This is a genomic window from Mangrovimonas yunxiaonensis, assembly GCF_000733475.1.
In the GTDB taxonomy this organism is placed as follows: Bacteria; Bacteroidota; Bacteroidia; order Flavobacteriales; family Flavobacteriaceae; genus Mangrovimonas; species Mangrovimonas yunxiaonensis.
This window is the reverse complement of the sequence record NZ_JPFK01000009.1, coordinates 57,672-115,342: the sequence shown is the minus strand read 5'-3', so window position 1 is coordinate 115,342 and position 57,671 is coordinate 57,672. Positions and strand designations below refer to the sequence as shown.

Sequence of the window (57,671 nt, the reverse complement as noted above, 5' to 3'; positions counted from 1 at the left end):
CCAATACATAGATTTTAACTTTAAAATTTATAACAAGATTGTAGAGGTTTTTGTGCCAGACATTCAGTTGGGAAAAAACACCTATGTAAGAGGGCGTGTAGAAAGCAATCAGGATGAGTTTAACTTAACGTTTAAATCGCCGGAAATTAGGTTGTTCGATTATTTTGCCGAGAAAATAGAACTTCAATTAGACAACAAAAACCCTTTGTTTAACGCCTATGTAGAGGTCGATAGCATTAATACGGGAGTCTATAATTTATCGAAGTTTAAACTGATAAACAAAACCTTAAAGGACACGCTGTTTGTAAGATCGGAGTTTAAAGGTGGCGACCATAGTAAAGATGCCTATAACCTAAACTTTTACCACACCATAAACCAAGACAAGAAATCGGTTGTTGGGATTAAGCGCTCCGATGTAACGTTTAAAGGCAACACGTGGATTATTAACAGCCGCCGTAACAATTTGCATAAAATAGAGTTCGATAAAAGGCTTAAAAACTTTAGTATAGACGAAATTTCCATGAGCCACAAACAAGAACTCATAAAACTTACAGCCCAACTAAAAGACTCCACCTATAAGGACATTAAGCTTAATTTTAACCAGGTACAGTTAGATCATATTATACCAGACATCGAAGGCCTGTCGTTAGGCGGTATGGTAAATGGGCGTCTCGATATTTTACAGGAAAACGGCGATTACCTTCCAAATGCGCAAGTGACCATAGATGATTTTGAGTTGAACACCCTTAATTTAGGAGCTTTCGATGCGAACATTATTGGTAATAAAACCCTAACCTATTACAATGTAGACATAGGGATAAAGGACGACGACACAGAATCGTTTAGAGCCGTAGGAAATATCGATGCCCAGGGGGAACAGGCCCTTTTGGATGTCGACCTCAGGTTTAACCAATTCAACCTTCAGCCATTAAATCCTTTTCTAGAGGACGTGCTTAGTAACATTAGGGGCGAGGTTACCGGTACAGCTACTGTAACAGGCGCCTTAAAAGACCCAAGTTTAGACGGTACGCTGCTTTTGGACCGTGGAGGGTTAACCATAAACGAACTCAACACCGATTTTAAATTCGATTCAGGCAGCACGGTCATACTAAACCAGCAAAGCTTTATCTTTAACACATTAAACATAGAAGACACAGCACACCATACTAAGGGCGTGTTAAACGGGTCTATTTCCCACGATAACTTTTCTAAATGGAGTCTAGACCTCGAGGTGGCTTCCGATAATTTACTGGTGCTAAACACCAAGGAAGAAGAAGAGTCGCTGTATTACGGTACCGCTTTTATTAATGGGCGTGCCAGAATTTTTGGGCCAACAGAACAGTTGGTTATCGATGTGTTGGCAGAAACCAATCCCGGAACCGTATTTGTTATTCCGCTAAGCGATACCGAATCTTTTGGTGACAATTCGTACATTCATTTTTTAACTCCAGAAGAAAAAGCCGCCAAGCTAAAAGGTGAGGAAATCTCATCGACTAATGTGTCGGGCCTAGAACTTGATTTTGACTTAGAGATTACCCAAGATGCCGAAATAGAGATTGTTATCGATAAAAACTCTGGAAGCACCATTCGCGGTCGGGGAGAAGGCGGTTTGTTAATCGATATCAATACCAACGGAAAGTTTAATATGTATGGCGACTTTGTGGTGTTTGAAGGGGTGTATAATTTTTTATATGGTGGCTTTGTACAAAAAAAATTCAACGTACTGGAAGGAAACCTAGCTTGGGATGGCGACCCGTTAAAAGCACGGATAGACATTAAAGCCGAATACAAAACCAGGGCTAACCCTTCGCCATTACTGGATAACCCCATAAACAGGAGCATTCCTGTAAATTTAGAGACCACATTAACCGGGCAGCTGGAAAAACCAGAAATCAATTTCGATTTTGTATTTCCTAATGTGAGTTCTACCGTAAAGTCGGAGTTAAATTATAGGTTAGATTCTAAAGAAGACCGCGACAACCAAGCGCTATACCTTTTGGCTACAGGAGCTTTCTCTAACAGGTTTAACATAAACTTTACAGGAACCATTACAGAGCGGCTTAACGGCATTGTAAATGGGCTGCTAACCAGTAGCGACAACAAAGTAAATGTAGGCCTAAACTACGAAGCTGGAGAAAACACACCAGAATATCAAACCACAGACCGACTAGGCGTTACCCTGCAAACCAACATAAGCGATAGGATTATGCTTAACAGTAAGCTAGGGGTGCCCGTTGGAGGCGTTGGCGAAACGGTGGTGGCCGGCGATGTTCAAATAGACTTTTTGTTGAATGAAGAGGGAACGCTAACCGCAAAAGTGTTCAATAGGGAAAACAGTATCCGGAATTTAGGCGAAGAAATTGGCTATACACAAGGACTTGGTATTGCATATTCGGTCGATTTTGATACTTTTAAAGAATTGATTCAGAAAATATTCAAAGGCTCTGTTAAAGCTACAGAAGCGCGAGAAGAAGACGATGATGCTCCAAAAGAAGAGGCCGTAGAGCAACCAGGGTATATTGGGTTTAAAAAATCGAACACCGATTAAAAGCCCTTAAAATATTTTTGCCAGCACCTATTTTATTCATTTTCTTTATATAGATTTACGTTGAAAATTGAAATTAATGACAATACCTATAAATAAAATTGCCGTGTTTACATCTGGCGGCGATGCCCCAGGAATGAATGCTGCAATCAGGTCGGTAGTTAGGGCCTGTGCGTATCATAATATTGAATGTCTCGGCATTTACCGGGGGTTTCAAGGCATGATAGAAGGTGATTTTAAGCCCATGGACGCCCGTAGCGTTAAAGGCATTATTAACAAAGGCGGCACGGTTTTAAAATCTGCACGCTCACGTGATTTTTTAAGTCCAGAAGGCCGGGAAAAAGCTTATCAGGAATTAAAAAAAGCCCAAGTAGATGCCTTAATAGCCATTGGGGGCGATGGGACTTTTACCGGAGCCATGGTATTCAACAACACCTATAAAATACCCATTATGGGCATTCCGGGTACTATAGACAACGATATTTTTGGCACTTCGCATACCTTGGGCTACGATACGGCACTAAATACGGTTGTAGAGGCCATTGATAAAATTCGAGATACGGCAAGTTCGCACAACCGCTTATTTTTTGTTGAGGTTATGGGGCGCGATGCCGGGCATATTGCCCTAAACGCGGGTGTAGGAGCAGGAGCAGAGGAGATTTTAATCCCTGAAGAAGACCTAGGTTTGGAGCGGCTTTTAGAGTCGTTAAGGCGAAGCAAGCAATCGGGAAAATCCTCAAGCATTGTTGTGGTTGCCGAAGGCGATAAAATAGGGAAGAATGTCTTTGAATTAAAGGACTATGTTGAAGAAAACATGCTGGAATACGATGTGCGAGTGTCTGTTTTAGGGCACATGCAGCGCGGTGGTTCGCCTTCGTGTTTCGATAGGGTTTTGGCCAGCCGTATGGGGGTTAAAGCAGTTGAAAGCCTTTTAGAAGGGAAAACCAATTTTATGGTAGGCCTACAAAACGATAAAATGGCGCTTACCCCTCTGGAGAATGCCGTAAAAGGGCAATCGAAAATAAATATGGAATTACTACGTGTGTCTGATATTATGACCACTTAAAAAATATTAAAAATATGGCGATATTAAAATTAGGAATTAACGGCTTTGGAAGAATAGGCCGATTGGTCTTTAGAGCGACCATTAACAGGCCAGATGTGGAGGTTGTTGCTATTAACGATTTGCTGGATGTTGACCATTTAGCGTATTTGTTGGAGTACGACTCTGTACATGGTAAGTTTAATGGCAGCATTGTGGTGAAAGATGGTAACTTGGTGGTTAATGGCAAAACTGTAAGAGTTACTGCCGAGAGAGAGCCTAAAGCCTTAAAATGGGATGCTGTGGAGGTAGATGTGGTTGCCGATTGTACTGGGATTTTTAAAACCGTAGACACCGCGAAGCAACACATTGCTGCCGGTGCAAAAAAAGTAGTTATTTCGGCGCCTAGCAAAGATGCTCCTATGTTTGTTATGGGGGTAAACCACCAGGAGGTTAAAGCTTCAGATACAATTGTTTCTAACGCCTCGTGTACTACCAATTGCCTGGCACCAATAGCTAAGGTTTTAGACGATAATTTTGGCATAGATGAAGCCTTAATGACAACCATTCACGCTACGACATCCTCGCAGTTTACGGTCGATTCTCCTTCTAGAAAAAACTACCGCTTAGGGCGTTCGGCCATGGTAAATATTATTCCAACCACCACAGGAGCGGCTAAAGCCGTAGGGAAGGTAATTCCTAAATTAGATGGAAAACTTACCGGAATGGCCTTTCGCGTACCAACAGCCGATGTATCGGTGGTAGACCTTACCGTACGTTTGCTAAAAGATACATCTTACCAAGCCATTAAAGCAGCTTTTAAAACCGCTTCAGAAGGAGCGTTAAAAGGCATTCTAGGATATACCGATCAAGCTGTGGTGTCTCAGGACTTTGTAAGCGACCCCCGAATAAGCATTTTTGATGCTGAAGCAGGAATTGAGCTTAGTCCGAAATTTTATAAAATAGTCGCCTGGTACGACAATGAGTTTGGATATTCTAATAAATTGGTTGATTTGGCGGTGCACATTCACCAGCTGTAAATAACGACAATACCAGCTGCTAGTACAACGAAACGACAGCTACATTACTTTTTTCATGATATTAATTGCCGATAGCGGATCTACCAAGTGCGACTGGATACCAGTTGATAAAACGGGTGCCCAAGTTTTAGAGAAAATCACAACCAAAGGCCTTAATCCAGCCATTCTAGACCGCGATACGTTAAAACAACGAATTTTTGAGAGTCCGGCACTTGCCGATTGTAAAGATGCCGTAACCCTCCTTTATTTTTATGGTGCTGGTTGTGGCACCGCCACACCTAAGCAAATGCTTAAGGAGGTGTTGCTAGACGTGTTTAAGGCAGCGCATATTGAGGTGGAAGAAGATACCATGGCAGCTGTAAGAGCCACTATAAATACTCCGTTTGAGGCCGCAGTGGTCTGTATTTTAGGAACAGGATCCAATTGCAGTTATTACAACGGAAAAACGCTTTTCCAGAATGTAGAATCGTTAGGCTATTCTGTTATGGACGATGCTAGTGGAAACTACTTTGGCCGCGCGCTTATAAGGGGGTATTATTTTAACCACATGCCAGAAAATATCAAAGCAGCCTTCGAAAGCCAATATAATTTAGATGCCGATTACCTTAAGTACCAGTTATATAAACAACCCAACCCTAATGCTTTTTTAGCGGGTTTTGCAGAGTTTTTAGTTTTAAATAAAACTTCGGAGTATATGCAAGGTTTGATTAATGATGGGCTACGGTTATTTTTTGAAAACTTGGTTATGCAATATAAAAAGGAGCTTGAGGACGTGCCGCTGCATTTCGTTGGCTCGATAGCGTTTTATATCCAAGATGATATTAAAGCTATGGCCAAGGAATTTGGGTTTAAAACAGGTAATTTTGAACGCCGCCCAATAGACGGGTTGGTAAAATTCCACACATCACAACTGTAAGCGGTCCTATTTTAGCTAAAACACCCCCTCTTTGCACTACCCATTGGTAGCCATAACACTTATTTCTACATTAACAAATTTAGGCAGGTTGGCCACTTCTACCGTTTCTCTGGCAGGGGCAATGCTTTCGTTAAAATAGGTGGCATAAACCTCGTTAACTTGACTAAAGTTGTGCATATCGCTAACAAAAATAGTTGCTTTAAACACATCGTCAAACGTCATGCCTGCTGCTGTTAAAACCGCTTTTAAGTTTTCCATAACCTGTTGGGTTTCGGTTTTGATGTCTTCGGTAATTAGCACTCCGGTACTGGGGTTTATGGCAATTTGTCCAGAGGTATACAATATGCCGTTAACAAGTACAGCTTGGTTGTAAGGGCCTATTGGTGCTGGGGCATTTGGTGTTGTAATAATACGTTTCATGACTATAGCGGATTACAATTGTTGGTCTGGTTGACGACGCTTATCGTATTTAATGTCTTTTAATAAGTTGGATTTAATACCTATAAAAAAGTACCATGAGCTTCTAGCGCTAAAGGGCACCCAGTTAAAGCTCATGCGCCAGCTTAACAAGTCGCGTTCAAAGCGCAGTTGGGTATAGGTAAAGCCTTGGTTTTTAAAGTCGTAACCAGAGGATGCGCCTACGGTCCATCTTGGCGAAAGTTCGACATCGCCAGAAAACATAAGCGAGTGCGAAGAGACTTCATTTTGCCTAGCCGTATTGTTGTAGTTTAGGGCATAAGCCAACCGGAGGCTCCACGGGATTGGGGAGCTGTAAAGCTCGCTTGGTTTTTCGTCTTCCTCATCATCTTCTTCATCTTCGTAATAGGTTTGGTCGGCAAAATCTTGGGCGCGGCCAAATAAATCGTCTGCCCGACCACCACTACGCAAGTTTTCCTGCACCGACCTATCGCTTTGCCCACCATCGAAAGTGGTGTTGGATAGGGTGTAGTTCATGGTAAGATTAGCACTGCTTAACCTAAACAAGCTTCCGCCGTTGTCAACATTCCATTTGTCTATTTTGCGGTTGTTGTTATCAAGAGCATAAGGATCTAAGGTGGCGCCAAAGTTTATGCTCATTTTGTTGTTTAAGATTTGGGTGCTTCCAGAAACCCTTAGAGGTTGCCATTTTACCGAATCGGCGGCAAAATTATAACTGGTTGAGAAATTAAGGTTGTCTAAAATCTTAATTTTCTTTGGTTCGGTGGCTGTAGAGTCCTTGTCGCGCACTTTTGCTTCTATGTTATTGCCTAAAGCAAAGGCCATCGAGCTAGAAAAGCGGTTGTTGGGGCTTCCAAAGATGCTGTTTTCAAACCTTGTATATTCTTCAGAAGTTGTTGTGCCATCGGCATCTATCACCTCATAAGTGTCGTAATACTGGTCGAAAGCGGGGTTAATGTTATAGCTTATAGACGGCCTCATAACATGCCGTATGGCCTTTATTTTTCTATCCTCGCCTTCTTTTTCGAAGTTAAACATACCGTAAAGGGTCGTTCCTAAACTGGCACTAAAATTATAGGTTCTAAAGCTATCGAACCCATTGTTTTCGGTCTCGACAACCATTTGGTTTTGGGTGTCGTACGATTGCCTAACGGTTTTAAATACCCAGTTTTCTTCAAAGTTGGTGCTCGCGCTAACACTAAAGTATTTAAACACCTTAAAATTGGTGCTAAGCGGAATGCTGTGCTTAATGCCGTTTTTAGCATCGTCCCACATTTCTTTTTTAAAGAAAAGCGAATCGGAGGTTTGAATGCGGTTCTCTGCTCTTAAGTTGTATTGAAAGTTAATGTTTTGAATGATGCCTTTTTTAGTCCCCGATTTTGATGCAAAAGGAAACACCCTGCTCATGCTTGCCTGTACTGTAGGTAGGGTCATGCTAATGGACTCGGTGTTGGTGTTTTGCGAGTGGGTGGCTGTAACACTCGCGTTTATTTGTGGTTCGCCTTGAAAGGTTTTGGAGTACGATACAGACGAGGCCATGGTGTTGTTTAAAAAGCTAGGGGTGTTTACCTGGTTTAAGGACGATTTGTAATACTTACTACTACCCAAGTTTACCGAGGCCGAAAACCTAGAATTAGGACTTGCCTTGGAGTCTTGCATATGCGACCACCTAATGTTGTAAATGTTTGATTTGCCATAATTAGGGAAGCCACGTTCGCTCGTAATTAAACTTTCGTACCTAAACCCTAAATTGCCAGAATAGCGGTAACGCTTGGCATAGTTGCTTTCTAGCCTAAGACCATAACTGCCGTTGGTATAATAATCGCCCAAAACGGCCAGATCTAAATAATCGCTAATCGCAAAATAATACCCCCCATTTTGTAAAAAATAACCCCGTTCGCTTTGCTCGCCAAAACTAGGGATTAAAACGCCGGAGGTATGTTTGTCCGTCAACGGGAAAAAACCAAATGGTAACCCAATTGGGGTTGGTACATCGGCAATGACCATATTGGTCGGGCCCACAACAATTTTCTTTTTTGGGACAAGTTTAATTTTATTGGCTTGAAAGTAATACTCGGGGTTGTCAATATCCTTAGAAGTGGTAAACCGTCCTTTATATAAAAAGATAACCGAATCGTTTTCCTTTTTGGTAATGGGGGCGTGTATGTTCATGCCTTGCTGTTCGGTTTTGGAGTTGAACACCAAAGCCTTTTCGGTTTTAATATTGAACCGTATGGAGTCTGGTTCTACAATATTTTCGCCTTGTTTAAAAACGGGGCGCTGTGAGTACTCGCCCAAGGAGTCTTTAATTCGTCCGGCATACACCTCGTCTTTCCCGTAGTCTATAACAATCACCCCTGCTTTTAGCTCCATGTCCTCGTAGTATACTTCGGCATTGTTATACAGGTACACTTTTTGCTCTTTAACATTAAAGTAGTTAGAGTCTTGGGCTTTGTAGGTTACCTCTCCGGTAAGGTATTCTGTCTTGGTTTTTACCGAATCTTGGGTTGTTGTATCTTGTGCAATCTCTTGGGCTTTCACTTCAGAGAAACGGTCGACCTTTAAATTTATGCTGTCGTTTTTTTCTTGGGCATTTGCCTTAATCTGCCCGCCTTGTTTAGGGAGGTCTTGCGCCAAACAAAAAGTGTTAATAAACACGGTAAAACTTAAGGCAAAAAGTATGTTGAAGTAGTTTGTACGCAATGCTTTTAAATGTATTTTTGTAAAAGTATGGCTCGGTTTTTGAATTGCCAAAATTACATATATTTTTTGTGATTAAATTAATATTCACATTTTTTTGAATATAAAATAAACCGTGACTAAAGTTGTTATAATTTACATGAAAACGCACCGTAGAATATTTTTCGTATTATTTTTTTTAACCTTAACGTTTTTTTATGCCCCTCAAGCGATTTCGCAAACAGCAGCCAATAAGTTTGTTGTTGTATTAGATGCCGGGCACGGGGGTAAAGACCCTGGTAAACACTCTAAGTATGGATATAAAGAAAAACACATTGCTCTGGATATTGTTTTGCAAGTGGGGAAGATGTTAGAGAAAAACCCAGATATTAAAGTGGTTTACACGCGAAAAACCGATGTTTTTGTCGATCTTTTTAAAAGAGGGAAAATCGCCAACGAGGCCAAAGCCGATTTGTTTGTCTCGGTGCATTGCAATGCACACAATTCGCAAGCGTATGGCTCTGAGACATTTGTGTTGGGAATTCATAGAAACGAAACAAACTTTAATGTGGCCAAGGCTGAAAATGAGGTGATTTATCTAGAAGAGGATTACGAACAAAACTACAAAGGGTTCGATCCTAATTCTCCAGACTCTTTTATTGGGTTAACGTTAATGCAAGAGGAGTATTTGGACCAAAGTATTTTGCTAGCCAGCTTCATACAAGAGAATTTCACCAACAAGTTAAAACGAAAAAATAGAGGTGTAAAACAAGCCGGGTTTATTGTGTTGCACCAAACCATTATGCCTAGCGTGCTTATCGAAACCGGGTTTATTACCAATAAGAACGAAGGCGCATATTTGCACTCTAATAAAGGAAAAACCGAGGTGTCGTCTGCCATAAAAGAAGCCATTTTAAATTATAAAGAGGCCATTTTTCAAAAGGATGGCGATTTTACAGTTGGTACTCCTGCAAACGAATCAAAAGCAGACACGGCCGAAGTATACCCTAATATAGTGTTTAAGGTGCAAATCGCAGCCAGCTCGAAAGCATTGGAGCTCAAGCCTTATAATTTTAAGGGGTTAAGCGATGTTTCTAGAGATAAGATAAACGGCCTGTACAAATATTATTACGGGCACACCTCTAACTATACCAAGGTGCAGGAATTGCAAGAGCAGGCAAAATCAAAGGGTTACAACTCCAGTTTTATAGTTGCGTTTAAAGCAGGCCAACAGATAACTTTAGAAGAAGCCTTAAAATCCCATGTAAATTAGAAAGTTCTTAAAATTTATTTCTAATTTTGTTTTGAAACCAAACCACTTTACTTTGAAAGTATCCAGAGAAATTAAAACTGCCATATTAGTCATTCTAGGAATTGTCCTCTTTATTTTTGGGTTTAATTATTTAAAAGGAAAAGATTTATTCGAAACATCCAATACGTTTTATACCGAATTCGAGTACAACGCATTGTCATCCTCATCGCCTATAACCATTAAAGGCAATAATGTTGGTAAAATAAAAGACATTGTTTACGATTTTAAAACGGGGAAAACCCGCGTGTCGTTTACGGTTGACGATAAGCTTAAGTTTTCTAAAAATAGCAGAATACGGTTGTACGAACTGGGACTGCTAGGCGAAAATGGCATGGCTATTATTCCGGCAGACGATGGGGCGCCCTTTGCAAAAGATGGCGACATTCTTCAGTCTGAAGTAGAAGAAGGCCTTATTAAAAGCCTGTCCAGTAACTTTTCTGGCTTAAGCTCTGGTTTAGACAATACCTTGCGGTCTGCAGATTCTCTTTTAATTAATATTAATACGCTGGTAGAAGACGATACCGAAACCGGACTTAAGTACGCCATAAAAGAATTAAACGCCACCTTGACATCGTTTAAATCTTTGTCGTATTCGGTTAATACATTAGTGAAAAAGAATGACGACAGTTTAACGGCCTTAATTAGTAATTTCAATACAATAAGTAAGGATTTGGCTGTGCTTTCCAATGATCTAAAAACGGTTGAAATTTCTAAAACCGTTAAAAACCTAGACGATACCTTAAATAGTTTAAACACAGTACTTGCTGCTATAGAAGACGGGCAAGGCACTATGGGTAAATTAATGAAAGACGATAAACTTTACCACAATCTGGAAGTTGCTTCCATGCAATTAAAAGATCTATTACAGGATGTTAAGCTAAATCCAAAACGTTACATCAACGTATCGGTGTTTGGTGGCAAGAACAAAGAAGGGTATACAAAACCACAAGACGAAAGGCAATAATTTTACACTATGAATATAATACCGAACATACTTTTTGCAGCAGCCTTAATTTTGGGTATTGGCTACTTTGCCAGAAACGTAAAAAAACTTGTACGCAACATAAAGTTAGGAAAAGATGTTGATGTAAGCGACCATAAAGAGCAACGTTGGAAAAATATGGTTAGAATCGCCTTAGGACAAGGCAAAATGACCCGACGTCCAGTTGCAGGAATACTTCATGTAATTGTTTATATTGGGTTTATAATCATAAACATAGAGGTTTTAGAGATTATCATCGACGGCCTTTTTGGTACCCACCGTATTTTTAAATCCCTAGGCAGTGTTTACGGCGTTTTAATTGGTGCTTTTGAAGTCTTAGCCTTATTGGTTTTTGTGTCGGTGGTTATTTTCTGGATACGAAGAAACATCATAAAACTAAGCCGTTTTTGGAAAGCTGAAATGACCAGCTGGCCTAAAAACGACGGAAATTTTATCCTGTATTTCGAAATGGTTTTAATGGCGTTATTCTTAATAATGAATGCCACAGATGTTGTATTTCAGGATATGAATTCCGGAAACGTCATCAGTCAATATATAGCGCCTTGGTTTAGTGGGGTTTCAGAAGGGACGTTGCACCTTATAGAGCGAAGTGCCTGGTGGTTACATATTTTAGGTATACTGGTGTTTTTAAATTATTTGTACTACTCAAAGCATTTACATATTCTACTAGCATTTCCAAATACTTATTTTGGTAAGGTTAACCCCAAAGGACAATTAAACAACCTGCAAGCGGTTACCGATGAAGTTAAAATGATGATGGACCCTAATGTCGATCCTTTTGCAGCACCAGAAGAAACAGGAGCAGAGAGCGACGTTCCAGATAAATTTGGCGCTAGCGATGTTCAGGATTTAAATTGGGTGCAACTGCTTAATGCATACACCTGTACCGAATGTGGTCGTTGTACAAGTGAATGTCCCGCTAATCAAACAGGAAAAAAATTATCGCCACGTAAAATCATGATGGATACTAGGGATCGCCTAGAGGAAGTTGGTAAAAACATCGACGCCAATAACGGGGTGTTTAAAGATGATGGTAAACAATTGTTGGGCGACTACATTACCAACGAAGAGCTTTGGGCTTGTACAACGTGTAACGCTTGTGTAGAAGCCTGTCCGGTGAGTATCGATCCGCTTTCAATCATCATCGATATGCGTCGTTATTTGGTTATGGAGCAAAGTGCTGCGCCAATGGAGTTAAACAACATGATGAGTAATATAGAAAACAATGGGGCGCCATGGCCGTACAATCAAATGGACCGTCTTAATTGGAAAGATGAAAATTAAACGCTAGAATTCAGCAAAAACTATGAAAAGGGAAGACGCCGATAAAATGTTGCACGACAAGGTAGAAGCAGGAGAGAAAGTGAGCCCTGTTTTACCAGAAGGCATAAAAAACTATTTAATCGATATAGATGGCACCATAACAGAGGATGTTCCAAATGAGGAGCCCGAGCGTATGGTAACATGTAAGCCTTTTCCCGATGCGTTGGAAACCTGCAACAAATGGTACGACGAAGGACATATGATATGTTTCTTCACATCCAGAACGGAAGACCATCGCGAGGTTACTGAAACATGGCTGAACACTCACGGGTTTAAATACCACAGCTTGCTTATGGGGAAACCGCGTGGCGGCAATTACCATTGGATAGATAATCATTTGGTAAAAGCGACAAGATATAAAGGTAAGTTTACCGATTTAGTTGAAAAGAATGTCACCATCCAAGTATTTGATGATGGCGACCAGAATTAATAAATAAAATAATGCCCTGTTTTTTCAGGACAACATTATAAGATAAAAACGTATGTATTATGAGCCAGTCACTTAAGGTGCCCACTATGGCAGAATGTATGGCAGAAGGCAGACAGCCGGAAATTCTTTTTTGGGTAGGATCTGCAGGTAGCTACGACGATAGAGCGAAGAAAATTACCCGTGCTTTCGTAAAAATATTAAACAAAGCCAATGTAGACTTTGCGGTTTTAGGAACCGAGGAGAGCTGCACGGGCGATGTGGCAAAACGCGCAGGAAACGAATTTTTGTTTCAAATGCAAGCCATGACAAACATCGAAATACTTAATGCTTACGAAGTAAAACGTATAGTAACCGCCTGCCCGCACTCCTACAACACCTTAAAAAACGAATACCCACAGCTAGGTGGTAACTACCAAGTGCAGCACCATACCCAATTTATAGAAGAATTGATAAATGATGGGAAACTAGAGGTAGGCAATACAGCTTTTAAAGGCAAGCGTGTTACATTTCACGACCCTTGCTATTTAGGGCGTGCCAACGAGGTTTACGAAGCTCCAAGAACACTGCTTAGACGTTTAGGTGTTGATCTTGTTGAGATGAAACGCCATAAACGAACGGCTTTATGTTGCGGCGCGGGAGGGGCGCAAATGTTTAAAGAGCCCGAAAAAGGTGATAAGGATGTTAATGTGCTGCGAACCGAAGATGCTTTAAAAACCAAGCCAGATGTAATCGCAACAGGATGCCCTTACTGCAACACCATGATGACCGACGGCGTGAAAGCTAAAGAACAAGAAAATAACATCCAGGTTTTTGATGTTGTTGAATTAATTGCGAATGCTGAAAATTTATAGAAGATGCTAGTAGATTTTGATGCCCTACCAGAAGAGTCTAGGGTTTGGGTGTACCAATCCAACAGATCCTTTACCGAGGATGAATTAGTTGAATTAAAAGACAAATTAAATACGTTTCTTGAAAATTGGACCGCTCATGGCAGTGATTTGCAAGCTGGATACGATGTTGTTTATAAGCGATTTATCGTTATAGGCTTAAACCAAAACATGAATAATGCAACGGGGTGCTCTATTGATGCTTCGGTTCATTTTATTCAGCAATTGGAAAAGGAGTACAATGTCGATTTAATGGATAAAATGAATGTTTCTTATAGGCAAGGGGAATTTATTGCGTACAAGCCATTAATAGACTTTAGGAAAATGGCCAAAGATCGTGCGGTTTCTAAAAATACCATTGTTTTTAACAACTTGGTGACTAACATAGCTGAATTTAAAGAAAACTGGGAAGTTCCAGCCTCTGAAAGCTGGCACAGTAGATTTTTAAATTAATTCACGACAGGCTTTCGTCGCTTAAATAGCTTTTAAAGCTACCGTCGTTATAAAATATTACAATGCGCTCAATGGTTTTGCCTTTGGGCGCATTTTTTATTTGTGAAAACAAATTTGGTGCATCTTCTTTGGTTGCCGTATTTGTTGCTGCTGGCGTTGGGGGTAATGTTTCTTCGTGGGTAGGCGACTGCGGGAACGTTCCTTTACCATTTAACAACCAGTAGAGCCCAACTTCTGGGTAGGCGTCTAGTATTTTCATAATGAAATCTAAACTGGGTTTGTTTCTTCCAGAGATAATGTGGGAGATGCTTGAACGCTGCACGCCAATTTTTTCAGCAAAAGACGAAGCGCTTTCACTGTAATAATCTATGATTTGCTGTAGTCGATTAACAAATGCTTTGTTGTTTATCATTGTAAACAAAGTGTAAAAAAGTTATATGTTACAAATGTAACAAAAGAGGGTGAGATCACCAAATAACGGGTGTTAAATGACTAGAACACCTAAATAATTACTTTAACCATAAACACATAACTTATTGAAATAGATGTTTTTATATAATTAATATAAATTTATTCAATACCTTAATTTTAAAGGTGTTATCAATACTTAAGTTTGTTTATAAATGTAATCACATTATCAAATTCAAATCGTTTACAATTGTGAAATAATATATCTTTACATTTGTAAAAAACTGTTTATAAAAAAAGACATGTGTGCATTTAACCAGACTGATTACATTAAGGTAAGAGAGAAGTCCTTATATGGACGTTACATTACTAACAACCATATTGAAGCAGTTGTTAATGGCTTAGGGGAAAAGTTTACAGTAACAGAGCTTGGAAGATCGGTTTTAAACAACCCCATACAGGCTATTACCGTTGGACGTGGTGACAAGCGAATTTTAATGTGGTCGCAAATGCATGGTAACGAGAGCACGACAACTAAAGCTGTTTTCGACTTTTTAAACCTTCTTTCTAATGCAGGCCATGCGTTGGCCAATACAATACTAGATAACTGCACAATAAGCATTATACCCATTTTAAATCCAGATGGCGCTGAGCGTTACACGCGATTTAATGCCAATAATGTAGATTTAAACCGCGATGCCAGTGCGTTGACCCAACCGGAAAGCAAGCTGCTTAGCGATTATTTTAAAGCGTTTAAGCCGCATTTTTGTTTTAATCTTCACGGTCAACGAACCATATTTGGCGCTGGTAAAGAAAATAAGTCTGCAACAGTATCGTTTTTATCACCTTCGCAAGACAAAAATAGAAGTCTTACTCTGACAAGAAAAAAGGCGATGGAGATTATTGTGGCCATGTACACGGCGCTGCAAACCGATATTCCGGAGCAAATAGGTATTTATGATGATGGTTTTAATATTAATTGTGTCGGGGATTTGTTTCAATCTTTAGGTGTGCCAACGGTTTTGTTCGAAGCTGGACATTATAGTAACGACTACCAGAGGGAGCAGGTGCGGTTTTTTATATGCAAAGCTATAGTGGCCGCTGTTTGTTATATATCTAAACATGCCGTAGATGGCGAGGCTTATGAGCGTTATTTGGAAATTCCGCAAAACGAAAAGACTTTTTTCGATATTATTGTTAGGCGTGCGAAATTAAGTGCTAGCGACGATATCGTGTGCGATGTGGCCATACAATATGAAGAAGAATTAAAGGCTAATGAAGTGGTTTTTATACCAATAGTCAAACAAATAGGGGGGGTAGATGGGTATTTTGGTCATTTGGAGCTCGATGCTCAAGAAAAATTAGTGCATAATGGTGAAAAAAAGGGATTAAAAGTTGGATTTGAATGTAATTTTATTATGATTGGGAATGAGAAATATTCATTAAAATAAACATAAACTTAAAAAATAATGCATAATGTTCAACAACAATGTATTATTTTTGCCTTTTATTTAATAAAAACTATATGGCAAAATTTAAGTTAGACGAAATCGATCATCAGATTTTAGACATGTTAATTGATAATACCAGAGTGCCTTTTACCGATATTGCAAAGAAATTGGTAATATCTGCTGGAACCGTACATGTTAGGGTTAAGAAAATGGAGGAAGCGGGCATTATTAAAGGCTCTTCCTTAACATTGGATTATAAAAAACTGGGGTATTCCTTTATTGCTTATGTTGGGGTTTTCCTTCAAAAAACTTCTCAAACCAAATTTGTTTTGGAACGCATAAACGAAATTCCTTTTGTTACGGTAGCCCATGTTACCACAGGGAAGTTTAATATTTTCTGTAAAATTAGAGCAAAAAATACCGAACACGCTAAAGATGTTATTTTCAAGTTAGACGATATAGAAGGCGTGTACCGCACCGAAACAATGATTTCCTTAGAGGAAAGCATTAACGATAAAAAGCGTTTAATGCACTCTATTTTTAACGAGTTGTAGTTGTTAAAAACACAAGCAATAAAAAAACAGCCTGATTTAATTCTCAGGCTTTTTTTTATGTTGTTATTCGTATAAATGGCCGTCTGTAAAATCTTTATAGGCCTTATCAGATTCGTCGTCGTTTAATGCGCTAATTTCATTCAGTCTATCGTTTTCCTTTCGGAGTTTGTACGATTTTTTAATACCTAAAATCAATAGGATTAAAAAGAAAAAAGTAGAAATTAATAGAATTGTAATGATTTGCACTTCGGAAATTAAAGTCACCGAAAGATGGTAGGGTATAAGGGCGGTTTTGGTTAACATTGTAGATTGGAATTGAATTAATAGCTAACCCAAATATACTACTTTTTATTTAGTAACAAACTTAAAATGAAATGTTTGTTTTTTTATTAAGCGGTTGTAGGCTTCATTTTGACCCATATAAAAAACCAGTATTTCCTCGTTTTTTGGGGTAAATATAGAGCGAGAATTATTTAAGAAAAGCGAAACGTCTTCCTTTAAAAAAAAGCAATTTGTGGTGGAAATTAATCTGCAGCTTTTTCGTGTGCTTTTATAAAATCTGTAATGAAGCTGGTAATGAGTTTTCCTATTTGCGATTCGTTTTTAGAAGTAGGGGCGGCTTCGCATATATGAAGATACGCAACCTTGGGGTTGGTTGCAAAGGCGTGAATAAACCTTCGGGCTTCTGCTACACTAAACCCAGTAGGGCTCATGGCGCTGCTGGTAATGTTTTTTATGGCATCGCAATCCAGTTCAATTCCAAAAAAGTCGTCACAAACATGTGTTTTGGCGCGTTTTATTTCGGTACTAAATTCCAATTCCTCTCTAACGGCAATGGCCTCGTAGGTGTTGTAGGCGATGTTGTCGTTATTGTTCATGGTGTCAAAAATTTGATCGGAAGTGTAATTTTCATGAAGCCCAAAAACAAAGTATTTGTTTAAAAATCCTTCAGAGGTGGCGTAACTAAAGCCATTGCCGCTATGTCTGCCTTCTTCCTTTCTGTAATCGGTATGCGCATCAAAATTAACGGCATTAATGCTTCGGTTTAAGGCTAGTGAAGTCCCTTTAATGTTGCCATAAGCATTATTGTGACCGCCACCAATAATAATCGGAATTTTCCCCGCTTTGACTATGGTGTAAACAAGCTGCGAAACGCGCTTGTCTATTTCGGCGACCAAGGTTCTTGCTTTGGCAATGTCTTTCTTCTTACTGCGATCTAATTTTGCTAGTTTTTTAAGCTCGCTTTCAAAGTCTAAATAACCCAAAATAAGGACTTTGCTGGCCTGTGTAAACACGTTGCTCTGTATGTTTAACAAGCTTTTAAGAGTGGCATTAAAAGCTTTGTGAGTTCCTGTGTTTCCTAGATTTGCAAACACGCCAACATCTTCTGGTAAACCAATTATTACATACTTGACATCTAAATGGTTAATGCTCTCGTATATATTGGAAATGTCGTTCAACATCATAACGTGTTCCCCAAATTTTACCTCGGCAGCACGTTTGTTTAAAAATTGTTTTTTTGTAGCATTGTTGAATAAAACTAATCGATTCATGTAGTAAATTGCTTTGCGAGCTTAAAATTACATTTAATTAATTAAAAATATTTAATATCGCTTAAAATAACGTTGAAAAAATTAATTTAAAAACAAGTAAATTATGGAGAATACAAACAAAAACAACCTAGGATTAAAAGTAGCCTTAGGCATTGCTTTGGTGCTTTTTTTAGGTGCAGCATTCGCTTCCTTTAATCTTTTAAATGAAAAAAGAGAGACTGAGGCTCAGTTAAAAGAAGAAAAGCAATTGGTTATGAACGATTTAAACAACATGGCCAAACAATACGATATCGCCATACAGGATAACGAAATAGCGAACGATAAGCTGGTTGAGGCCAAAGCGCGTATTCAGGGATTGATGGATTCGTTGCAGGTTTCTGAAACCAATGTAAAGAGTTTGTGGCGTTATAAGCAAAAGTACCTAAGCCTTCAAAAGGAGATGGATGTGCTTTTGGAAGAGAACGACAGACTTAAAATTGAAAACGAACTGTTGGCTACCTCTTTAGATAGTACCAAGCTACAACTGGAAGAGCGTACCATGTTTACCGATTCTTTATTGGTGCAAAATACCGAATTGGCTGAAGTTGTAGAAAATGCAGCGGTATTGCAAACGGTAGATTTAAAAGGGTTTGGAGTGATAGAAAGAACCTCGGGGAAATTAATTCCTACCGAGCGTGCCGGACGTTCCGATAAGATTCGTATTTGCTTTACCGTAGCCAAGAATACCTTGGTGCAGGCAGGCGACCAAGAACTTTATATTCAGGTAATCGACCCTAATAACAATACTTTGGGTGTAAACGAACAGGTTCAGTTTGAAGAGGAAATTTTAAACTACAGCTTGGTAAGTCGCTTTAATTACGAAAATACCAACCTAAATGTATGCGAGTTTGTAGAGCCTAAAGAAGACGGTTTTGAAAAAGGCCGTTATGTGGTAAATGTTTTTAACCAGAAAAACTTGGTTTCTAGCACAGAGTTTACCTTAAAATAAGGTGTCATTTAAATTAGAAAAAATATCCATATTATCCTTAAAAATTAAATGACAAAAAAGCCAGAAGTTTTACTTCTGGCTTTCTTTTTTTTAAATAATGCTACCGTTTATAATCACCTGATCAATTAAATTGTCGCCAAAGGCGTAGGGGAGATAGTTGTAGCTCGAAATGGGCTTGGTTATCATTAGGTTGGCTTTTTTACCTCTGCAAATACTGCCATACATGTTGCTAATGCCCATGGCATACGCTCCGTTTATGGTTGCGGCATTAATGGCTTCTTCTGGAGTCATTTTCATTTTAATACAACCGGCACTAACAACAACGTTCATATTGCCTGTTGGGGAGGTTCCGGGGTTGTAATCGGTTGCTAGGGCAAATGGCAAACCGGCATCTATAATCTGTCTTGCGGGCGTGTACGGAATGCTAATAAAATAAGAACAGGCCGGTAGCCCTACAGGCATGGTGTTTGAGTTCTTTAATACCTCAACATCTTCATCGGTCATGATCTCTAAATGATCTACAGAAAGGGCTTGGTGCTTTACTCCTAAGGCAACGCCGCCAAAAGCATTAAATTGATTAACATGAATTTTAGGGGTTAACCCATGCGCTTTTCCAGCCTCCAGAATGCGTGCTGTTTGCTCTAGGCTAAAGTAGCCTTTTTCACAAAACACGTCAATAAAATCAGCCAGTCGTTCACGGCTTACTAGCGGAATCATCTCGTTAACAATTAAATCGATATAGCTGTCGGGCTGCTCTTTGTATTGTTTTGGGAAAGCATGTGCTCCAAGAAATGTGGCGCGAACCTTTATGGGGAATTCCTGTTTTAGGCGTTTAATAACGCGTAGCATTTTTAGTTCGGCCTCGACAGTTAGGCCGTATCCAGATTTTATCTCGATAGCCCCAGTGCCTTGTTTCATAACATTTATAAGCCTTTCTGCTGAAATGTTATACAGCTCATCCTCGTCCATGTTTTGAAGTTTTGCAGCCGAATTTAAGATGCCACCGCCACGGTTGGCAATCTCTTCGTAGCTTAAACCATTTATGCGGTCTACAAATTCTTGTTCGCGATTGCCGGCATAGACCAAATGTGTGTGTGAATCGCACCAGGTGGGGAGCACGATTTTCCCTGTGGCATCGATAATGGTTTCGGCTTCAATCTCTCCAAGGTCGGCCATAGAGCCATATTCAACAATGGTATCATGCTCAATAAGCACATAGGCGTTTTTTAGGGTTGGAAGCGTTTTCATGTCTGCTCCCTTAACAAGCGTAACATTGTTTTCCCTTACCTGAAGCAGCTCTTTGATGTTTTTTATTAGTATTGACAATTTTGATTGTTTTTTGGGTTGGATGTTTTAAACATACAAAACGCCAATGGGGGTTGGCGTTTTGTGTGAATCAGGATTTTATTTTAAGCTACCTACCATGGCTTCTGGTTTTACCCATTCGTCATATTCTTCGGCGGTAACATAGCCAAGGTTAATGGCTTCTTCGCGTAAAGTCGTACCGTTTTTGTGGGCTGTATTAGCAATTTCGGCAGCCTTATAGTAACCTATTTTGGTGTTTAAAGCGGTAACCAGCATTAGCGAATTGTTTAGTAATTGTTTAATGGTATTGTGGTTTGGTTCTATGCCGCTAGCGCAATGCGCTTCAAAACTTTTACAAGCATCACCAATTAATCTCGCCGATTGCAAAACATTGGCGGCCATCATGGGTTTAAAAACATTAAGTTCGTAATGCCCTTGGGTGCCTCCAACAGTAACAGCAACATCATTACCCATAACCTGTGCGCAAACCATGGTTAGGGCTTCGCATTGGGTAGGGTTTACTTTTCCTGGCATAATAGAGCTTCCAGGCTCATTGGCAGGGATAATTAATTCGCCTATTCCAGACCTTGGTCCAGAGGCCATTAAGCGAATGTCGTTGGCAATTTTGTTAAGGGAAACCGCCAGTTGTTTTAAAGCGCCGTGGGTTTCAACCAATGCATCGTGGGCGGCAAGCGCCTCAAATTTATTTTCTGCTGAAGTGAAAGGCAGGTTGGTAAACTCTGCAATGTATTTGGCTACCAGTACGGCATAGCCTTCAGGAGTGTTTAATCCGGTGCCAACGGCTGTACCTCCAAGGGCTAATTCGCCCAAATGGGGCAGGGTGTTTTCCAGAGCCTTTAAGCCGTGGTCTAACTGCGATACGTATCCAGAAAACTCTTGACCTAAGGTTAGGGGTGTGGCGTCCATAAGGTGTGTACGGCCAATTTTTACAACATCTTTAAACTCGATGGCCTTTTGGTGTAGTGTGTTGCGCAATTGGATGACACCAGGAATGGTAACTTCCTTTATTTTCTTGTAAGCGGCAATGTGCATTCCGGTAGGAAAGGTGTCGTTGGAGGATTGCGATTTGTTAACATCGTCGTTAGGTTGAATGGTTTTTTCACCTTCTCCAATAGCATTTCCTGCAATTTGATGGGCGCGGTTGGCAATAACCTCATTAACATTCATGTTACTTTGTGTGCCCGAACCTGTTTGCCAGATAACCAATGGGAATTGATCGTCGTGTTTGCCCGCTAAAATCTCATCGCACACTGTCGCGATTAAATCTCTTTTTTTAACATCAAGGGCGCCTAATTCGTGGTTGGTATAGGCGGCAGCCTTTTTAAGGTAGGCAAAACCATAAACAACTTCTAAGGGCATAGAAGCCGGAGCACCAATTTTAAAGTTATTTCTTGAGCGTTCTGTTTGTGCGCCCCAAAGTTTATCCGATGGAACTTGAACCTCGCCCATGGTGTCTTTCTCAATTCTGTATGACATTTTTATTGTTGTGTTAATTTGTATTTAGGGTAACAAAGTTAATGATTTTAAGTCGCTTTACTACGTTTTCAAGCGGTGAAAATTCATTCGCTAAAAACCTTGATTAGGCTGCTGTTTACTTCGTGTTTGCCTTCAAAAGGATGGAGGCTTAATCGGTCGCCAAAAAGCGCCTTAGCCTTTAGTTCTTCTTGTTCAATTCTGTTGTGGTCAAGATATTCGTCTTGGGTGCCGTAAACCAAATTAACCTTGGTTTTTAGGTTTAAATACTCGAAATCTTTTGGAGTAAGTTCTTTAGGAATTCCTCCAGAATGGATAATTAACCGTTGGCATGACAATTGGCGTTTGGCCATATAACGCATAACAACACTTACTCCTTGCGAATACCCTAATAACATTAAGTTCTTGTCGGGTGTTATCTTTTCAGTATTAAAAATCGCATCAAAATAGCGCATCACGTTCTCGGTTTCCTTCAAGGTATTCTCCTTGGTAAGCCAACTGGCGCCTACATGTTTCATTTTTGGAGCAATGTAGTACTTGCTTTGTGCTTGAGGGGCAATAACGTAGTTTTCCTCTGGCGAAAGGCTACTAAAATACCGCAAGAAATACCGGCTTAAATACCCCATGCCATGGCAAACAAACCAAATGTTTTTAGTTTGATTAGAAAGGGTGTTTAAGGTGCTGTACGAATTTGTTGCCGTGTAGGAGATTTCTTTTTCTGTAGAATTCATTATTGTGTTTGGTTTTGTATTTTTGACAAAACCTCAAAATTAAGGTTTTTGCACTACCATTTCGAACGAAAGTAAAAGATTTGGCTGAAGCGATGTTATAAAAGAAAGTGGTAGCGCATTTAAAAACACAAAATGAAGAAAAACACACCTATGGCACTTACAAAAGAAGCTGTTCTAGCCCAGGCTAATGCAGCAAGCAAAAATACCTTGATGGAGACCCTAGAGATTGAGATAATAGATTTTGGCGACAATTTTCTTACGGCTAGAATGCCTGTAAATTCCCGTGTTTATCAGCCAGACGGAGTATTGCACGGTGGAGCAACGGCCGCTTTGGCCGAAAGTGTTGGAAGCTTCGCCTCGCATATTTTTACCAATATAGAAGAGAAATTTGTTAGAGGAATAGAGATTACGGCCAACCATTTAAAAAGCGTAACCGAGGGCTATGTGTATGCCAAAGCCACGTTTTTACACAAAGGAAGGACCACTCAGCTTTTGGACATTCGCATTACAGACGAGCAAGACAATTTGGTTTCAATATGCCGCTTATCAACCATTAGTTTGCCAAGAAAAAAATAATGGAAATGCCGTCTTTTTTAGAGTTGCTTGAGCAACAATACAAAAGCCAGTTGCCTTTTGTAGCATACAGAAAGCCTAACCAAAAGCAGGTGAAAGCCTTGCTGCAGCAAGACGATAGTTTGCATTTGGCGGTAGATTTTACCGAAAGTGGCTTTGTTTTTGCGCCGTTTGATAATGCAGATCAGACCGTTTTAATTCCTAATGAGACTTCAAAAAATATTGAAAGTGATTTTGAGGATGTAGTTTTTAAGCATGCTGAAGACAAGGTGTTTGAGGTAGATGAAACAGAGAAGGACAGACACATTAGGTTGGTGGAAAAAGGTATTGAAGCCATACGCACCAATAAATTTGAAAAAGTGGTTTTATCCCGTAAAGAGTCTGTTGCTATAAAGTCCGATTCGGTTTTTAAGTTGTTTGCAGACTTGTTGGCAAGCTATCCCACGGCCTTTGTGTACTGCTGGTATCACCCAAAAGTGGGGCTGTGGTTGGGCGCTACGCCAGAAACTTTGTTGAGTGTTGAAAACAAGCGTTTGTCTACAATGGCCTTGGCAGGCACCCAACAATACACAGGCAGCTTAGAAGTTGCTTGGGGGGTAAAAGAGAAAGAAGAGCAAGCATTTGTAACAACCTTTATTTCGGATAGCTTAGAGCCGTATGTAACCCATTTAAAACAAGGTAATGTAAAAACGGTAAAGGCAGGGAAGTTGTTGCATCTTCAAACCTCTATTACGGCGCTTTTAAAAAGCAGCTTAAAACCTGTTATAGATGCTTTGCATCCAACGCCGGCAGTATGTGGGTTGCCAAAATTGGCGGCTAAAAACTTCATCATAAATAATGAAAACTATCAGCGTACTTTTTACACAGGGTTTTTGGGAGAGCTCAATTTAAAAGTGGATAAATCTAGAAACCGCAATCCCAGAAACATAGAAAACAATGTGTATAGGGCGTTAACAAACGCGACCAATTTGTATGTAAATTTGCGTTGTATGGAGGTGGTAGGCAGTATGGCAAATGTTTTTGTTGGCGGTGGGATAACGAAGGACTCTCATGCGGAGTCCGAATGGAACGAAACCGTGGCAAAAGCCATGACCATGAAAAAGGTTTTGCAATAGTTTTGTATCGTGTGGGTATTTCGTAATTTTACCCAATAACCAAGACCAAACATCCTAAGGGCTGTTTGTAGGTCTATTTTTAAGTCAATGGCATACCCTAAAATTCCGTTAGCGCAAACTGTTGTTCAGCTTTGTAAAGCAAAAAACATAAAGCATATTGTTATTTCTCCAGGCAGTCGTAATGCCCCATTAACCATAGGTTTTACCGAGGATGATTATTTTAATTGCTACAGCATTGTAGACGAACGATGCGCGGCCTTTTTTGCACTGGGCATGGCGCAAAACTTAAAGCATCCGGTTGCTTTGGTGTGCTCTTCGGGGAGTGCGTTGTTAAATTATTATCCGGCTATTGCCGAAGCGTTTTACAGCCACATTCCTTTGGTGGTGCTATCGGCAGATCGCCCAGAGCACCTTATAGGCATAGGCGATGGCCAAACCATAAACCAGCCAGAAGTTTATAAGAACCATATCTTACATTCTGCCAATTTAAAACTGGACCTAGATCCCCCAAAAAAACGCCGTGATGATGATGAGCCAGTTATCATTAAAAACCTAGAAAACAGGCTAGAGCGTTTTTTGGGCATTAAACAGGAAATTCAAAAGGCTAATGAAGAAGCGATTAACGCAGCCATAAACAAAGCCATAGCTAAAAAGGGCCCTGTACATATTAACGTGCCGTTTAATGAGCCGCTGTATGATATGGTAGACAAGCCAACCGTAACGCCAGAGGTTATCGCTCCCAAAATGCGAACGGAAACACTGCCTTTGGCAGAACTTAAAGCGTGTTTGGATATTTGGAGTAGTGCTTCAAGAAAAATGATTTTAGTAGGTGTAAACCAGCCAGATAGCATTGATGCGTCTTGGCTGAAAGACTTGGCCGATGACGATAGTATTGTGGTGTTTACCGAAACGACTTCCAACCTTCATAACAAAGCCTTTTTTCCGAGTATAGATAAGCTTATTTGGCCTTTAACCGAAAGTGAACTGGAGCAGTTACAGCCTGATGTTTTATTAACTTTTGGCGGATTGATTGTATCAAAAAAAATCAAGGCGTTTTTAAGAACGTACCAACCCAAGCAGCACTGGCATATCGATCCGGTAAACGCGAACGACACCTTTTTTTGCTTGGACAAGCACATTAAAATGCGTCCGAATGATTTTTTCAAAACGTTTTTGCCTCAATTAACCCATCAGCGAAAAAGTGATTATAAGGGCTATTGGAAGGCTGTTAAAAAACACCGTAAAGAAAAACACGAAGCGTATTTAAATACCATACCCTATAGCGATTTTTTGGTGTATAATACCATTTTTAAAACATTGCCAGACAACAGTGCTTTACAGTTAAGTAACAGCTCGACCATTAGGTATGCGCAGTTATTCGACTTAAATAAAACCCTAGAGGTGTATTGTAATAGAGGGACCAGTGGTATAGATGGCAGCACGAGTACCGCCATAGGATTTGCCTTGGCGTCTACCAAACAAACCACCTTTATTACTGGCGATTTGAGCTTCTTTTACGATAGCAACGCGTTGTGGAATGCCTACATTCCTAAAAACTTTAGAATCATTTTGGTAAATAACAATGGCGGTGGCATTTTTAGAATACTGCCAGGCCATAAAAACACCGATAATTTTGATCGCTTTTTCGAGACCAAGCATACGCTAACCGCAAAACAATTGTGCGCGATGTACGGGATAGAGTATAGTACCACAACAAGTCTTACCGAGTTGGAAGGTGCGCTAAAGGGCTTTTTTAATGATTCAGAAACACCAAAATTGTTAGAGGTGTTTACACCAAGAACTGTAAATGACGAGGTGTTGCTTAACTACTTCAAATTCATTAAATAATCGTTAAATGTGACGTTTGCTTTTTTTTGGTGTCCTATAAAATACCTATATTTAAGGACATTAATATTTTAACCTAAAAAAGATAAAAATGAGCAAAAGAGACGAATTGATTGCAAAGTATGCTGATGATTTAAAAAGTAAAGTAGGTGTTACTCCAGACATGGCGCTGTTAACGAACGTAACCATTGGCTTAGGCCCATCAATTTACAATGCAGATGCTGAAACGGTTTCTGGATCTGATGCATCTGAGTTGACTACCGTAAAAAACAACTTTTTAATCAAAAAACTAGGCTTGAGCGATGGTCCAGCTCTAGACGAAGGTATCGAAAAAGTTATGGAGCAATACGGCAAGTCTAACCGTAACAAATACAGAGCAGTAGTTTACTATTTGCTAACCAAACACTTTAACAAAGAGTCTGTTTATTAATAGGAGCAATGCTAAAGAAATATAAAAAACGCCACATAATTTGTGGCGTTTTTTTATTTTTAAACCCAATCCCTTGTTTTTATGAAGACAACACCCATACCAATAGAACTGCTAAATTTTTTCAAACAGCTTGAGAAGAACAATAACCGCGATTGGTTTAACGCACATAAGAGCGATTTTAAGCGCATAGAGGCCAACGTTAAGCAAGCTTACGAAAAGGTGATGGCTCGGCTTAACGAGCACGACACCATCGATGCTCTTAAAATGTTTCGTATTTATAGAGATGTTAGGTTTTCAAAAAACAAACAACCCTACAAAACCCATATAGGAGGCACATTTCACCGAAAAAAACCAGAGCTTAGGGGTGGTTATTACTTGCAGCTTGCGCCAAACAACCAATCGTTTATTGCAACGGGATTTTGGGCGCCCAATAAAGACGATTTAATGCGGGTTAGAAAAGAGTTTGAAGCCGATAGTGAAGACCTGCGCAGCATAATAAATAACCCGTCGTTTAAGGCGGTCTGGGGCGATTTGGTTGGCGATGAAGTAAAAACAGCGCCCCGTGGTTTTGATAAAAACCATCCAGCCATAGATCTTATTAAAAAGAAACAGTACATTTTTACAAAAACCTATACCGATAGCCAAGTCACTTCCGAAGGATTTATCGACGAGGTTAGTACCAGCTTTAAGGCTGTTCGCCCTTTTTTCGATTATATGAGTAGCGTGCTTACCACCAATCTTAACGGCGAGTCTATTATATAGCCTGCAGCACCGGGTGCTTTTGTAAAACCATTAAATGGTCTATGAGCTGCTCTTTTACCAAATTCATCATACGCTTGTTTAAGGCCGATGAGTTGGTGATGTAAAAAGTGTATTCATCAAGTGTAAACTGCCCAATAACCATACCTTTAAGCGAGTTTCTAAACTTCATGTCCTTGTGTATGGCGTTTTCAATGTAATTTATCTGTTTTTGTCCCGATAAATCATAAAAGACATTTTTATGCTTATTGGCATAATTTTTAAATACCTCGATAAACAAATCGTTTTGCAACTTAATAATGGGTCTTAACGTTTTGTTCTGAAAATATTCATCGTTACTCATGTCCTTTGAAAAAACTATTGAACTGATTTGAGGACGGCACTGCAAGAGGTCTTGGTTTCGATTGCTCATTTCTAGAAGTTTTTAATAAATTTAAAAAGATGAGGGCTTCATCTAAACCGTTGTGTAAATTGATGTTAACAAGGTTATTAACAATAGCGGTTTAATATGGCGGCATAAACCTTTATTATGCGCGTTGTTGGCACAGCTAAAGAATATCGAGTATCTTTACATAAAACAACAGCTACAATGAAATTTGGACGTGTAGAACAGCCCGAAACAATCGATTTTACGTTACCACAAGACCATATGGCAACCAAAAAAGTGTTGCTTAAAACAAAGGACGATACGCCTCCAAAAATTTATGTAGGTTGTGCCAAATGGAACCGCGCCGATTTAAAAGGTTTTTACCCAAGAGGTACAAAAGACGAGTTGGAATACTATTCCAGACAATTTAACAGCATTGAGCTAAATGCGACGTTTTATAGAGTTTTTCCAGCAGAACAGTTTGAAAAGTGGTACAATAAAACCCCTGAAGGGTTTAAATTTTTCCCTAAGCTAAATCAAGAAATAAGCCACTGGAAACGGCTTAACGATGTAAAGGAGGTTGTAGAAAACTACCTGTACAATGCTATTAACCTAAAGGAAAAACTAGGAACCATTTTCTTGCAGTTGCATAACAACTTTGCTCCTAAGGATTTTGATCGGGTGGTGGCCTTTGCAGAAAGTTGGCCTAAAGAAATTCCTTTGGCTATAGAATTTAGACATACCGATTGGTACAACGACCCCGTTATTGCCAAGCAGCTTTACACCGTATTGGAAGATAACAACATTGCTAATATTATTGTTGATACTGCTGGAAGGCGCGATTTAATGCACATGCGTTTAACCAACGCTACAGCCTTTGTGCGTTATGTAGGGGCCAATCACGAATCGGATTATACCCGGCTGGATGAGTGGGTAACCCGTATTGTACAGTGGCAGGAGCAGGGCGTGAAAGAAGTGGCTTTTTTTATTCATCAAAACATCGAAAAAGAATCGCCCTTGCTAGCGGCCTATTTTATTAAAAAATTAAACAAGGCGTTGGGCTGTAGCCTAACCATCCCCAATAACGATAACCAAGGAAAATTATTATAACTATGAGATTTCACACACGCAAATGGGTAAAACCCGAAGACCTAAACCCAAACGGCACCTTGTTTGGTGGTCGGCTTTTAGCATGGATAGACGAAGAGGCCGCTTTGTACACCCTTATTCAGTTGGAGAATAAGCGCATTGTCACCAAATTCATGTCGGAAATAAACTTTATGAGTTCGGCAAAGCAAGGCGATATTGTCGAGTTGGGTATGGAGGTTGTTAACTTTGGAAAAACGTCGCTAACCATTAGGTGTGAGGCGAGAAATAAAATGACCCGAGAAACAATCTTGACCATCGATAAGATTATTATGGTAAACTTGGGTAAAGATGGCTTGCCAACACCTCATGGAAAGACTCAGGTAGAGTTTGTTAAGGACCGGTTAGCTTAAGTCTTAACATATAAATAACATCTAAAATTGTAATGGAATTCGTATATTAAAATGTTAATAACTTAAAACCACACACCATGAAAAAATCTTTTTTCTTATTACTCTTATCGGTTGTGTTGGTTTCTTGTGGCTCGACCAAAAGCCTTTCAAAACGCGTTATGAAAGGGTATTGGAGCCTAAATGAAATCACATATAGCGAAGGAGGCGAGTTTAACGTAACCTTGTTTAACGACGCATCTAAAGCCTGTTTCGAGGCTAGTACTTGGCGATTTATTCCTAACAACAACACTGGGATATACACCTTAAGCGGTATGGATTGCGACAGTAGTGAGCGACATTTCGTATTTACAATTGATGAAGTTGATAAAACGTCTGGGTTGTACGATTTTCTATTGAAACCCACCAACGAGAAGCACAAATCTGAAACCAACAAAGGCTTCCGTGTTAAGTTAGCTCATTTAAGCGAGACCAACATGCAATGGCAACAAACGGTTATGTTAGACGGTAGTCCTTTTACAATTTATATGAATTTTACTAAAATCAACGAATAGACATGAAAACAATAGTAACTAAATACGCTGCAATAGCGGTGGCTTTAATCCTTTTTATAGGGGTTACAAGCTGCGAAGCGACAAAAAACGCAAACAATAAACAAAAAGGTGCTGTTATAGGAACAGCCGGTGGTGCCATTATTGGTGCCATTATTGGTAACAATGTAGGTAAAGGCGGCAATGGCGAGCTAGGCGCTGTAATAGGCGGTGTTGTAGGCGGTGGCGCTGGGGTGCTTATTGGTCATAAAATGGACAAACAGGCCCAACGTATAGAAGAAGAAGTGCCAGGTGCCCAAGTAGAGCGTGTAGATCATGGTATTGTAGTCACTTTTGATGAGAATAGCGGGGTATACTTCGATACCGAAAAGTATAACATTAATGCCGCTTCGCAACAAACCTTAAATAAGCTGATTAATGTGTTTAAAGAGTACCCAGATACCAATGTGTTGGTTGTAGGGCATACCGATAGCACAGGCGATGCAGGCTACAACATGAACCTGTCTAAAAACCGCGCCAACGCTGTTATGGGGTATTTTATTCAAAACGGGTTAAGCGCATCGAGGTTTACAGCCAATTGGTTTGGCGAAACACAGCCTAAATACGACAACAGTACCGTTGAAGGACGTGCTAAGAACCGTAGAGTAAACATTGCGATTGTACCAAACGAAACCATGATTGAAGAGGCGAAATCTGGTAGCAATTAAATGGTATTGCAAATACAAAAAAACACCCCCAAAAAGTGAGGCACTTTTTGGGGGTATTTTTATGCGGTTTCATGATCGGGGCCTATACTAAGCTCGAAAACCTTAAGGTCGAAATACGGGACTGCAGCCAACGAATGGTCAAATATATCGGCGATAATGTACTCGTAATTTTCCCATCGTTTATCGCTACTAAAGGCGTATATTTCTAAAGGAATACCTTGGCTTGATGGCGCCAACTGTCGTATCATAATGGTCATGTCCTTATTAATGGCCGGGTGGTTTTCGATATACGATTGGACGTATTTTCTAAAAACGCCCAAATTGGTTAGGTTTCTGCCGTTAATCAACAACGATTTATCAATGTTATGCTTTTGGTTAAATTCCTTAATGCTAGACTGCCTGTCGGTTAAATAATCGCTTATAAGCTGAATGCCTTTTAAGGTTTCAATACGTTCATCGCTTAAATAGCAAACGCTACTCGCTTTAATAACGATAGAGCGCTTAATGCGGCGCCCACCAGATTGGCTCATGCCGCGCCAGTTTTTAAAGGCATCGGAAATTAAGGCGTAGGTAGGAATGTTGGTGATGGTCTTATCGAAATTTTGCACCTGGACGGTCGATAGGTTAATTTCAATCACATCGCCATCGGCGCCATATTTTTCCATGGTAATCCAATCGCCAATTCTAATGGTGTCGTTAACGGCAACCTGTATGCTGGCAACAAACCCTAAAATGGTGTCTTTAAAAATTAATAGTAAAACAGCAGAAGCCGCCCCAAGGGTGGTAAAGAATTTCCAGATGGAAATGTTGGTAATTACAACAAAAGCAAACCCTACACCAACCACCCACATAAAGAGCATGACTACTTGTATGTAGCTGTCTATGGGCTTGTCCTTTAGTCGAGGGATGGTTTTAATATAGGTTTCAAAGGTTTTTAAAACACTTCTTAAAATCCAAATGAACAGTAAAATCCCGTAAATTTTTATCAGTTTCTCTACAGGTGCTTCAAAATTGGGGAAGTCGCTAAAAACTATAGGGAACAATTCAAGCGTGATTAACAAAGGGACCAAATGGGCTATGTAATTTGGGGCTTTGTGCTCCACTAGAAGATCGTCGAAGTGTGTTTTAGACCGCCCTGCAAACGAATGAAATGCCCTTACCAAAATTTTTCGCGCGATTAAATCGGCGATAAACAGTACGATTAATAAAAGCGCTGCCAACACCAACATGTTCAAGTAGCTGGAAACGGTTTCGGAAAGGCCTGATTCTACAAAAAGGTTATAAAAAAAGTCTTTAAGATGCTGCATTTACAGGAATGGTTTTTTTAAGGATTTTTTGGTCTACATAAAAGGTAGCAAAAGGCAGGATTGAAGCCAAAAATACCACCGTAAATGTTTTGGTAGACCATTTTAATTCTTTTCCTATTAAAACGGCTAATACAATGTATCCTACAAAAAGCAAACCGTGTGGCATGCCTAGAAGCTTTACGTATTGCGGATCCTGACCAAAATATTTTATGGGGACTGCTATAAATAACAATAAGATGTACGATAGGCCTTCTAGTAAGGCTACAATGCGGAAGGTGTTTAAAAGTAGTTTCATTTAAATTTGGTTTTCAACCTACAAAAATACAACCTAAAAAACTTAAGAACACTGCTAAAAGCAATTTTAACTTTACATTAAAGTTATGCTTAATCATTTATACGTACTTTTAGCTAGATTAACAAATTAACATCAATGAAATACATTAAATTATCGCTCGTATTACTTGTTGTATCTTTAGTTTCATGTAAAGAAAAAATACAAAAAGACGTGACGGGAGTAAAACCAACAGAATTCAAAATTAATTATGAAAAGTTCACTCTAGACAATGGCCTAGAAGTTATCTTACACCAAGACCATAGCGACCCTATTGTAGCCGTGGCTACTATGATGCATGTGGGGTCTAATAGAGAAAAACCTGGGCGAACAGGATTTGCGCACTTTTTTGAGCACATGAGTTTTAACGATTCTGAAAATGTGCCTCGTGGTGCCAATAGAAAAATGATTCCAGAATGGGGAGGAAGCCGAAATGGAGGCACCTGGAACGATGGGACTGTATATTACGAAGTGGTACCAAAAGATGCTTTCGATAAAATTATGTGGATCGATTCCGATCGTTTTGGTTATATGATAAACACCGTTACTAAAGCAGCTCTAGAAAGAGAAAAACAAGTGGTTAAAAATGAAAAACGCCAACGTGTAGATAATGCACCTTATGGTTATACCGATGAAATTATTCGTAAAAATCTATATCCAGAAGGGCATCCTTATAACTGGACGGTTATTGGGCAGTTGCCAGATTTGCAGGCAGCTACAATAGATGATGTTAAGGAATTCTACAACCAATATTATGGTGCTGCAAATGCGACATTAGTAATAGCAGGAGATATAGATGTAGCCGAAACAAAACAAAAAGTAGCGCAGTGGTTTGGTGAAATTAGAAGAGGACCAGATGTCGAGCCATTACAACCCATGCCCGTAACTTTAAATAAAACAAAATCATTATACTTTGAAGATGACTTTGCAAAACTGCCAGAATTGCGTATGGTAATCCCTACTGTAGAAGAGTATCATAAAGACACTTATGCCTTGCAAATTCTTGGTAATTTATTAAGCGGCAGCAAAAAAGCACCGTTATATCAAGTGCTTGTTGAAGAGCAAAAACTAACGCCTGATGTTAGCACTTATCAAAGCAGTAGCGAATTGGCAGGAGAGTTTGTGTTTAGAGTACGCGCTAATGCTGGGACCGATTTAGATAGTGTAAAACTAGCTATAAATGAAGGATTAACACGTTTTGAAGAACAAGGCGTTAGCGAAAAAGACTTAAAACGTATTAAAGCCGAATTAGAAACAAATCTATATCGCGGTGTAAGTACTGTATTAAATAAGGCTTTTCAATTAGCTCAAGACAACGAGTTTAATGGCGATCCTAGTTATATTACGCAAACCGCAAAACTTACCCAAGCAGTTACATCAGAAGATATTATGCGCGTGTATAATACGTATATAAAAAATGCAAATTATGTTATGACAAGTGTTGTTCCTAAAGGACAATTAGAATTGGCGGTAACAGATGCTGATAAAGCCGAAGTATGGATTGAAGAAGTAAAACAAGATGTCGCGAGTGAAGAAGTTAGCCAAGGCGAAGAAGCCGAATACGAAAAAACACCATCTAAATACGATAGAAGCGAACCCCCTTTTGGAGAGTTACCATTGTTTGAAGCGCCAGAAGTTTATCGAGGAAATTTACAAAATGGCTTAACCGTTTATGGTATTGAAAATAATGAGGTGCCTTTAATACAGTTCGATATTACCATTCCTGGAGGACATTTAATGGATCCAGAAGGGAAATCTGGTGTCGCTAACTTATTTACCGACCTTATGATGGAGGGAACAGCCAATAAAACACCTGCCGAATTAGAAGAAGCTATTGGGCTTTTAGGCGCCAATATTAGCATGTATACAGCTTCAGAAGACATGCACATCTCAGGGTCTTGTTTGGCTAAAAATTTTAATGAAACCATGCGTTTGGTTAAAGAAATTATTTTAGAACCTCGTTGGGATACTAAAGAGTTTAAGCGTTTAAAGCAGGCCATAGAAACTAGTTTAAAAGATAGCGAATCTAACCCAAGGCGAATTGCTTATAACGTTTATGCAAAATTACTTTATGGCAACAATCACGGCTTTGGTGTACCAACCTCAGGAACCTTAGAAACCGTTAAAAGCATCACAATAGATGATCTTAAAGCGTTTTACAGTAATCTATCTCCAAAAGGCGCAAACTTGCACGTAGCAGGCGATTTAAGCCAGTCTCAAGTCATGGATATAGCGAGTATATTAAACGATTGGAATACACCACAACCAGAACAACCACAATATAGTTTGCCAGAAACACCTAAAACAAACACCGTATATTTTGTTAATGTTCCAGGGGCTAAACAATCGGTATTATATGTTGGTAAATTGGCCTTGTCGGAAACCAATCCAGAGGCCAATAATTTAGCATTTGCTAACGAAATTTTAGGTGGTGGTTCAAGCGGACGTCTATTTCAAACATTGCGTATAGAAAAAGGGTATACTTATGGCGCTTACTCTGGTGTACGAAAAAGTAAAGAAGTAGGGCCGTTTTACATTAACTCCAGCGTTAGAACAAATGCTACCTTGGCATCTTTAGAAATTATACAAGATATGGTAACTAATTATGCTAGTAATTTTGGAGCAGATGAAGTAAAAATAACCCAAGACAAGCTCCTTAAAGGAAATACGAGAGCTTTCGAAAGTCTTGGCGCAAAACTTGGCATGCTACAAGATATTAGTAAGTACAATAAACCTATAGATTTTGTAAAGCAAGATCAAAATGAATTGGTAGCCATGTCGTTAAACGACTATCATAACATGATTAATAAATACTTACAAGAAAAGGACATGCTTTATGTGGTAGTAGGGGATAAAGAATCGCAATGGCAGGAAGTTAAAAAGTTAGGTAAGCCTATGGTAGAATTAGATATTCACGGCAATGAAGTAGAATAGCACTAATAAAATAAAATCTGTAAAAAACGACGTATTTCTATGCGTCGTTTTTTTAATATGTATATTTACCTTATACGATAATACTTCTGTATTTAAAAACAATCATGTATCAAAGCATTGAAAAGCATATAGCTAATTATGTAAAAACCTCGACAGAGGAACTACAAGCCTTCACCTCTAGGTTAGCACCTATTAACATTCAAAAAAAGGCGTTTTTATTAAAGCCAGAGACCTTTATTCATAACGAATACTTTGTTGTAAAGGGGTGTTTAATTGCATATTATTTAGATACCAAAGGCAATAAACACATTGTACAGTTTGCTATTGAAGACTGGTGGATAGGCGATTTCGATGCTTATTTTAATAATACTCCGTCCAAGTTATATATTCAAGCTATAGAAGATGCGACTTTATTTGCGCTAAGTAAAAAACACTTTAATCAACTTTTAATTGAAGCACCTATTTTTGAACGTTACTTCCGTGTTCTGGTTACCAATGCCTTTGTTGCCCAGCGAAAGCGTATTTTGTCTACCTTACATAACTCAGCAAAAGCGCGTTATCAGGAGTTTTGCGAACTTTACCCTACCATTCAAGATAGGGTGCCTAATTATTACATAGCCAACTATTTGGGAATGTCTGCCGAAAGCCTGAGTAGGGTGCGCAGGCAACTTAAAGGTTAAAATTTTGTGAATTGATTTAGGTCAATTATATTCTAATTTATGTCCCTTATTTTTGTATACCATTGTCTTGGTACAATGAAAAGACAGCTAAAAGATGTTTTAGTAATGGCTAAATGTAGTATCTTAAAGACAATTAAAATCCCTAAGCATAAAATTAAACTAATGTCACAATCACTATTAAAACCTTATCACAAACTAGCCCTAAAAAACCGAATTGTTATGGCGCCTATGACGAGAAGTCGTGCCGATAACGAGCAAAGAAAACCAGTAGAAATGCATGCGTTGTATTATGAGCAAAGAGCATCAGCAGGACTAATTATTACAGAAGGTTCGCAAGTTTCTAAACAGGCTGTTGGTTACATTTTTACACCTGGAATACACAGTAAAGCTCAAGTTGAAGGCTGGAAAAACGTTACCCAACGCGTGCATGACAAAGGTGGTAAAATCTATATTCAATTATGGCATGTTGGCCGCATATCGCATCCCGATTTTCATAATGGCGAACTTCCATTAGCTCCATCAGCAATCAATCCTAAGGCACAATCATTTACCCCTAACGGATTTAAAGACACTGTAACGCCTCGTGAAATGACAAAGGAGGATATTAAGCAAACCGTAGCCGATTTTAAAAATGCAGCAGCTAATGCCATGGAAGCTGGGTTTGATGGTGTAGAAATTCACTCATCAAATGGGTATTTATTTCATCAATTTTTTAGTAATTGTTCTAATACAAGAACAGATGAATATGGTGGAAATACCGAAAATAAAAGTCGATTCTTTTTTGAGGTTTTAGAGGCTGTCAAGCAAGTTGTGCCAGAAGATAAAATTGGCGTAAGATTTAATCCTTCTTTACATGGGTTATTTGGAATAACCGTTGATGAAGAAACGATACCAACCTTCGAATACATCATTAAAAGATTAAATAATTACAATCTAGCGTATGTGCATTTATCTGAACCGTTTACCGATGTTTCTAATGTGCCTCATGCTGTAACCAATATAGCAGAGCATTTTAGACCACTATATAATGGTACATTAATGATTAATGCTGGATTTACTCAAGAATCTGGAAATAAAATTATAGCTGATGGTTTAGCCGATTTGGTAGCTTTTGGTAAACCATTTATATCTAATCCAGACTTAGTTGAAAAGTTTCAGCATGGTATTCCACTAACCAAATGGGATAACGATACCTTTTACACGCAAGGCGAAAAAGGCTATACCGATTATAAAAAAGCAGAATTAAATAAAACCAATTAAACACACACAACTATGAAATTTTCAAGGCACGCAAAAGCAGTATGGAAAGGAGCCGGAAAAGAAGGAAGCGGTACCTTAACAACCGATAGTAAAGTTTTAAACAATACAAGCTATTCGTTTCATACACGATTTGAGGATGGTGATGGCACCAACCCTGAAGAGCTTGTAGGGGCAGCTCATGCAGGATGCTTTGCCATGCAATTAAGCTTTTTATTAGGAGAAGAAGGTGTAACACCAAACACATTAGATGTTGCTTCCTCAGTAAATTTTCAAGATGGTAGTATTGTACAAATAGAACTGAATTTACAAGCCGATGTACCTGGTATAAGCGAAGAAAAGTTTAAAGAGGTGGCTACAAATGCTAAAAACGTTTGCCCAATCTCAAAACTTTTAGATACTGATATTAAGTTACATATTAATCTTAATCAATAAACAAGATACAATGACAACAATAAAAGCATACGGATCTATGGCACCAGAAAATGCTTTAGAACCGTTAGATATAAAACGTAGAGATGTTGGAGAAACCGATGTTAAAATAGATATCCTTTACTGTGGTGTTTGCCATAGTGATATTCACACTGCTAGAAACGAATGGGGAGGCGCAAAATACCCTGTTGTTCCTGGACACGAAATTATAGGACGCGTAGTAAGTGTTGGAGGAGATGTTAGCAACTTTAAAGAAGGGGATTTAGTAGGTGTAGGATGTATGGTTGATTCCTGTCAATCCTGTAACTCCTGTAAAAACGATTTGGAGCAGTTTTGCGAAAATGGCGCTACTTTTACTTACAACAGTAGCGATGCACACATACCAGGACAAAAAACGTATGGAGGTTACTCCACCATGGTGGTTGTCGATCAGGAGTTTGTGCTTCGCGTGCCAGAAAATATCGATCCCGCTGCCGCCGCACCACTATTATGTGCCGGTATTACAACATGGTCGCCATTGCGCCATTGGAATGTAAAAAAAGGCGATAAGGTAGGGGTTGTAGGTCTTGGCGGACTAGGGCATATGGGCGTAAAATTTGCCAATGCATTAGGCGCCGAGGTGGTTATGATTACCACGTCGCCAGAAAAAGGCAGCGATGCCAAAGCTTTGGGTGCGCATGAAGTGTTAATCTCTACAAACCAAGACGATATGGTAAAACATGCAGGGAGTTTCGATTTTATATTGAATACCATTCCTGTAGGCCATAATATGGACCCTTACATCCAGTTGCTTAAAATTGATGCGACTATGGTTATTGTTGGTGCGGTCGAGCCGTTAGAGCCCTTCCACGGAGGCGGCATTATTATGGGGCGCAAGCGCATAGCAGGCTCGCTAATAGGTGGTATTAAAGAAACCCAAGAGATGCTAGACTTCTGTGGCGAGCACAATATTGTATCGGATATAGAAATGATTAATATGCAGGACATTAATACGGCTTACGATAGAGTAGTCAAATCTGATGTTAAATATCGATTTGTAATCGATATGAAATCCCTTAAATAAGAATATGAGTTTAATTAATGATTTACAGTGGCGTTATGCCGTTAAAGCCATGAACGGAAAGACCGTTCCGCAAGAAAAAATAGATTACATTTTAGAAGCTGCACGTTTGGCACCGTCATCGTCAGGGCTTCAACCATATGAAGTTTTTGTAATTACAAATAAAGAACTTCAGGAAAAAATAAAACCCATTGCCTTCGATCAAAACCAAATTGTCGATGCCTCGCACGTCTTGGTATTTGCGGCATGGGACAATTATACCTTAGAGCGTATAGAAACCGTATTTCAAGCGACGTTACAAGCGCGTAATTTACCAAGTGATACTATGGATGCTTACAAGGCCCGTTTATGGGGGTTATACGAACCCCTAGGCGACGCGTGGCACGCAAACCATGCGGCAAAACAGGCTTATATTGCCTTTGGAATGGCCATTGCTGCCGCAGCCGAACAAAAGGTCGATGCCACCCCAATGGAAGGGTTTGATGCCGAAGCATTGGACCAACTTTTACAGCTAGACCAAAAAGGACTTAAGTCTGCCTTGGTATTAACCTTAGGGTATAGAGACGAAAGTAACGATTGGTTGGTAAACATGAAGAAGGTACGCACCCCTAAGGACCAGTTTGTTACAGAGCTGGCATAATGATAAAAAGTATTTTTAATAGTACACTACGTGTGTAGTGTTTTTGGTTGGTTAGTTTTAGTTGATAGCTAAAAGCAGTCTGTTATCGGGCTGCTTTTGCTTTTTTATGGGCAGTATGGTTGTTCCTGAAAACCGCCGTCATACATCGGTAAAATAAGTCGTTGAAAGCCTGCGTGTTACGTTTATCGTTTTTTTAATGCGTTCATAAGATTTTTTTAACAATACCAGATTAATGGGTTAATTTTGAGCGTGTTAAATGATGATTTTTGTTATGAGTAGGCTATTGATATTAGGTTGTTTTTTGAGCGTTCTTCAAATTGTTAAAGCTCAAGATGCAGCAAACGTTTTAGAGGATATCCCTTTTGATTATGCTACGCGCCATGCGATTTACGATTTTGATGCTAACCGTTTAACCAATACAGATAGCATTCCGGAGTTTCAATCCAAAACAACACCTCTAAAACTTACGGGCATTGTGTACCAGCCAGATGGCATAACACCTGCTAAAGATGTTATTGTATTTATTCGTCATGCTGGTGAGCAAGGAAAGTTTGATGTGAGAACCCAAAACGATAAGCGCTATGTGTACCACCGTGGTTGGGTAAAAACCAATGCCGATGGTGTGTATACGTTTTACACGTTTATTCCGGGGTCATATCTGCACAGTAAGGAGTTAAGGCGTATTCATGCGAGCGTTAAAGCAGCTGGAGAAGCGGCCTACAACTTACCGGATTTTATTTTTAACGACGATCCGTTTTTAAGCAAGCATTGCCGCAAGCGCATGCGTAAAAAAGGTGTAGACTGCATACTTACAACGGTAAAAAAAGAGACGTTTTACCTAGCTGAAAAAAATATTGTTCTTCGCGCGGCAGAAGTAGAGTAGGGCGTGGTTCGTTTTTGCCCACAGCGTTGCCTCTTTATGTTTTTGGATGCTTAGCCCCTAAGTTCTAGATATATTATGTAGAATTTTGGTGGTGGCAGCATGTTAACCAAATAAAGTCCATACCGATTTATACGATCAAACGGATGTTATTCCGTTTGCTAAATTGCAGATGTTCTTTAGTGAAAACCTAAAATAAACTTAGATTTTAATCAAACAAAAAACGGTTTAAGTGCATACTTGAACCGTTTTTTTATTATGCTGTGTCCAAAAATAAGGCGGCTTAAAATGTGCTAGGTTTTAGTATCTTATTTTACTAAATTAGGTGTTTAAACCACACACAGACCATCGGTCATTAATTTCAAGAGAGCTATAACAAAGCATTATGATTAGAGCATATTCAAATACCGATAAGCCAAGAATAATCGAATTGTTAAAACAAAACACCCCCGACTATTTTGACGTTTCTGAAACCTCCGATTTAATAACATATCTAGACCATGCCGTGGAGGATTATTTTGTTTATGAAAGCGATTCTGAAATTATTGGGGCTGGAGGGCTTAACTATTTCCCGAGCGAAAAGAGCGCTCGAATGTCCTGGGATATAATCGCCCCCAAATATCACGGTCAGGGCATAGGCAAACAGCTTGTACAATACCGGCTAAAACACTTGAGTACGAAAACTAATATCGAGCATATTATGGTTAGAACAACCCAAATGGCCTATAGGTTTTATGAAAAAATGGGCTTCGAGCTTGAGCGCATAGAAAAGGACTTTTGGGCAGCAGGTTTCGACCTGTATCAAATGAAAATGAATAACAAAACCTAACGATTTGCTGTTAAAACCACCCAAGCAGGATGAGCTTACCCAACTTTAAAAAACACCTGATTGAAAAAGGCGGCCTATCGGAAGACGATTACGCTTTAATACAGCCGTTTATTCAAACCAAAACAATTCCCAAAACCGAGTTTTTACTAAAACAGGGCGCCATTTGTTCGCATTTCTTTTTTGTTGAACAGGGCCTGTTGCGCATGTATGCGTTAAACGAAGAAGGCAAAGAAAATATCTTGCAATTTGCTACCGAAGGGTGGATTGTAAGCGATAGGGGAAGTGTGTTTTTTCAAGAACCATCTACCTACTATATCGATGCTGTCGAGGACACCCTAGTAGTCATGCTAGACGAACATTTTATAAACGAGGTATCGCAGGTGAATGCTGGTTTTAGAGAAAAAAACGAGCAGTTGTTGCAAAACCATATTCGGCATTTGTATAAGCGCATCAGTCAGCTGTTAGGCGTATCGGCAAAAACACGCTATTTAGATTTTGTAAGCATGCACCCCGATATTTTGCTGCGTGTTCCGCAATGGATGGTCGCTTCGTATTTGGGCATCACGCCAGAGAGTTTAAGCCGCGTTCGTAAGGCCCTAGCCGATGCGAATTTCAAACCTAACCATTAGTTTTATTGCACCTAATCCATTCTTACCATAGGTCAATGCACACCTTTTTTTGTTGCCGTAATTTTACATTAAAATAAAACGTAGGGGCGACCCGCGGGATGTTTTAAATAGGAAATCGATGGAAACATCGGGTAATTAATCCCATTTAATGGGAAGAAAAGAAAGGATTTATTATGAGACATTTAAAAACATTGGTTGTAACAAAGCATGCAACACGGCCTAGCATTTTAAACTGGCAGGTTTTAACAGTTGACAATGTCGAGACAGCCATCGAAAAATTTCAGCAAGACACCTATCATGTGTTGGCCATTTCAGAAAACATCAACGAAACGGATAGCAATAAGCTGAAGAAAATAATTACAATGCTATCTCCAGAGGCCATTATTTTGGACTATAAAGATGAAGGGATACTTTCGGATGAAGTAAAAACCGCCTATTGGTCTAAAAACAAACCCGGCATGCAGCGTCGTTATTTAGATAATGCGTTCGACATAAAGTTAGCATGCAGTTTACATTAATAAAAGAAAGGATATAACGATGAAAACAAGACACATAGAAAAAATAGTACAACCAGGAACCCCTCATTTTGTGGGGGATGGTTTTAGAGTGCACAATTTCATTCCTGGCACTTCAACCATGCAACGTATGGATCCGTTTATTATGTTGGATTACAATTCTAAGTACCATTTTCCGCCAACCCATGTACCCAAGGGCGTAGGTGTGCACCCGCATAGAGGATTTGAAACCGTAACCATTGCCTACAAAGGACGTGTAGAACACACCGATAGCGCTGGTGGTGGAGGGGTTATTGGCGAAGGTGATGTGCAATGGATGACTGCCGCTTCGGGGGTGCTGCATAAAGAGTTTCACGAAACCGAGTGGAGTAAAACAGGAGGCGAATTTCAAATGGTACAATTGTGGGTAAACCTTCCTGCAAAAGATAAAATGAGCCCGCCAAAATATCAGGCCATTGCAAATGCCGAAATGGCAAAAGTTCCGTTGCCCGATGGGGCAGGAGAGGTAGAGGTGATTGCTGGTGCGTATGAAGGAAATAAAGGGCCAGCATCAACATTTTCTCCAGTAAACATGTTTAATGTTAGGCTGAAAAAAGGTGCAAAAATGCCCTTGACGTTTCCAGCGCATTATACCACGGCCATATTACCTGTTGAGGGTAGCGTGAAGGTAAACGAAACAACCGTTGTTTTACAAGACCACTTTGCACTGTTTGCAAATAATGATGGCGATACCTTTACCTTAGACGCTCTGGAAGATACCGTTGTTCTGGTATTGAGTGGTGCGCCTTTAAACGAGCCCATTGCAGCACATGGCCCTTTTGTTATGAACACCCAAGATGAGCTTATACAGGCTTTTCAGGATTTTAACACCGGAAAGTTTGGGTATTTGGAAGACTAAACTAAACCTTAAAAGCAGTTTGTGTTTACAAGCTGCTTTTTTTATATCTTTAAAAAATGAGATCAGAATTTGAACACATACCATTGGTGAAAAACCAAGATAAAAAGCGGTTTCAAATAACTATAGATGGGCATGATGCCTTTATAGAGTATAAAGAAACGGCACAGCAAACGGCCTTGGTACATACAGAAGTTCCCGAAGCCATAGGCGGTAGGGGCGTTGCCGCTGCTTTGGTAGAAAAAACATTAAACCACCTAGAGGCGCACCATAACACGTTACTGCCCATTTGTCCTTATGTGTTTGCCTACATAAAAAAACATCCCGAATGGAAACGTCTTGTAGATAAGCGTTTTAAGGGGTATGATAACTTATAGCAAATGTCGAACACAAAACTGATTATAGAAGAACGTGCAGCCAACATTGGAAATTTTCTGGTAGGGCGCTTATTGCCCTTCCGGCAAAAACGCATGGTAGGACCGTTTATTTTTATCGATCACATGGGGCCAGCACATTTGGGCGCTCAGGATAATTTAGATGTGGCCATGCATCCGCATATTGGCCTATCGACGCTTACTTTTTTATTTGAAGGCGCCATTATGCATCGCGATAGCTTAGGAACCGCTGTTGAGATTACGCCGGGAGCCGTAAACTGGATGACCGCAGGTAAAGGCGTTGTTCATACCGAAAGAACGCCAGAACGTTTACGACATTCAGAAAAAACGCTACATGGGTTGCAAATTTGGGTGGCTTTACCGGTAGAAAAGGAGCAATGCGAGCCAAGTTTTACACATGTGGAGGCAGATGAAATCCCCAGTTGGGAAGACAATGGCGTGCAGTTTAAACTTATTGCAGGAAAGGCTTTTGGCAAGCAATCGCCTGTGCCAGTGTATAGTCCGTTATATTTTATTGAGGTTAAGTCAAAAACCACCCAAACGGTAACGATTGGACAGCATTTGTTTGGCGAAAGTGCCCTGTATATTTTGGAAGGACACATTAGTAGCGACGGACATACTTATGGCGCAAAGCAGCTACTGGTAGCAAAAGACAGCACCTTATGTGCGTTTGAACTTGCTGCAAATACCACCGTTTATATTTTTGGCGGAGAAGCCTTTCCCGAAACGCGTTTTATAGAGTGGAATTTTGTGGCTTCGGATAAAAGCCTAATAGCACGTGCAAAAGAAGCCTGGACAAACAACAGCTTCCCACCGGTACCAAACGAAACCGAACGCATTCCGTTACCGCCACCAAAGCGCTTTGGCGGGTAAAACAAATCAAAAAAACAATACCAGATGAAAACAGGCCGATTATAAGCGTTTAGCGATGGCGTTTTAGCCATTGTCATTATTATGGTGCTGGAAATGAAAGCTCCAGAAAACACCACGATACAAGGTTTAATAGCCGTAGCTCCCTTGTTTGTAAGCTATTTGTTAAGTTTTATCTACTTAGGGATTTATTGGAACAACCACCACCATTTAATGCAGGTTACCCAAAAAGTAAACGGAAAAATACTTTGAGCCAATTTGCACTTGCTGTTTTGGTTGTCGCTCATCCCGTTTGCTACAAGCTGGCTAGGCGAGCAGGGGCATTATTACGAGGCTCTACCAGTGGCTGTATATGGGTTTGTGTTGCTTATGAGTGCGGTGGCATATTTTATTTTGGAACGCGTTTTAGTAACTTACCACGGTCACAATTCCGCCCTGTCTAAGCTCTGCACCAATGGTGTAAAAGAATATGCCTCGTTAATCCTGTATCTTTTGGCTGTTGCACTGGCTTATATAAACACCTGGATTTCTATTGCGGCATATATTGCCGTAGCCTTAATGTGGTTGGTGCCAGGCCGAAAACTAGAAGCGCTAATGGAAGCTATTGAAGCGCCTGATTAAGGCGGTGTTTTTTTGGTTTATAAAAGGGCTTCGCGATTTAAAAGTTTAAGCATGTAGGTTATCATGGCAAGACTTACAAATCGATACAAGCCATTTAATAGGTTCTTTACCAATGTTTTTTCTGGCATAGCGTTTATGGTGAACTTGGGTGGCTCGTGCACCACAATAAACACAACGCCAATTATCACGTTTTAAAACCACATAACGTTTGCGTCTCCAGGCATCAGATTTAAGGTAAACGTTGCGGTAATAATCGCTTCGGCGTTTTCAGCGTTTTTCACGTTGCATCGCAGAAAAATAATGCTTAAAACCCCAAATAAAGATTACCATTAAACTTAGTAAGATAGCCTTGTAGGTTTCAGTGTCTAGATTTAATAACCTCTCCATAGTGTCTTCTAAATCAACTCTTAATATACGGAAATAATGCTTGGTTTGTTTCTAGTCAAATGTTCAATAATGTTGCTGTGTTATGTAATTTGAGCATTGTGTAAACATTTTTAAGAATCTGCGAGATGATGTGGCTGCAAAGCAAAAAGCAATTTGATTTTATAAAGCAATCGAGCGCTTGGTAGCGGCAATTTGCATTATAGCTACGCACGAGATGAGCGTTTCGCAAATTGACTTTTACATAATTACTACCGATATAAAACACTGACGTGTTAGTATATCTGCAATTATGTAAAATGCAAGCATCCGCCAATTTGCTGGAATACATATTTGTTCTATAATTTATATTATGTAAAATAGAATATTTTTAAGGCTACTCTCTCTTCTTTATTTTTCGACCAACTGTCGTTTACCGTTCTAACCTAGCACCATTAGTTGTTAACTGTAAATCAGCTGTTTGTCATTTACTGGTTTTGGCGGGCTATCGACAAAAAACTAAATAAATCGTTAAAATGTGTTTTTGCAACATCCAAAACAACGGCTTTGTGCGTAGATATAAACAAACAATAAAAAACCAAACATTAACTTATTATGAAGAAAATAGCTTTGCTAGTATTAACTGGAGTTTTTGCATTCTCTTGTGTTTCTAAGAAAAAATATGTTGCACTAGAACAGCAAAACGGTGAATTAAAGAGCGAATTAACCAAAACACGCGTTGAAAAAGAAGATTTAGAGCAGAAATTTTCTGCCATCCAAGCTAGAGTTGATGCCTATAACACTAAAATCAACTCACTTACCGAAGAAAATGATGCTAAATTGGTTACTGTTGGTGACGATTTGGTAATTTCTAATGACGTAAGAAAGCAAATGAACGAAACCTTAAAGCACGTAGACCAAGCTAAACTGGCTGAGGCCAAGACCTTAAAAGACTCTATGAATTTAGCGGTATCGCACAACCTAAAGAAATCGATAGATACGTCTAGCCTTAACGAGGATGAAGACATTGCTATTAACATTAACGAAACGGTGGTGATGATCTCTATTTCAGACAAAATGTTGTTCAATACGGCTAGTTACCGTGTAAGCTCTAAAGCGAACAACATCCTACAAAAATTGGCCGACGTGATTAACTCTGAGCCTAGTATTGAAGTTATGGTTGAAGGCCATACCGACTCTAGAAGCATTAACAATGCCAAGGTTTCAGACAACTGGGATTTAAGCGTGTTGCGTGCCACATCTGTTGTACGTAAGCTACAAGATGATTACAAGGTAGACCCTGCGAAAATGATTGCTTCTGGTAGAAGTTACTTCGCGCCTATAGCCGGTAACGAAACCGCCGAGGATCGTGCTAAAAACAGACGTACACGAATTATTATTCTACCAAACATTAACAAGTTTTTTGCTTTAATGGAGAGTAACCAAAATGTACAAGGGTAATTTGACTTAACCGCAGCATTTATGTTATTTTAATCCATTGAAAAAGGGTTGTCTTTAAGACAACCCTTTTACTTTTTATATCCTACAGTAAATATCTTTTATCCTTCGGCTGGTTTCCCGTGGATGGCCTCAAAAACCTCGTCGAAATTATGGCGTAAATAGCTGCGTAGCTTTTTGCGGTAATCGTCTTCCAGCCATTTAACAAAGTTATAGGTACTTTTACTAATACACTTGGTGTATTTATGAATGCGGTGGTCTATATCGTCGCTTAGTTGTTTGGCCAGATCTAGCGCATCGTAAACATCCTCACTATTTTCAATACATATTTTAGCATGGTGTTCTATAGAGCGCTCTAAAACCACTTTCGAGGACTCCCCTGCTCTTACTGCAGAAATGTAGGCGTTTTTTATATCGAAATAAACATCTTCAGACTTAGAAAACGCTTCGCGAAGTGCTTCGGGCATTTCGTAACGGAAGTTTTCCTCAATATCTTCATCGTTCAATAAACTATCTAAGTAGAAGTTTGGCGATTTAAAAATGCGTTGCCAATCGATATCGGATCCCCAAGGGCCAAAACGGTGAAAGTTATTCCCGAGGTCAATAACCGTAAAGGTGCTTTTGTTTTTTAAAATACGCGATCCACGCCCAATCATTTGGTAGTAAAGGGTTAGCGATTTTGTTGCTCGGTTTAGAATGATGGATTCCACGGTAGGCTCATCGAAACCTGTGGTTAAAATACTTACCGATGTTAAGATGGCATCGGGGGTTTCTCTAAACCACTTTAGGATGGCTTTACGTTCTTTTTTAGAATGGGTATTGTCTAAATGCGCGACGGGGTATCCGGCACGTCTAAAGGTATCGTAAACATGCAACGAGGTGTTAATACCATTATTAAAAATAAGCGTCTTTTTTCCTTTAGAACGCTCTTCGTAAGCATGTATAAGCTTCGAGAGCATGTCGGTGTTTGTATAAAGATCTTCAGAAGATTTTACGGTATAGTCTCCGTTAGCGCCCACCACAAGCGATGTTAGCCCCACATTGTACGAGTACACCTGGGCTTTTGCCAAAAACTGGTTGTTTATTAAGGACTCTATGGTTTCTCCAACAATTAGCTCGTTGTAATTATCCTTCATAGGAAGCTTAATGTTAGAGCTTAACGGGGTTGCTGTAACCCCAAGGATAAAGGATTTTTCGAAAAACTTAAACAGCTTGGTAAACGAGTTGTAATGCGCCTCGTCTATAATAACTAGCCCAATGTCTGAAATATCCAGTTTGTTGTCCTGTAGCCTATTGTTAAGGGTTTCTACCATGGCTACAAAACAGCTGTATTGGTCTTGGTCCTCTAAATTGGCTTTACTGCTTACCACCTTGTTAACAACTCCAAACTCTTTAAGCATGTTAGAGGTTTGCTTGCAAAGCTCTATACGGTGCGTCATGACCAACACCTTTTTTTTATGGTGCTTTAGATATTGCCTAACGATTTCTGAAAAAATAACGGTTTTTCCTCCACCGGTTGGTAGCTGATATAATAAATGATAGTCTTCTGGCGCTTCTTCAAAACACTTGAAAATCTTGTTTATAGCCCCTCTTTGGTAGCTGTACAAGTCTTTGCCTACTCTTCTATCTTCTAATTCTAATGATGTGATATTCTTACTCATAAATTTTTGTGATGTGCAAAAATAAGGCCTTTTCTAAGTAATAAAAGAAGAATACCTTCAAATTTGAGTAAGTTTTTTTAACAATGGCCGTTAATAACCTCTGGCGCGTAACGTTATGGGGTTATTCTTTTATAAGAATTATGGTGGCTTTAACCCCCGAGGCCAAATTCCAATTGCTGGAGGCTATAACGTTGCCTTCGTCATCGACCACCTTAAGTTCGGCGGTGTTGGGACCTACACGCCCTTGGTTAAGGGCTTGGAAATCTATTTTATTAAACCCTTCTACCAGGTCTAGATGAAAGCCTTTGTAGTTGTATTGAAGCATGGCCGATGGCACCCTAACGTCATCGTTAACATACACTCTAATTAAATCGCCATCTTCTTCACCAAAGTCTCTATACACCACATTCACCCTACCAACATTGGTTTTGTAATCACCCAGATATTGGTCGGATGTTTCGCCAGTTAACCGGTTATCGACACTTGGTTGCAGGGATTTTTCGGTTTTTTCAAAGCGTTTTTTGTACAATTCGCCAGGGTTTCCAAACGCTTCGCCAAACATGGAAAACTCCTTTTGGTTTTTAATGTTTAAGGTCTTCCCCTCGGGCAACGATAAGCCATTTAAGGTTTTGGTATTTTCGGCCTCTTGGGGTAAGGGCTTAAAGTCTAAGCTTGGGGCTTCGTCTTTATTATCGGTGTTTTCTGCAGGAATACTGGTGGAGTTACTAGTCCCATCTGTAACCTGGGCCTGAGCGTTTAAACCACAAGCCAACATGATGAATGCTATTAAAAAGACGTGTTTCATATATGCTGTTTGATAACAAGGGGTATGCAAATAATATACCGTTTGTAAAATTAAAAAGATAATGTTACGCTGGAAGCAAAAATTTTCCCAAAATAGTTAAAATGTGTTAAATTACTATTATGTAATGCATAGTACTGTAACATTTTGTGATTATACTCGTCTATTTAGTGTAATCAATCAAAAAACACATAGTCATGAGAACTTTAAACAACAATCAGATTTCGGGAACATTAAGTAACACCAAAAGCCATACTTGGAACAGTAAGCGCCGTTACAGATAACCCGTGTTCCATTAATTAAGACATCAATCAAAAAAAACATTCGCATCATGAAAGCAATTATTAAACTTACAAGAGATTCTTTTAACAAGTATAAGCCTTTACCCAAGCAAAAGTTTGTGGAAAGCATTAACAGCTACCATGATGCGTTATGGACCGGACATTTACGTTATGCCCAATAACATTTTGAATTAGTTAGTTATAAAAGCCAGTTATTTACTGGCTTTTTTTAGTGCCGTTGTGGTGTCTTTTAACACCTGGAAACCAATTTCTAACTTTTGTTTGCCCCAAGTTTTGGCTGCTTTAACATCGGTTCCCATATAAATATCGATGCGCTTTCTCCAGCGCCAATGCATTTTGTCTTTAACCAAATAAACCCCATCAAACCCATCGATCGTTACGGGCGTGTTGTGTGTTAGTCCTAATTTTAACAGGTCGCGCGATACGGCAATACATTTCATACCGGGCTTAAGGGTGTCGCCAAATGCGCCTATGTTGGGCTGGCTGTTGGTTTGGTAGGCCAGACTGTTGTAAGCCGTAGCAGTAACTGCCAAACATTGCCATTTGTAGGGCGATGGCGGCGTTTGTTTTTTAGGGTTGCAGGCAGTTAGCAAACCTATTAATGTATAAAAAGCAACGCGTTGTAACACAGTTTAAATGTAAAAAAAAAGAGCGAAAAATGCGCTCCTTTTTAAAGAGTGTTTAATATTTTAAAAGGGCTAACAGAGCCTCTTCAAAACGGTTTTTAGGCAAATATTGGTCTTCCAATTGGTTAATAAAAGGAATTGGAGTTTCTATACTCGCCACACGTTTTACAGGGGCATCTAAATACTCAAAACAATTTTCCATAATTAATGCCGACAAATCAGAAGCAATACCACCAAACAACGAATCTTCTTGTAGGATGATAGCTTTTGATGTTTTCTTTACAGAACTGAAAACCGTTTCGGTATCGAGCGGTTGCAGGGTACGCAAATCAATAACATCGGCACTAATGTTGGGGTGTTTCCCTAGGGTCTCCAACGCCCAATGCACTCCAGCGCCATAGGTAATTATAGTAACCTCCTGCCCGTCTTTTATTTTGGCAGCCTGTCCAAACGGTATGGTGTAATAGTTAGTCGGCACCTCCTGACGAATGCTGCGGTATAGTGCTTTGTGCTCGAAGAACATCACTGGGTTAGGATCGTTAATGGCTGTAGCCAAAAGCCCTTTCGCATCGTAAGGAAAAGCTGGGTAAACTACTTTTAATCCGGGGGTTTTGGTAAACCAAGCTTCGTTGGTTTGCGAATGGAATGGCCCTGCAGCAACACCGGCACCACATGGCATACGCACCACCACATCGGCATTTTGGTTCCAGCGGTAATGCACCTTGGCCAAGTAGTTTACAATGGGGTTGAATCCGGATGTTACAAAATCTGAAAACTGCATTTCTACCACACTTTTTATACCGGCAATAGATAGCCCCATTCCTACTTCTATGATAGACGACTCGCAAATAGGTGTATTGCGCACACGCGCTTTACCAAACTGCTGCACAAAACCTTCGGTAATTTTAAAAACTCCGCCATACTCGGCCACGTCCTGTCCCATAATCACCAAATCGTCATGTTTTTCCATGGCTTGTCGTAATCCTAACGAAATGGCATCAATTAAACGTAGTTCTTCTTTAGGCCCTTCGGCAGCTACATGCTGGTAGTGAAAGGGTTTGTATACATCGGCCAATTCTTTTTGCTCATCTGGAGTAATTGGCGCTTCGGCATAGGCTTCATTTAAAGCGGTGTCAATGTCCTGTTTAATACTCTGTTTAAAAGCGGCATCATCGGCTTCACTAATAATGCCTTCAGCAATAAGGTGCTGCTTAAAATTATCGACAGGATCTTTTTTAGCCCAGGCGTTCATTAAATCTTCAGGAACATATTTGGTGCCACTCGCCTCTTCATGCCCACGCATTCTAAAAGTTTTAAACTCGATAAGTACGGGCCTAGGATTGGCGCGCATGCTTTTAACAATCGCATTAATCTTTTCAAAAACCTCAATGGCGTTATTGCCCTCTATAATATGGGCTTCCATGCCATACCCTTTGCCTCTATCGGCCAAATGCTCGCAATTGTATTGTTCTGATGTTGGTGTTGAAAGGCCATAGCCATTATTTTCTATGCAAAACAACACCGGTAACTGCCAAACAGAAGCCACATTTAAGGCTTCATGGAAATCGCCCTCGCTTGTGCCGCCTTCTCCCGTAAAAACGGCAGTGACTTTTTGTTCCCCTTTAAGGGTCTTGGCTAGGGCAATACCATCGGCTACACCTAACTGCGGCCCTAGGTGGGAAATCATGCCCACTAGGTTATACTCCTGAGTGCCAAAATGAAACGAGCGGTCTCGCCCATTAGTAAACCCGCTGGCCTTACCTTGCCATTGGCAAAACAGCCGCTTTAACGGCACTTGCCTGGTGGTAAACACGCCTAAGTTTCTGTGCATGGGCAAAATATATTCATCGGCTTCCAGAGCCATGGTTACCCCTACAGAAATAGCCTCCTGACCAATGCCAGAAAACCATTTGGAAATCTTGCCTTGGCGCAGTAGAATAAGCATTTTCTCTTCTATAAGCCTTGGCTTAAGCATGTTTAAATAAAGTGCTTTTAACGTATCGGTGTCTAATTGGGTCGGTGTGTAAGAAATCATAATAGGTTAATCCCCTTTTGGGTTAAAAAATTTCCCAAATATAGGCAAATGTTACCTAGCTCGCATGAAAATCTTGCTTATTAATTGTGCCTCAAACTTAGCAATGTTTTTGTACATTTGTAAGACATACCATTAAACAGAAATAACATGAATCGTATACCAAGTGTTGATTTATCGGACTTCCTTTCTGGAGATACTGATAGAAAACAAAAATTTGTGGATGAAATTGGTAAAGCCTACGAAGAGATTGGCTTTGTGGCTTTAAAAGGGCATTTTCTTGATGATGAATTAGTCGACAGACTGTACGCTGAAATTAAACGCTTTTTTGATTTACCTGTACCGGTTAAACAGAAATATGAAATTCCAGGCATTGGTGGTCAACGCGGTTATGTATCGTTTGGTAAGGAAAGTGCCAAAGGGAAGAAAGAAGGCGATTTAAAAGAGTTTTGGCATTTTGGACAATATGTCGAGGACAATCCAAAACTAGCTGCAGAGTACCCCGAAAATGTTATGGTTGAAGAGTTGCCGGAATTTAACCAAACCGGTAAGGAAGCTTATGAAATGTTAGAAAAAACAGCCCGGTATGTCTTGCGGGCTTTGGCGTTGCACTTAGGCCTAGAAGAAACCTATTTTGATGCCTATATTCATAACGGAAACTCTATTTTAAGGCCCATACACTATCCGCCTATAACCGAAGAACCTAAAAATGCGGTAAGAGCTGCAGCCCATGGCGACATTAATTTAATTACGCTATTAATGGGTGCTCAAGGCCGTGGTTTGCAAGTGCAAAATCATAAAGGCGACTGGATTGATGCCATTGCCGAGCCCGATGAGTTAATGATTAATGTTGGCGATATGCTTTCTAGACACACCAACAACAAGCTAAAATCTACAATACATAGGGTTATAAACCCACCAAAAGAACTTTGGGGAACGTCCCGTTACTCCATTCCGTTTTTTATGCACCCCATTTCCGAAATGAAATTAGATGTCCTTGATAGCTGTGTAGACGATGCCCACCCAAAACAGTACGACGATATTACTGCAGGCGCCTTTTTACACGAACGCTTGGTAGAGTTAGGACTTATTAAAAAGTAATCCCATGGATTTGCAAGACCAATTAAAACAGCTTTTTCCAGACCATGTTCCAGAAGAACAGGAACCAGAAAACACTAATGAAACCCCCGATATATGGCTGCAGGACGACCCTATTATTTGCAAGTATGAAAAGCGCAAAGGGAAACCTGTAACCATTCTAGAAGGGTACAATGGTGCCGAAAGCGATTTTAAACAGTTGGCCAAAACACTAAAAACCAAACTAAGTGTTGGCGGGTCGTTTAAGAACAATACCATAATTATACAAGGCGATTATCGCGACCAGATTATGGCCATGCTAAAGGAAAAAGGGTTTTCGGTTAAGCGTGTTGGAGGATAATGTGATGAAAACGCTTCATATTACAAATGGCAGTGTGTTAACCCATATTCTGGAAGAACTCAACATAACAGGAGACGTCCTAACATGGAACGAAATGTTGTGTGAGGGCCAAACAGAAGCGCATATTGGTACTGAAGCATATTTAAGCTGTCGTGAGCAGTTTTTTAAACAGGCCTACGATTTAGAGTTTAATACCAAAGAATTTCTAGACGATATTAGTAAATTAAATACCCCAGAAAACTACAACGAAGTGGTTTTGTGGTTTGAATACGATTTGTTTTGCCACATTAATATGTTTGCTGCCATAAGTTTACTAAAACAAAAACAAGCAGACCACCTGCCCATTTACTTGGTATGCAGTGGCCATGTTAAGGGTGAAACGGGTTTAAAAGGGTTGGGCGAACTAACGCCAGACCAGTTAAAGCAGCATTTTAAAGCGCGGGTTAAACTAAACAAAACCGATTTGGATACTGCCAATACCCTTTGGGAAATTTATTGCGGGAAAGACCACAACCTGTTTGTGCCTTTTATTGCTAAAACAACCTCTTTTAGCTATTTAAGTAATTGTTTAAAAGCACATTTGCAGCGTTTTCCGCACATGGGGTCTGGTTTAAGCAGTATAGAACGCAATATTTTAATGTTAGTAAACAAACACCACATTAAATCCAAACACCATTTGTTGGGCTACGCTTTAAACTATCAGGGCTATTACGGCTATGGCGACATGCAGCTGGAGCGCCTTATAAACGTATTGGCCATTTTTTTCGATCAGGGCGACACCGCTTTAAAACTAAACAGAAAAGGGCACGATGCTCTAATGGGGCAACATAATTTTGCTTCAGAAATTAATAACGCCATGCATTATGGTGGTGTTAACCGTTTGGACTACCAATATTATAGTACAGAGAATAAACTTTATAAAACGATCTCCCATGGCAATTAAAGCATCAGAATTAATTATAAATCCAGATGGCAGCATATATCATTTAAACCTAAGGCCAGAACACATTGCCCCAACGGTAATTACTGTTGGCGACCCCGATCGTGTAGATGTAGTTACAAAATATTTCGATACGATAGAGTTTAAAACCAGAAAACGGGAGTTTCATACGCAAACAGGAACTTTAAACGGCAAGCGCCTATCGGTGGTTTCAACAGGAATAGGAACCGATAATATAGATATTGTGCTTAACGAACTGGATGCCCTTGTAAATATTAATTTTGAAACTAGGGAAGTAAACCCCTCGCCTACGTCGCTAGATATTGTGCGTATAGGCACCTCGGGTTCTATTCAAGCAGATATTCCGGTAGATAGTTTCTTATTGAGTGAATATGCTGTTGGTTTTGATAGTTTGCTTCATTTTTATAAAAGCGACCATGTTTTGGATGTCTCAATTTCCGAAGCATTGGTAAAGCACTTAAATTGGCATAAATCCAAATCGACTCCTTATGTGGTTTCTGGGAGTTCGGCCTTGCTAGATCGGTTAACGTCTAAGAAGACCCACATTGGTTTTACGGCTACCAATGTAGGGTTTTATGGGCCGCAAGGACGTGTTTTGCGATTGGCTGTCCAGGATAGTGAATTAAATGATAAATTAGCATCCTTTAACCACCAAGGTTTAAAGGTAACTAACATGGAAATGGAGACTGCCGGTATTTATGGGCTTGCAGCCTTATTAGGGCATAAAGCCTTGTCGTTAAATGCCATTATAGCCAACAGACCTTTGGGAGAATTTAGTAAATACCCTAAAAAAATAACAGAAGCGCTTATACGCTATACCTTGGAAAAACTAACGCAATAGATTATGAAGCAAGTAAACATTGGAGGTGTTCCAGAACATTTTAATTTGGCTTGGTACCTTGCCTTAAAAAGTGGTGCTTTTAAAGATGTGAACATAAACCTTAGGTGGAAAGACTATTATGGCGGCACAGGAGACATGTGCAAGGCTTTAAGAAATGAAGAAATAGATCTTGCCGTAATCCTTACCGAAGGGATTATAAAGGATATTGTAGAAGGCAACCCGAGCAGCATTGTACAAGTTTTTGTAAAGTCGCCATTAATTTGGGGCGTGCATGTGGCAGCAGATTCAACCTATCAAACCATAGACGATTTAAAAGGCACCAAGGCGGCCATTAGCCGTTATGGGTCGGGCTCGCATTTAATGGCCTATATTAACGCCAAAAACAACGCTTGGAACCTGGATGCCGATTTAAACTTCGAAGTTGTTAAAAACCTTGACGGGGCTGTAGAGGCCTTATCTAACAAACAGGCAGACTATTTTTTATGGGAAAAGTTTACAACCAAGCCCATTGTTGATGATGGCGTGTTTAGACGAATAGCTAATTGCCCCACACCATGGCCCTGTTTTGTTATTGCCGCTAGCAATACGTTTGTTGAAAACCACCGCAGTGAGTTAAAAACCATTTTAAACATTATTAATACCATAACCGCTGATTTTAAAGACATACCAAGCATAGATAAAACCATTTCTAATCGCTATGGACAAAAAATTGAAGACGTACAGCAATGGTTGTCGCTAACAGAGTGGTCGCAAGATGTTTTAGATGAAAAAACCACCCTTAATGTACAGGACGAACTTTATAAATTGCGTATCATTGAAAGTAAATTGCCATATAAAAAATTGACAGCCAATTTGTAATCAAGCTATTTTCTCTTAAATAATTTAAGATTATGGTTTAATTTCATTATATTTAATGAATAGCTATTAACAAATACTAACCATTTTATGATACTAACCGTTATAGGAATCCTTTTTGTATTAGTACTCATTAATTTTTTATTGTTGTTTTTTAGTTGCAACAAAACTACCAAGCGCGATAATGACGTTGCAACACTTTCTGCTTTAGAAACACCAAACCCCTTACCTGCTACCAAGAAATTGGAGCCAACCCAACTTTCTCCAACAGGGAGTTAGTTTGACTAAAATGTTTGTTGCCAAACCAATACCCTCTATTGGCGCTTAAAGGCGACGGATGTCCAGAAGTTAAAATATAATGCTTTTCCTTATCGATTAACTTAGCTTTCTTTTTGGCAAAACCGCCCCAAAGTAAAAACACCACCTCTTTCTTATGGTTGCTTATGGCCTTAATAACTTCATTGGTAAAAGTCTCCCACCCTTTATTTTGATGACTTCCCGCTTGATGCGCCCTAACCGTTAATGTCGCATTTAATAAAAGCACCCCTTGCGCTGCCCAACGCTCTAAATTACCGCTCTCTGGATATGGCTTGCCAATATCAGAAGAGATTTCCTTAAAAATATTAATCAACGATGGCGGATGTGAGATCCCATCAGAAACAGAAAAGCACAAGCCGTTGGCCTGCCCCACACCATGGTAAGGATCTTGACCAATAATCACAACCTTCAAATCCTGAAAAGCACATTTATCGAAAGCCGAAAAAATAAGCGACCCTGGCGGGTAACACGTCTGGTTTTGGTATTCCTGCTTTACAAAATTAGCCAAAGCCTGAAAGTAGGGTTTTTCAAACTCGGTTTTCAAAAAAGGCTTCCAACTGTTGTGAATAGTAACTTTCATGTATATTTGTGTGATTAAAAATACTGGGCACTAAAATAATATTATCTTTATTTTTAAAACGACTTATTACATTGAAAAACATAAAATTTCCAACTGCGCAAACTGTACTTTTAATTATAGCTGGACTTGCAGCGCTGCTAACTTGGGTTATTCCTGCAGGAAAGTACGACACATTGGTTTATAACAAAACCGAAAACCTGTTTTTAAGACAGACCAGTAACGAAACCCAAAAACTAGCTGCTTCGCAGGAAACCCTCGATAAGCTAAACATTCAAATTGCGCTTGATAAATTTACCAATGGCGATATCTGGAAACCCATATCCATTCCGGGGACTTATGCCGAAGTTGCCTCGGCCCCACAAGGATTACTATCGTTTTTAAAATCACCCATAAGGGGCATTATAGAGGCGGCAGACATTATTTTTCTCGTGTTGATAATAGGTGGTTTAATAGGCATTATGAATGCTACGGGAGCCTTTGGTGCCGGAATTTCATGGCTGGCCAAAAAATTGAAAGGCCACGAATATTGGCTGATTATATTGGTAACTAGTTTAATAGCTTTGGGCGGAACTACCTTTGGGCTAGCAGAAGAAACTATTGCCTTCTACCCCATTCTTATTCCCATATTTTTAGCAGCAAAATACGATGGCATGGTGCCCTTGGCAGCTATTTATATAGGGTCGTCTATTGGTACAATGTGCTCCACAGTTAACCCCTTTAGTACCATAATTGCATCAGATGCTGCAGGCATAAACTGGACCACC

61 protein-coding genes and 1 pseudogene (2 of these 62 cut by a window edge) are annotated in these 57,671 nt (G+C 39.7%); 45 read left to right on the top strand and 17 right to left on the bottom strand.

The features are described from left to right. The 4 genes from IA57_RS11790 to IA57_RS11775 all read left to right on the top strand — a co-directional run. On the top strand, positions 1-2,548 hold the 3' portion of the coding sequence (locus IA57_RS11790) for a translocation/assembly module TamB domain-containing protein (protein WP_229730283.1). It extends 1,844 nt beyond the left edge of the window; only the last 2,548 of its 4,392 coding nucleotides appear in the window; its start codon lies off the left edge, out of view; its stop codon occupies positions 2,546-2,548. Between the two features lie 76 nt (positions 2,549-2,624). Next, positions 2,625-3,611, top strand: coding sequence for a 6-phosphofructokinase (pfkA, locus tag IA57_RS11785; protein ID WP_036123959.1), 987 nt, complete (start codon positions 2,625-2,627; stop codon positions 3,609-3,611). Between the two features lie 14 nt (positions 3,612-3,625). Continuing rightward, the gene (gene gap / locus IA57_RS11780; protein ID WP_036123957.1) at positions 3,626-4,627 is read left to right on the top strand and encodes a type I glyceraldehyde-3-phosphate dehydrogenase; all 1,002 of its coding nucleotides are present in this window, start codon (positions 3,626-3,628) and stop codon (positions 4,625-4,627) included. 55 nt (positions 4,628-4,682) lie between these two features. Then, complete coding sequence (locus IA57_RS11775) at positions 4,683-5,543, top strand: N-acetylglucosamine kinase (RefSeq protein ID WP_036123954.1); 861 nt, start codon at positions 4,683-4,685, stop codon at positions 5,541-5,543. Positions 5,544-5,579: 36 nt separating this feature from the next. Here the strand turns inward: IA57_RS11775 and IA57_RS11770 are convergent, their stop codons facing one another. Together IA57_RS11770 and IA57_RS11765 are read right to left on the bottom strand one after the other, a co-directional pair. Next, positions 5,580-5,963 (bottom strand): Rid family detoxifying hydrolase, encoded by a 384-nt coding sequence (locus tag IA57_RS11770; protein WP_036123950.1) that lies wholly within the window; start codon positions 5,961-5,963, stop codon positions 5,580-5,582. Positions 5,964-5,975: 12 nt separating this feature from the next. Next, positions 5,976-8,735 (bottom strand): putative LPS assembly protein LptD, encoded by a 2,760-nt coding sequence (locus IA57_RS11765; protein WP_036123946.1) that lies wholly within the window; start codon positions 8,733-8,735, stop codon positions 5,976-5,978. Between the two features lie 85 nt (positions 8,736-8,820). Between IA57_RS11765 and IA57_RS11760 the strand changes: the two genes are divergently transcribed. Genes IA57_RS11760 through IA57_RS11735 form a run of 6 tightly spaced genes read left to right on the top strand, consistent with a single transcriptional unit; the run spans position 8,821 to position 14,068 of the window. After that, positions 8,821-9,933: an N-acetylmuramoyl-L-alanine amidase family protein gene (locus IA57_RS11760; protein WP_036123943.1), complete on the top strand. Its 1,113-nt coding sequence runs from the start codon at positions 8,821-8,823 to the stop codon at positions 9,931-9,933. Positions 9,934-9,985: 52 nt separating this feature from the next. Continuing rightward, positions 9,986-10,936: an MlaD family protein gene (locus tag IA57_RS11755; RefSeq protein WP_036123940.1), complete on the top strand. Its 951-nt coding sequence runs from the start codon at positions 9,986-9,988 to the stop codon at positions 10,934-10,936. Between the two features lie 9 nt (positions 10,937-10,945). Beyond that, the gene (locus IA57_RS11750) at positions 10,946-12,259 is read left to right on the top strand and encodes a (Fe-S)-binding protein (RefSeq protein WP_036123938.1); all 1,314 of its coding nucleotides are present in this window, start codon (positions 10,946-10,948) and stop codon (positions 12,257-12,259) included. Positions 12,260-12,281: 22 nt separating this feature from the next. Then, positions 12,282-12,728 carry an LNS2 domain-containing protein gene (locus tag IA57_RS11745; protein WP_036123936.1) on the top strand — a complete coding sequence of 149 codons (447 nt, stop codon included), beginning with the start codon at positions 12,282-12,284 and terminating at the stop codon, positions 12,726-12,728. 59 nt (positions 12,729-12,787) lie between these two features. Next, positions 12,788-13,579, top strand: a complete 792-nt coding sequence (locus IA57_RS11740) for a (Fe-S)-binding protein (RefSeq protein ID WP_036123933.1) — start codon at positions 12,788-12,790, stop codon at positions 13,577-13,579. Between the two features lie 3 nt (positions 13,580-13,582). Then, positions 13,583-14,068 (top strand): hypothetical protein, encoded by a 486-nt coding sequence (locus tag IA57_RS11735; RefSeq protein ID WP_036123930.1) that lies wholly within the window; start codon positions 13,583-13,585, stop codon positions 14,066-14,068. Position 14,069: 1 nt separating this feature from the next. Here IA57_RS11735 and IA57_RS11730 read toward each other — a convergent pair whose 3' ends face one another. Continuing rightward, entirely contained in the window at positions 14,070-14,480 is a 411-nt protein-coding gene (locus IA57_RS11730; protein WP_036123927.1) for a helix-turn-helix domain-containing protein, read from the bottom strand. 298 nt (positions 14,481-14,778) lie between these two features. Here IA57_RS11730 and IA57_RS11725 point away from each other — a divergent pair, with 298 nt between their 5' ends. Then, the gene (locus IA57_RS11725; RefSeq protein ID WP_036123925.1) at positions 14,779-15,927 is read left to right on the top strand and encodes a M14 family metallopeptidase; all 1,149 of its coding nucleotides are present in this window, start codon (positions 14,779-14,781) and stop codon (positions 15,925-15,927) included. Positions 15,928-16,001: 74 nt separating this feature from the next. Next, on the top strand, positions 16,002-16,481 hold the full coding sequence (locus IA57_RS11720; protein ID WP_036123923.1) for an Lrp/AsnC family transcriptional regulator: 480 nt from the start codon (positions 16,002-16,004) through the stop codon (positions 16,479-16,481). 63 nt (positions 16,482-16,544) lie between these two features. Here IA57_RS11720 and IA57_RS11715 read toward each other — a convergent pair whose 3' ends face one another. After that, positions 16,545-16,784 carry a hypothetical protein gene (locus IA57_RS11715; protein ID WP_051881059.1) on the bottom strand — a complete coding sequence of 80 codons (240 nt, stop codon included), beginning with the start codon at positions 16,782-16,784 and terminating at the stop codon, positions 16,545-16,547. Positions 16,785-17,005: 221 nt separating this feature from the next. Beyond that, positions 17,006-18,034, bottom strand: coding sequence for a formimidoylglutamase (locus tag IA57_RS11710; protein ID WP_036123921.1), 1,029 nt, complete (start codon positions 18,032-18,034; stop codon positions 17,006-17,008). Positions 18,035-18,137: 103 nt separating this feature from the next. Between IA57_RS11710 and IA57_RS11705 the strand changes: the two genes are divergently transcribed. Beyond that, positions 18,138-19,022, top strand: a complete 885-nt coding sequence (locus IA57_RS11705) for a hypothetical protein (protein ID WP_036123918.1) — start codon at positions 18,138-18,140, stop codon at positions 19,020-19,022. A 90-nt stretch (positions 19,023-19,112) separates the two neighbouring features. Here the strand turns inward: IA57_RS11705 and hutI are convergent, their stop codons facing one another. From hutI to IA57_RS11690, 3 genes are all read right to left on the bottom strand, one after another. Continuing rightward, complete coding sequence (gene hutI / locus IA57_RS11700; RefSeq protein WP_036123915.1) at positions 19,113-20,348, bottom strand: imidazolonepropionase; 1,236 nt, start codon at positions 20,346-20,348, stop codon at positions 19,113-19,115. A 78-nt stretch (positions 20,349-20,426) separates the two neighbouring features. Continuing rightward, entirely contained in the window at positions 20,427-21,824 is a 1,398-nt protein-coding gene (gene fumC, locus IA57_RS11695) for a class II fumarate hydratase (RefSeq protein WP_036123912.1), read from the bottom strand. An 83-nt stretch (positions 21,825-21,907) separates the two neighbouring features. Next, entirely contained in the window at positions 21,908-22,552 is a 645-nt protein-coding gene (locus tag IA57_RS11690) for an alpha/beta hydrolase (RefSeq protein ID WP_036123909.1), read from the bottom strand. A gap of 150 nt (positions 22,553-22,702) precedes the next feature. Here IA57_RS11690 and IA57_RS11685 point away from each other — a divergent pair, with 150 nt between their 5' ends. The 5 genes from IA57_RS11685 (at position 22,703) to IA57_RS11665 (ending at position 27,277) form a co-directional block, all read left to right on the top strand. Continuing rightward, the gene (locus tag IA57_RS11685; protein ID WP_036124167.1) at positions 22,703-23,128 is read left to right on the top strand and encodes a PaaI family thioesterase; all 426 of its coding nucleotides are present in this window, start codon (positions 22,703-22,705) and stop codon (positions 23,126-23,128) included. Positions 23,129-23,133: 5 nt separating this feature from the next. Next, on the top strand, positions 23,134-24,240 hold the full coding sequence (locus IA57_RS11680) for a chorismate-binding protein (RefSeq protein WP_308418513.1): 1,107 nt from the start codon (positions 23,134-23,136) through the stop codon (positions 24,238-24,240). Positions 24,241-24,327: 87 nt separating this feature from the next. Further along, the gene (gene menD / locus IA57_RS11675) at positions 24,328-26,088 is read left to right on the top strand and encodes a 2-succinyl-5-enolpyruvyl-6-hydroxy-3-cyclohexene-1-carboxylate synthase (protein WP_036123903.1); all 1,761 of its coding nucleotides are present in this window, start codon (positions 24,328-24,330) and stop codon (positions 26,086-26,088) included. Positions 26,089-26,176: 88 nt separating this feature from the next. Then, complete coding sequence (locus IA57_RS11670) at positions 26,177-26,515, top strand: DUF2853 family protein (protein WP_036123900.1); 339 nt, start codon at positions 26,177-26,179, stop codon at positions 26,513-26,515. An 81-nt stretch (positions 26,516-26,596) separates the two neighbouring features. Further along, a complete protein-coding gene (locus tag IA57_RS11665; RefSeq protein ID WP_036123897.1) occupies positions 26,597-27,277 on the top strand; it encodes a DUF2461 domain-containing protein in 681 nt (226 codons plus the stop codon). Here the strand turns inward: IA57_RS11665 and IA57_RS11660 are convergent. Continuing rightward, positions 27,270-27,686 (bottom strand): hypothetical protein, encoded by a 417-nt coding sequence (locus IA57_RS11660; protein ID WP_036123894.1) that lies wholly within the window; start codon positions 27,684-27,686, stop codon positions 27,270-27,272. The two genes, IA57_RS11665 and IA57_RS11660, sit on opposite strands and share 8 nt — an antisense overlap. A gap of 177 nt (positions 27,687-27,863) precedes the next feature. On the opposite strand from IA57_RS11660, the gene IA57_RS11655 reads away from it, so the two are divergent. The 4 genes from IA57_RS11655 (at position 27,864) to IA57_RS11640 (ending at position 30,395) form a co-directional block, all read left to right on the top strand. Next, a complete protein-coding gene (locus IA57_RS11655) occupies positions 27,864-28,751 on the top strand; it encodes a DUF72 domain-containing protein (protein ID WP_036124165.1) in 888 nt (295 codons plus the stop codon). Between the two features lie 2 nt (positions 28,752-28,753). Further along, complete coding sequence (locus tag IA57_RS11650; RefSeq protein ID WP_036123891.1) at positions 28,754-29,140, top strand: acyl-CoA thioesterase; 387 nt, start codon at positions 28,754-28,756, stop codon at positions 29,138-29,140. Between the two features lie 77 nt (positions 29,141-29,217). Further along, positions 29,218-29,691 carry a lipocalin family protein gene (locus IA57_RS11645; RefSeq protein WP_036123888.1) on the top strand — a complete coding sequence of 158 codons (474 nt, stop codon included), beginning with the start codon at positions 29,218-29,220 and terminating at the stop codon, positions 29,689-29,691. A 2-nt stretch (positions 29,692-29,693) separates the two neighbouring features. After that, positions 29,694-30,395 (top strand): OmpA family protein, encoded by a 702-nt coding sequence (locus IA57_RS11640; protein ID WP_036123885.1) that lies wholly within the window; start codon positions 29,694-29,696, stop codon positions 30,393-30,395. 59 nt (positions 30,396-30,454) lie between these two features. On the opposite strand, the gene IA57_RS11635 is transcribed toward IA57_RS11640, so the two are convergent. Together IA57_RS11635 and IA57_RS11630 are read right to left on the bottom strand one after the other, a co-directional pair. After that, positions 30,455-31,702, bottom strand: a complete 1,248-nt coding sequence (locus IA57_RS11635; RefSeq protein ID WP_036123882.1) for a mechanosensitive ion channel family protein — start codon at positions 31,700-31,702, stop codon at positions 30,455-30,457. Then, entirely contained in the window at positions 31,689-31,997 is a 309-nt protein-coding gene (locus IA57_RS11630) for a DUF3817 domain-containing protein (RefSeq protein ID WP_036123880.1), read from the bottom strand. Before IA57_RS11630 ends, IA57_RS11635 begins: the two co-directional genes overlap by 14 nt. 135 nt (positions 31,998-32,132) lie before the next feature. On the opposite strand from IA57_RS11630, the gene IA57_RS11625 reads away from it, so the two are divergent. The 15 genes and pseudogenes from IA57_RS11625 to IA57_RS12765 all read left to right on the top strand — a co-directional run bounded on the left by IA57_RS11625 (position 32,133) and on the right by IA57_RS12765 (position 44,670). After that, positions 32,133-34,967 carry a M16 family metallopeptidase gene (locus IA57_RS11625; protein WP_036123877.1) on the top strand — a complete coding sequence of 945 codons (2,835 nt, stop codon included), beginning with the start codon at positions 32,133-32,135 and terminating at the stop codon, positions 34,965-34,967. Between the two features lie 104 nt (positions 34,968-35,071). Next, positions 35,072-35,647, top strand: coding sequence for a Crp/Fnr family transcriptional regulator (locus IA57_RS11620; protein WP_036123875.1), 576 nt, complete (start codon positions 35,072-35,074; stop codon positions 35,645-35,647). A gap of 162 nt (positions 35,648-35,809) precedes the next feature. Beyond that, positions 35,810-36,907 (top strand): alkene reductase, encoded by a 1,098-nt coding sequence (locus IA57_RS11615; protein ID WP_036124162.1) that lies wholly within the window; start codon positions 35,810-35,812, stop codon positions 36,905-36,907. Between the two features lie 12 nt (positions 36,908-36,919). Further along, complete coding sequence (locus IA57_RS11610) at positions 36,920-37,339, top strand: OsmC family protein (RefSeq protein ID WP_036123872.1); 420 nt, start codon at positions 36,920-36,922, stop codon at positions 37,337-37,339. A 10-nt stretch (positions 37,340-37,349) separates the two neighbouring features. Continuing rightward, complete coding sequence (locus tag IA57_RS11605; RefSeq protein WP_036123869.1) at positions 37,350-38,399, top strand: NAD(P)-dependent alcohol dehydrogenase; 1,050 nt, start codon at positions 37,350-37,352, stop codon at positions 38,397-38,399. 4 nt (positions 38,400-38,403) lie between these two features. After that, entirely contained in the window at positions 38,404-39,036 is a 633-nt protein-coding gene (locus IA57_RS11600) for an NAD(P)H-dependent oxidoreductase (RefSeq protein ID WP_036123866.1), read from the top strand. A 256-nt stretch (positions 39,037-39,292) separates the two neighbouring features. Then, complete coding sequence (locus IA57_RS11595) at positions 39,293-39,919, top strand: peptidase associated/transthyretin-like domain-containing protein (protein WP_229730282.1); 627 nt, start codon at positions 39,293-39,295, stop codon at positions 39,917-39,919. A gap of 382 nt (positions 39,920-40,301) precedes the next feature. Further along, positions 40,302-40,745 (top strand): GNAT family N-acetyltransferase, encoded by a 444-nt coding sequence (locus IA57_RS11590; protein WP_036123863.1) that lies wholly within the window; start codon positions 40,302-40,304, stop codon positions 40,743-40,745. A 29-nt stretch (positions 40,746-40,774) separates the two neighbouring features. Further along, positions 40,775-41,374: a Crp/Fnr family transcriptional regulator gene (locus tag IA57_RS11585; RefSeq protein WP_036123859.1), complete on the top strand. Its 600-nt coding sequence runs from the start codon at positions 40,775-40,777 to the stop codon at positions 41,372-41,374. A 173-nt stretch (positions 41,375-41,547) separates the two neighbouring features. Then, the gene (locus IA57_RS11580; RefSeq protein ID WP_036123857.1) at positions 41,548-41,892 is read left to right on the top strand and encodes a hypothetical protein; all 345 of its coding nucleotides are present in this window, start codon (positions 41,548-41,550) and stop codon (positions 41,890-41,892) included. Positions 41,893-41,911: 19 nt separating this feature from the next. Next, positions 41,912-42,787, top strand: coding sequence for a pirin family protein (locus IA57_RS11575; protein WP_036123856.1), 876 nt, complete (start codon positions 41,912-41,914; stop codon positions 42,785-42,787). Positions 42,788-42,843: 56 nt separating this feature from the next. Beyond that, positions 42,844-43,161 (top strand): GNAT family N-acetyltransferase, encoded by a 318-nt coding sequence (locus tag IA57_RS11570; protein ID WP_036123853.1) that lies wholly within the window; start codon positions 42,844-42,846, stop codon positions 43,159-43,161. 3 nt (positions 43,162-43,164) lie between these two features. Then, the gene (locus IA57_RS11565) at positions 43,165-44,052 is read left to right on the top strand and encodes a pirin family protein (protein WP_036123851.1); all 888 of its coding nucleotides are present in this window, start codon (positions 43,165-43,167) and stop codon (positions 44,050-44,052) included. Between the two features lie 57 nt (positions 44,053-44,109). Continuing rightward, a pseudogene (locus IA57_RS12770) lies at positions 44,110-44,301 on the top strand (TMEM175 family protein); the annotation flags it as partial. A gap of 6 nt (positions 44,302-44,307) precedes the next feature. Continuing rightward, positions 44,308-44,670 (top strand): TMEM175 family protein, encoded by a 363-nt coding sequence (locus tag IA57_RS12765; RefSeq protein ID WP_308418512.1) that lies wholly within the window; start codon positions 44,308-44,310, stop codon positions 44,668-44,670. Between the two features lie 45 nt (positions 44,671-44,715). On the opposite strand, the gene IA57_RS12595 is transcribed toward IA57_RS12765, so the two are convergent. After that, the gene (locus tag IA57_RS12595) at positions 44,716-44,871 is read right to left on the bottom strand and encodes an HNH endonuclease (protein WP_117595853.1); all 156 of its coding nucleotides are present in this window, start codon (positions 44,869-44,871) and stop codon (positions 44,716-44,718) included. A gap of 777 nt (positions 44,872-45,648) precedes the next feature. Here IA57_RS12595 and IA57_RS11555 point away from each other — a divergent pair. Further along, a complete protein-coding gene (locus IA57_RS11555; RefSeq protein WP_036123849.1) occupies positions 45,649-46,494 on the top strand; it encodes an OmpA/MotB family protein in 846 nt (281 codons plus the stop codon). 98 nt (positions 46,495-46,592) lie between these two features. Here the strand turns inward: IA57_RS11555 and IA57_RS11550 are convergent, their stop codons facing one another. Both IA57_RS11550 and IA57_RS11545 read right to left on the bottom strand, forming a co-directional pair. Continuing rightward, entirely contained in the window at positions 46,593-48,152 is a 1,560-nt protein-coding gene (locus tag IA57_RS11550; protein WP_036123847.1) for a DEAD/DEAH box helicase, read from the bottom strand. A gap of 121 nt (positions 48,153-48,273) precedes the next feature. Further along, entirely contained in the window at positions 48,274-48,957 is a 684-nt protein-coding gene (locus IA57_RS11545) for a hypothetical protein (RefSeq protein WP_036123844.1), read from the bottom strand. A gap of 328 nt (positions 48,958-49,285) precedes the next feature. Between IA57_RS11545 and IA57_RS12755 the strand changes: the two genes are divergently transcribed. Next, entirely contained in the window at positions 49,286-49,417 is a 132-nt protein-coding gene (locus IA57_RS12755; protein ID WP_262493266.1) for a hypothetical protein, read from the top strand. Positions 49,418-49,447: 30 nt separating this feature from the next. On the opposite strand, the gene IA57_RS11540 is transcribed toward IA57_RS12755, so the two are convergent. Both IA57_RS11540 and IA57_RS11535 read right to left on the bottom strand, forming a co-directional pair. Beyond that, positions 49,448-49,885 carry a 3D domain-containing protein gene (locus IA57_RS11540; RefSeq protein ID WP_373283081.1) on the bottom strand — a complete coding sequence of 146 codons (438 nt, stop codon included), beginning with the start codon at positions 49,883-49,885 and terminating at the stop codon, positions 49,448-49,450. A gap of 52 nt (positions 49,886-49,937) precedes the next feature. Beyond that, positions 49,938-51,917 (bottom strand): alpha-ketoacid dehydrogenase subunit alpha/beta, encoded by a 1,980-nt coding sequence (locus IA57_RS11535; protein ID WP_051881058.1) that lies wholly within the window; start codon positions 51,915-51,917, stop codon positions 49,938-49,940. A gap of 147 nt (positions 51,918-52,064) precedes the next feature. On the opposite strand from IA57_RS11535, the gene IA57_RS11530 reads away from it, so the two are divergent. The 5 genes from IA57_RS11530 to IA57_RS11510 are packed head-to-tail and all read left to right on the top strand — an operon-like array spanning position 52,065 to position 56,012. Further along, positions 52,065-53,015 (top strand): isopenicillin N synthase family dioxygenase, encoded by a 951-nt coding sequence (locus IA57_RS11530; RefSeq protein ID WP_036123839.1) that lies wholly within the window; start codon positions 52,065-52,067, stop codon positions 53,013-53,015. A 4-nt stretch (positions 53,016-53,019) separates the two neighbouring features. Then, positions 53,020-53,352: a translation initiation factor gene (locus IA57_RS11525; protein WP_036123836.1), complete on the top strand. Its 333-nt coding sequence runs from the start codon at positions 53,020-53,022 to the stop codon at positions 53,350-53,352. 4 nt (positions 53,353-53,356) lie between these two features. Next, positions 53,357-54,295, top strand: a complete 939-nt coding sequence (locus tag IA57_RS11520; protein ID WP_036123833.1) for a hypothetical protein — start codon at positions 53,357-53,359, stop codon at positions 54,293-54,295. After that, positions 54,285-55,154, top strand: a complete 870-nt coding sequence (locus IA57_RS11515) for a nucleoside phosphorylase (RefSeq protein WP_036123830.1) — start codon at positions 54,285-54,287, stop codon at positions 55,152-55,154. Before IA57_RS11520 ends, IA57_RS11515 begins: the two co-directional genes overlap by 11 nt. Before the next feature lie 3 nt (positions 55,155-55,157). Beyond that, the gene (locus IA57_RS11510) at positions 55,158-56,012 is read left to right on the top strand and encodes a substrate-binding domain-containing protein (RefSeq protein WP_036123827.1); all 855 of its coding nucleotides are present in this window, start codon (positions 55,158-55,160) and stop codon (positions 56,010-56,012) included. Between the two features lie 229 nt (positions 56,013-56,241). On the opposite strand, the gene IA57_RS11500 is transcribed toward IA57_RS11510, so the two are convergent. Beyond that, positions 56,242-56,907 (bottom strand): uracil-DNA glycosylase, encoded by a 666-nt coding sequence (locus tag IA57_RS11500; protein ID WP_036123822.1) that lies wholly within the window; start codon positions 56,905-56,907, stop codon positions 56,242-56,244. Positions 56,908-56,978: 71 nt separating this feature from the next. On the opposite strand from IA57_RS11500, the gene IA57_RS11495 reads away from it, so the two are divergent. Continuing rightward, positions 56,979-57,671, top strand: the beginning of a protein-coding gene (locus tag IA57_RS11495; RefSeq protein WP_036123820.1) for a YfcC family protein. 801 nt of this gene lie beyond the right edge of the window; the window shows 693 of its 1,494 coding nt (coding positions 1-693); the start codon lies at positions 56,979-56,981; its stop codon lies beyond the right edge, outside the window.

Bases quoted from the DNA above. Each gene is read 5' to 3' on its own strand.
- pfkA (WP_036123959.1), top strand. From the start codon at position 2,625: ATGACAATACCTATAAATAAAATTGCCGTGTTTACATCTGGCGGCGAT.
- gap (WP_036123957.1), top strand. From the start codon at position 3,626: ATGGCGATATTAAAATTAGGAATTAACGGCTTTGGAAGAATAGGCCGA.
- IA57_RS11775 (WP_036123954.1), top strand. From the start codon at position 4,683: ATGATATTAATTGCCGATAGCGGATCTACCAAGTGCGACTGGATACCA.
- IA57_RS11770 (WP_036123950.1), bottom strand. From the start codon at position 5,963: ATGAAACGTATTATTACAACACCAAATGCCCCAGCACCAATAGGCCCT.
- IA57_RS11760 (WP_036123943.1), top strand. From the start codon at position 8,821: ATGAAAACGCACCGTAGAATATTTTTCGTATTATTTTTTTTAACCTTA.
- IA57_RS11750 (WP_036123938.1), top strand. From the start codon at position 10,946: ATGAATATAATACCGAACATACTTTTTGCAGCAGCCTTAATTTTGGGT.
- IA57_RS11745 (WP_036123936.1), top strand. From the start codon at position 12,282: ATGAAAAGGGAAGACGCCGATAAAATGTTGCACGACAAGGTAGAAGCA.
- IA57_RS11740 (WP_036123933.1), top strand. From the start codon at position 12,788: ATGAGCCAGTCACTTAAGGTGCCCACTATGGCAGAATGTATGGCAGAA.
- IA57_RS11735 (WP_036123930.1), top strand. From the start codon at position 13,583: ATGCTAGTAGATTTTGATGCCCTACCAGAAGAGTCTAGGGTTTGGGTG.
- IA57_RS11730 (WP_036123927.1), bottom strand. From the start codon at position 14,480: ATGATAAACAACAAAGCATTTGTTAATCGACTACAGCAAATCATAGAT.
- IA57_RS11725 (WP_036123925.1), top strand. From the start codon at position 14,779: ATGTGTGCATTTAACCAGACTGATTACATTAAGGTAAGAGAGAAGTCC.
- IA57_RS11720 (WP_036123923.1), top strand. From the start codon at position 16,002: ATGGCAAAATTTAAGTTAGACGAAATCGATCATCAGATTTTAGACATG.
- IA57_RS11715 (WP_051881059.1), bottom strand. From the start codon at position 16,784: ATGTTAACCAAAACCGCCCTTATACCCTACCATCTTTCGGTGACTTTA.
- IA57_RS11710 (WP_036123921.1), bottom strand. From the start codon at position 18,034: ATGAATCGATTAGTTTTATTCAACAATGCTACAAAAAAACAATTTTTA.
- IA57_RS11705 (WP_036123918.1), top strand. From the start codon at position 18,138: ATGGAGAATACAAACAAAAACAACCTAGGATTAAAAGTAGCCTTAGGC.
- fumC (WP_036123912.1), bottom strand. From the start codon at position 21,824: ATGTCATACAGAATTGAGAAAGACACCATGGGCGAGGTTCAAGTTCCA.
- IA57_RS11690 (WP_036123909.1), bottom strand. From the start codon at position 22,552: ATGAATTCTACAGAAAAAGAAATCTCCTACACGGCAACAAATTCGTAC.
- IA57_RS11685 (WP_036124167.1), top strand. From the start codon at position 22,703: ATGGCACTTACAAAAGAAGCTGTTCTAGCCCAGGCTAATGCAGCAAGC.
- IA57_RS11680 (WP_308418513.1), top strand. From the start codon at position 23,134: ATGCCGTCTTTTTTAGAGTTGCTTGAGCAACAATACAAAAGCCAGTTG.
- menD (WP_036123903.1), top strand. From the start codon at position 24,328: ATGGCATACCCTAAAATTCCGTTAGCGCAAACTGTTGTTCAGCTTTGT.
- IA57_RS11670 (WP_036123900.1), top strand. From the start codon at position 26,177: ATGAGCAAAAGAGACGAATTGATTGCAAAGTATGCTGATGATTTAAAA.
- IA57_RS11665 (WP_036123897.1), top strand. From the start codon at position 26,597: ATGAAGACAACACCCATACCAATAGAACTGCTAAATTTTTTCAAACAG.
- IA57_RS11660 (WP_036123894.1), bottom strand. From the start codon at position 27,686: ATGAGCAATCGAAACCAAGACCTCTTGCAGTGCCGTCCTCAAATCAGT.
- IA57_RS11655 (WP_036124165.1), top strand. From the start codon at position 27,864: ATGAAATTTGGACGTGTAGAACAGCCCGAAACAATCGATTTTACGTTA.
- IA57_RS11650 (WP_036123891.1), top strand. From the start codon at position 28,754: ATGAGATTTCACACACGCAAATGGGTAAAACCCGAAGACCTAAACCCA.
- IA57_RS11645 (WP_036123888.1), top strand. From the start codon at position 29,218: ATGAAAAAATCTTTTTTCTTATTACTCTTATCGGTTGTGTTGGTTTCT.
- IA57_RS11640 (WP_036123885.1), top strand. From the start codon at position 29,694: ATGAAAACAATAGTAACTAAATACGCTGCAATAGCGGTGGCTTTAATC.
- IA57_RS11635 (WP_036123882.1), bottom strand. From the start codon at position 31,702: ATGCAGCATCTTAAAGACTTTTTTTATAACCTTTTTGTAGAATCAGGC.
- IA57_RS11630 (WP_036123880.1), bottom strand. From the start codon at position 31,997: ATGAAACTACTTTTAAACACCTTCCGCATTGTAGCCTTACTAGAAGGC.
- IA57_RS11625 (WP_036123877.1), top strand. From the start codon at position 32,133: ATGAAATACATTAAATTATCGCTCGTATTACTTGTTGTATCTTTAGTT.
- IA57_RS11620 (WP_036123875.1), top strand. From the start codon at position 35,072: ATGTATCAAAGCATTGAAAAGCATATAGCTAATTATGTAAAAACCTCG.
- IA57_RS11615 (WP_036124162.1), top strand. From the start codon at position 35,810: ATGTCACAATCACTATTAAAACCTTATCACAAACTAGCCCTAAAAAAC.
- IA57_RS11610 (WP_036123872.1), top strand. From the start codon at position 36,920: ATGAAATTTTCAAGGCACGCAAAAGCAGTATGGAAAGGAGCCGGAAAA.
- IA57_RS11605 (WP_036123869.1), top strand. From the start codon at position 37,350: ATGACAACAATAAAAGCATACGGATCTATGGCACCAGAAAATGCTTTA.
- IA57_RS11600 (WP_036123866.1), top strand. From the start codon at position 38,404: ATGAGTTTAATTAATGATTTACAGTGGCGTTATGCCGTTAAAGCCATG.
- IA57_RS11595 (WP_229730282.1), top strand. From the start codon at position 39,293: ATGATGATTTTTGTTATGAGTAGGCTATTGATATTAGGTTGTTTTTTG.
- IA57_RS11590 (WP_036123863.1), top strand. From the start codon at position 40,302: ATGATTAGAGCATATTCAAATACCGATAAGCCAAGAATAATCGAATTG.
- IA57_RS11585 (WP_036123859.1), top strand. From the start codon at position 40,775: ATGAGCTTACCCAACTTTAAAAAACACCTGATTGAAAAAGGCGGCCTA.
- IA57_RS11580 (WP_036123857.1), top strand. From the start codon at position 41,548: ATGAGACATTTAAAAACATTGGTTGTAACAAAGCATGCAACACGGCCT.
- IA57_RS11575 (WP_036123856.1), top strand. From the start codon at position 41,912: ATGAAAACAAGACACATAGAAAAAATAGTACAACCAGGAACCCCTCAT.
- IA57_RS11570 (WP_036123853.1), top strand. From the start codon at position 42,844: ATGAGATCAGAATTTGAACACATACCATTGGTGAAAAACCAAGATAAA.
- IA57_RS11565 (WP_036123851.1), top strand. From the start codon at position 43,165: ATGTCGAACACAAAACTGATTATAGAAGAACGTGCAGCCAACATTGGA.
- IA57_RS11555 (WP_036123849.1), top strand. From the start codon at position 45,649: ATGAAGAAAATAGCTTTGCTAGTATTAACTGGAGTTTTTGCATTCTCT.
- IA57_RS11550 (WP_036123847.1), bottom strand. From the start codon at position 48,152: ATGAGTAAGAATATCACATCATTAGAATTAGAAGATAGAAGAGTAGGC.
- IA57_RS11545 (WP_036123844.1), bottom strand. From the start codon at position 48,957: ATGAAACACGTCTTTTTAATAGCATTCATCATGTTGGCTTGTGGTTTA.
- IA57_RS12755 (WP_262493266.1), top strand. From the start codon at position 49,286: ATGAAAGCAATTATTAAACTTACAAGAGATTCTTTTAACAAGTATAAG.
- IA57_RS11535 (WP_051881058.1), bottom strand. From the start codon at position 51,917: ATGATTTCTTACACACCGACCCAATTAGACACCGATACGTTAAAAGCA.
- IA57_RS11530 (WP_036123839.1), top strand. From the start codon at position 52,065: ATGAATCGTATACCAAGTGTTGATTTATCGGACTTCCTTTCTGGAGAT.
- IA57_RS11525 (WP_036123836.1), top strand. From the start codon at position 53,020: ATGGATTTGCAAGACCAATTAAAACAGCTTTTTCCAGACCATGTTCCA.
- IA57_RS11520 (WP_036123833.1), top strand. From the start codon at position 53,357: ATGAAAACGCTTCATATTACAAATGGCAGTGTGTTAACCCATATTCTG.
- IA57_RS11515 (WP_036123830.1), top strand. From the start codon at position 54,285: ATGGCAATTAAAGCATCAGAATTAATTATAAATCCAGATGGCAGCATA.
- IA57_RS11510 (WP_036123827.1), top strand. From the start codon at position 55,158: ATGAAGCAAGTAAACATTGGAGGTGTTCCAGAACATTTTAATTTGGCT.
- IA57_RS11500 (WP_036123822.1), bottom strand. From the start codon at position 56,907: ATGAAAGTTACTATTCACAACAGTTGGAAGCCTTTTTTGAAAACCGAG.